Source organism: Microcoleus sp. S28C3, from assembly GCF_036700785.1.
Classification (GTDB): domain Bacteria; phylum Cyanobacteriota; class Cyanobacteriia; order Cyanobacteriales; family Microcoleaceae; genus Microcoleus; species Microcoleus asticus.
This window is the reverse complement of sequence record NZ_JAUBPO010000021.1, coordinates 1-57,671: the sequence shown is the minus strand read 5'-3', so window position 1 is coordinate 57,671 and position 57,671 is coordinate 1. Positions and strand designations below refer to the sequence as shown.

The 57,671-nt window shown below is 44.5% G+C and carries 48 protein-coding genes, 1 other RNA gene and 3 pseudogenes; 32 read left to right on the top strand and 20 right to left on the bottom strand.

The features are described from left to right. Window positions 1-99 precede the first annotated feature (99 nt). The 4 genes from QUA13_RS08950 to QUA13_RS08935 all read left to right on the top strand — a co-directional run bounded on the left by QUA13_RS08950 (window position 100) and on the right by QUA13_RS08935 (window position 4,644). The gene (locus QUA13_RS08950) at window positions 100-2,052 is read left to right on the top strand and encodes an FAD-dependent oxidoreductase (protein ID WP_333198018.1); all 1,953 of its coding nucleotides are present in this window, start codon (window positions 100-102) and stop codon (window positions 2,050-2,052) included. Between the two features lie 299 nt (window positions 2,053-2,351). Continuing rightward, entirely contained in the window at window positions 2,352-3,038 is a 687-nt protein-coding gene (locus QUA13_RS08945; protein WP_333198017.1) for a class I SAM-dependent methyltransferase, read from the top strand. Further along, window positions 3,038-4,108, top strand: coding sequence for an aromatic ring-hydroxylating dioxygenase subunit alpha (locus QUA13_RS08940; protein ID WP_333198016.1), 1,071 nt, complete (start codon window positions 3,038-3,040; stop codon window positions 4,106-4,108). Before QUA13_RS08945 ends, QUA13_RS08940 begins: the two co-directional genes overlap by 1 nt. Window positions 4,109-4,308: 200 nt before the next feature. After that, window positions 4,309-4,644, top strand: a complete 336-nt coding sequence (locus tag QUA13_RS08935) for a transcriptional regulator (protein WP_333198015.1) — start codon at window positions 4,309-4,311, stop codon at window positions 4,642-4,644. Between the two features lie 75 nt (window positions 4,645-4,719). Here the strand turns inward: QUA13_RS08935 and QUA13_RS08930 are convergent, their stop codons facing one another. Beyond that, entirely contained in the window at window positions 4,720-5,193 is a 474-nt protein-coding gene (locus QUA13_RS08930) for a hypothetical protein (protein WP_333198014.1), read from the bottom strand. Window positions 5,194-5,344: 151 nt separating this feature from the next. Between QUA13_RS08930 and QUA13_RS08925 the strand changes: the two are divergent. Beyond that, a pseudogene (locus tag QUA13_RS08925) lies at window positions 5,345-5,690 on the top strand (type II toxin-antitoxin system RelE/ParE family toxin). Next, a complete protein-coding gene (locus QUA13_RS08920; protein ID WP_333198013.1) occupies window positions 5,662-6,057 on the top strand; it encodes a transcriptional regulator in 396 nt (131 codons plus the stop codon). The pseudogene QUA13_RS08925 and the gene QUA13_RS08920 overlap by 29 nt, the downstream one beginning before the upstream one ends. A gap of 16 nt (window positions 6,058-6,073) precedes the next feature. Here the strand turns inward: QUA13_RS08920 and coaBC are convergent, their stop codons facing one another. The 6 genes from coaBC to QUA13_RS08890 form a co-directional block, all read right to left on the bottom strand. Next, window positions 6,074-7,273: a bifunctional phosphopantothenoylcysteine decarboxylase/phosphopantothenate--cysteine ligase CoaBC gene (gene coaBC / locus QUA13_RS08915; RefSeq protein ID WP_333198012.1), complete on the bottom strand. Its 1,200-nt coding sequence runs from the start codon at window positions 7,271-7,273 to the stop codon at window positions 6,074-6,076. 255 nt (window positions 7,274-7,528) lie between these two features. Then, a complete protein-coding gene (isiD, locus tag QUA13_RS08910) occupies window positions 7,529-7,741 on the bottom strand; it encodes a protein IsiD (protein ID WP_333198011.1) in 213 nt (70 codons plus the stop codon). 45 nt (window positions 7,742-7,786) lie between these two features. Continuing rightward, entirely contained in the window at window positions 7,787-8,413 is a 627-nt protein-coding gene (locus QUA13_RS08905; RefSeq protein ID WP_333198034.1) for an alpha/beta hydrolase, read from the bottom strand. Between the two features lie 315 nt (window positions 8,414-8,728). Continuing rightward, window positions 8,729-10,810 carry a CHASE domain-containing protein gene (locus QUA13_RS08900; RefSeq protein WP_333198010.1) on the bottom strand — a complete coding sequence of 694 codons (2,082 nt, stop codon included), beginning with the start codon at window positions 10,808-10,810 and terminating at the stop codon, window positions 8,729-8,731. Window positions 10,811-11,185: 375 nt separating this feature from the next. Beyond that, window positions 11,186-13,096: an ATP-binding protein gene (locus QUA13_RS08895; protein ID WP_333198009.1), complete on the bottom strand. Its 1,911-nt coding sequence runs from the start codon at window positions 13,094-13,096 to the stop codon at window positions 11,186-11,188. A gap of 51 nt (window positions 13,097-13,147) precedes the next feature. Then, window positions 13,148-13,309 carry a hypothetical protein gene (locus QUA13_RS08890; protein ID WP_333198008.1) on the bottom strand — a complete coding sequence of 54 codons (162 nt, stop codon included), beginning with the start codon at window positions 13,307-13,309 and terminating at the stop codon, window positions 13,148-13,150. Window positions 13,310-13,479: 170 nt separating this feature from the next. On the opposite strand from QUA13_RS08890, the gene QUA13_RS08885 reads away from it, so the two are divergent. Both QUA13_RS08885 and QUA13_RS08880 read left to right on the top strand, forming a co-directional pair. Then, on the top strand, window positions 13,480-13,677 hold the full coding sequence (locus QUA13_RS08885) for a hypothetical protein (protein WP_333191021.1): 198 nt from the start codon (window positions 13,480-13,482) through the stop codon (window positions 13,675-13,677). Window positions 13,678-14,036: 359 nt separating this feature from the next. Continuing rightward, window positions 14,037-14,882 carry a cyanophycinase gene (locus QUA13_RS08880; RefSeq protein ID WP_333198007.1) on the top strand — a complete coding sequence of 282 codons (846 nt, stop codon included), beginning with the start codon at window positions 14,037-14,039 and terminating at the stop codon, window positions 14,880-14,882. A 166-nt stretch (window positions 14,883-15,048) separates the two neighbouring features. On the opposite strand, the gene QUA13_RS08875 is transcribed toward QUA13_RS08880, so the two are convergent. After that, the gene (locus tag QUA13_RS08875) at window positions 15,049-15,297 is read right to left on the bottom strand and encodes a hypothetical protein (RefSeq protein WP_333198006.1); all 249 of its coding nucleotides are present in this window, start codon (window positions 15,295-15,297) and stop codon (window positions 15,049-15,051) included. Between the two features lie 680 nt (window positions 15,298-15,977). Here QUA13_RS08875 and QUA13_RS08870 point away from each other — a divergent pair. Beyond that, a pseudogene (locus tag QUA13_RS08870) lies at window positions 15,978-16,607 on the top strand (alpha-amylase family glycosyl hydrolase); the annotation flags it as partial. A gap of 202 nt (window positions 16,608-16,809) precedes the next feature. Beyond that, window positions 16,810-17,673 (top strand): alpha amylase C-terminal domain-containing protein, encoded by an 864-nt coding sequence (locus QUA13_RS08865; RefSeq protein ID WP_333198005.1) that lies wholly within the window; start codon window positions 16,810-16,812, stop codon window positions 17,671-17,673. A gap of 62 nt (window positions 17,674-17,735) precedes the next feature. Here the strand turns inward: QUA13_RS08865 and QUA13_RS08860 are convergent, their stop codons facing one another. After that, window positions 17,736-17,888, bottom strand: a complete 153-nt coding sequence (locus tag QUA13_RS08860; RefSeq protein ID WP_333198004.1) for a hypothetical protein — start codon at window positions 17,886-17,888, stop codon at window positions 17,736-17,738. A 50-nt stretch (window positions 17,889-17,938) separates the two neighbouring features. Here QUA13_RS08860 and QUA13_RS08855 point away from each other — a divergent pair, with 50 nt between their 5' ends. Together QUA13_RS08855 and QUA13_RS08850 are read left to right on the top strand one after the other, a co-directional pair. Beyond that, window positions 17,939-18,322, top strand: a complete 384-nt coding sequence (locus QUA13_RS08855) for a BON domain-containing protein (protein WP_333198003.1) — start codon at window positions 17,939-17,941, stop codon at window positions 18,320-18,322. A gap of 329 nt (window positions 18,323-18,651) precedes the next feature. Beyond that, window positions 18,652-19,080, top strand: coding sequence for a DUF2294 domain-containing protein (locus QUA13_RS08850; RefSeq protein WP_333198002.1), 429 nt, complete (start codon window positions 18,652-18,654; stop codon window positions 19,078-19,080). Here QUA13_RS08850 and QUA13_RS08845 read toward each other — a convergent pair. Further along, the gene (locus tag QUA13_RS08845) at window positions 19,049-19,507 is read right to left on the bottom strand and encodes a response regulator (RefSeq protein WP_333198001.1); all 459 of its coding nucleotides are present in this window, start codon (window positions 19,505-19,507) and stop codon (window positions 19,049-19,051) included. The genes QUA13_RS08850 and QUA13_RS08845 overlap by 32 nt on opposite strands. A gap of 662 nt (window positions 19,508-20,169) precedes the next feature. Between QUA13_RS08845 and QUA13_RS08840 the strand changes: the two genes are divergently transcribed. Continuing rightward, complete coding sequence (locus tag QUA13_RS08840) at window positions 20,170-20,973, top strand: DUF2267 domain-containing protein (protein WP_333198000.1); 804 nt, start codon at window positions 20,170-20,172, stop codon at window positions 20,971-20,973. A gap of 142 nt (window positions 20,974-21,115) precedes the next feature. Here the strand turns inward: QUA13_RS08840 and QUA13_RS08835 are convergent, their stop codons facing one another. After that, window positions 21,116-21,370 (bottom strand): hypothetical protein, encoded by a 255-nt coding sequence (locus QUA13_RS08835; RefSeq protein ID WP_333197999.1) that lies wholly within the window; start codon window positions 21,368-21,370, stop codon window positions 21,116-21,118. Window positions 21,371-21,375: 5 nt separating this feature from the next. Between QUA13_RS08835 and QUA13_RS08830 the strand changes: the two genes are divergently transcribed. After that, the gene (locus tag QUA13_RS08830) at window positions 21,376-24,024 is read left to right on the top strand and encodes an EAL domain-containing protein (RefSeq protein ID WP_333197998.1); all 2,649 of its coding nucleotides are present in this window, start codon (window positions 21,376-21,378) and stop codon (window positions 24,022-24,024) included. Window positions 24,025-24,355: 331 nt separating this feature from the next. Here QUA13_RS08830 and QUA13_RS08825 read toward each other — a convergent pair whose 3' ends face one another. Further along, the gene (locus QUA13_RS08825) at window positions 24,356-26,008 is read right to left on the bottom strand and encodes an alpha-amylase family glycosyl hydrolase (RefSeq protein ID WP_333197996.1); all 1,653 of its coding nucleotides are present in this window, start codon (window positions 26,006-26,008) and stop codon (window positions 24,356-24,358) included. Window positions 26,009-26,493: 485 nt separating this feature from the next. Then, window positions 26,494-27,213, bottom strand: a complete 720-nt coding sequence (locus QUA13_RS08820) for a response regulator (protein ID WP_172190274.1) — start codon at window positions 27,211-27,213, stop codon at window positions 26,494-26,496. Between the two features lie 398 nt (window positions 27,214-27,611). On the opposite strand from QUA13_RS08820, the gene QUA13_RS08815 reads away from it, so the two are divergent. Next, window positions 27,612-29,480 (top strand): ATP-binding protein, encoded by a 1,869-nt coding sequence (locus QUA13_RS08815; RefSeq protein ID WP_333197995.1) that lies wholly within the window; start codon window positions 27,612-27,614, stop codon window positions 29,478-29,480. Window positions 29,481-29,938: 458 nt separating this feature from the next. On the opposite strand, the gene QUA13_RS08810 is transcribed toward QUA13_RS08815, so the two are convergent. Beyond that, entirely contained in the window at window positions 29,939-30,466 is a 528-nt protein-coding gene (locus QUA13_RS08810; RefSeq protein ID WP_333197993.1) for an orange carotenoid protein N-terminal domain-containing protein, read from the bottom strand. A gap of 327 nt (window positions 30,467-30,793) precedes the next feature. On the opposite strand from QUA13_RS08810, the gene QUA13_RS08805 reads away from it, so the two are divergent. Then, window positions 30,794-31,159, top strand: coding sequence for a hypothetical protein (locus QUA13_RS08805; RefSeq protein ID WP_333197992.1), 366 nt, complete (start codon window positions 30,794-30,796; stop codon window positions 31,157-31,159). Window positions 31,160-31,391: 232 nt separating this feature from the next. Here QUA13_RS08805 and QUA13_RS08800 read toward each other — a convergent pair whose 3' ends face one another. Together QUA13_RS08800 and QUA13_RS08795 are read right to left on the bottom strand one after the other, a co-directional pair. Continuing rightward, window positions 31,392-32,621: a glycerate kinase gene (locus QUA13_RS08800; protein ID WP_333197991.1), complete on the bottom strand. Its 1,230-nt coding sequence runs from the start codon at window positions 32,619-32,621 to the stop codon at window positions 31,392-31,394. Between the two features lie 96 nt (window positions 32,622-32,717). Beyond that, window positions 32,718-33,050, bottom strand: a complete 333-nt coding sequence (locus QUA13_RS08795; RefSeq protein WP_333192867.1) for a DUF565 domain-containing protein — start codon at window positions 33,048-33,050, stop codon at window positions 32,718-32,720. 361 nt (window positions 33,051-33,411) lie between these two features. On the opposite strand from QUA13_RS08795, the gene QUA13_RS08790 reads away from it, so the two are divergent. The 13 genes and pseudogenes from QUA13_RS08790 to nuoK all read left to right on the top strand — a co-directional run bounded on the left by QUA13_RS08790 (window position 33,412) and on the right by nuoK (window position 44,263). Next, on the top strand, window positions 33,412-33,990 hold the full coding sequence (locus QUA13_RS08790) for a hypothetical protein (protein ID WP_333197990.1): 579 nt from the start codon (window positions 33,412-33,414) through the stop codon (window positions 33,988-33,990). A gap of 313 nt (window positions 33,991-34,303) precedes the next feature. Further along, window positions 34,304-36,235 (top strand): glycosyltransferase family 39 protein, encoded by a 1,932-nt coding sequence (locus tag QUA13_RS08785; RefSeq protein ID WP_333197989.1) that lies wholly within the window; start codon window positions 34,304-34,306, stop codon window positions 36,233-36,235. Window positions 36,236-36,277: 42 nt separating this feature from the next. Next, on the top strand, window positions 36,278-36,805 hold the full coding sequence (locus QUA13_RS08780; protein ID WP_333197987.1) for a GNAT family N-acetyltransferase: 528 nt from the start codon (window positions 36,278-36,280) through the stop codon (window positions 36,803-36,805). A gap of 137 nt (window positions 36,806-36,942) precedes the next feature. Then, the gene (locus QUA13_RS08775) at window positions 36,943-37,386 is read left to right on the top strand and encodes a hypothetical protein (protein ID WP_333197985.1); all 444 of its coding nucleotides are present in this window, start codon (window positions 36,943-36,945) and stop codon (window positions 37,384-37,386) included. Window positions 37,387-37,774: 388 nt separating this feature from the next. After that, the gene (locus tag QUA13_RS08770) at window positions 37,775-37,993 is read left to right on the top strand and encodes a hypothetical protein (protein ID WP_172190265.1); all 219 of its coding nucleotides are present in this window, start codon (window positions 37,775-37,777) and stop codon (window positions 37,991-37,993) included. Between the two features lie 77 nt (window positions 37,994-38,070). Next, window positions 38,071-38,259 (top strand): annotated as a pseudogene (locus tag QUA13_RS32710) (ParE family toxin-like protein); the annotation flags it as partial. 58 nt (window positions 38,260-38,317) lie between these two features. Next, window positions 38,318-38,554: a type II toxin-antitoxin system Phd/YefM family antitoxin gene (locus QUA13_RS08765; protein ID WP_333197983.1), complete on the top strand. Its 237-nt coding sequence runs from the start codon at window positions 38,318-38,320 to the stop codon at window positions 38,552-38,554. A gap of 60 nt (window positions 38,555-38,614) precedes the next feature. After that, entirely contained in the window at window positions 38,615-40,405 is a 1,791-nt protein-coding gene (locus QUA13_RS08760; RefSeq protein ID WP_333197981.1) for a serine/threonine-protein kinase, read from the top strand. A 175-nt stretch (window positions 40,406-40,580) separates the two neighbouring features. Continuing rightward, window positions 40,581-40,972: a transfer-messenger RNA gene (gene ssrA, locus QUA13_RS08755) on the top strand. 369 nt (window positions 40,973-41,341) lie between these two features. Further along, the gene (gene nuoH, locus QUA13_RS08750; protein WP_172190261.1) at window positions 41,342-42,460 is read left to right on the top strand and encodes an NADH-quinone oxidoreductase subunit NuoH; all 1,119 of its coding nucleotides are present in this window, start codon (window positions 41,342-41,344) and stop codon (window positions 42,458-42,460) included. A gap of 101 nt (window positions 42,461-42,561) precedes the next feature. Further along, window positions 42,562-43,137 carry an NAD(P)H-quinone oxidoreductase subunit I gene (gene ndhI / locus QUA13_RS08745; protein ID WP_333192843.1) on the top strand — a complete coding sequence of 192 codons (576 nt, stop codon included), beginning with the start codon at window positions 42,562-42,564 and terminating at the stop codon, window positions 43,135-43,137. A gap of 115 nt (window positions 43,138-43,252) precedes the next feature. Then, window positions 43,253-43,879: an NADH-quinone oxidoreductase subunit J gene (locus tag QUA13_RS08740; RefSeq protein WP_172190259.1), complete on the top strand. Its 627-nt coding sequence runs from the start codon at window positions 43,253-43,255 to the stop codon at window positions 43,877-43,879. Between the two features lie 78 nt (window positions 43,880-43,957). Continuing rightward, entirely contained in the window at window positions 43,958-44,263 is a 306-nt protein-coding gene (gene nuoK, locus QUA13_RS08735; RefSeq protein ID WP_216670614.1) for an NADH-quinone oxidoreductase subunit NuoK, read from the top strand. A gap of 84 nt (window positions 44,264-44,347) precedes the next feature. On the opposite strand, the gene folB is transcribed toward nuoK, so the two are convergent. Beyond that, entirely contained in the window at window positions 44,348-44,704 is a 357-nt protein-coding gene (gene folB, locus QUA13_RS08730; protein WP_172190257.1) for a dihydroneopterin aldolase, read from the bottom strand. 155 nt (window positions 44,705-44,859) lie between these two features. After that, window positions 44,860-46,224: a serine/threonine-protein kinase gene (locus QUA13_RS08725; RefSeq protein ID WP_333197979.1), complete on the bottom strand. Its 1,365-nt coding sequence runs from the start codon at window positions 46,222-46,224 to the stop codon at window positions 44,860-44,862. Window positions 46,225-47,203: 979 nt separating this feature from the next. On the opposite strand from QUA13_RS08725, the gene QUA13_RS08720 reads away from it, so the two are divergent. Beyond that, complete coding sequence (locus QUA13_RS08720) at window positions 47,204-50,098, top strand: ATP-binding protein (RefSeq protein WP_333197977.1); 2,895 nt, start codon at window positions 47,204-47,206, stop codon at window positions 50,096-50,098. Then, a complete protein-coding gene (locus QUA13_RS08715) occupies window positions 50,095-51,912 on the top strand; it encodes an EAL domain-containing protein (protein ID WP_333197976.1) in 1,818 nt (605 codons plus the stop codon). The genes QUA13_RS08720 and QUA13_RS08715 overlap by 4 nt, the downstream gene beginning before the upstream one ends. 22 nt (window positions 51,913-51,934) lie before the next feature. On the opposite strand, the gene QUA13_RS08710 is transcribed toward QUA13_RS08715, so the two are convergent. After that, on the bottom strand, window positions 51,935-55,147 hold the full coding sequence (locus QUA13_RS08710; protein WP_333197975.1) for an ATP-binding protein: 3,213 nt from the start codon (window positions 55,145-55,147) through the stop codon (window positions 51,935-51,937). A 349-nt stretch (window positions 55,148-55,496) separates the two neighbouring features. On the opposite strand from QUA13_RS08710, the gene QUA13_RS08705 reads away from it, so the two are divergent. Next, window positions 55,497-56,882 carry a response regulator gene (locus QUA13_RS08705; protein ID WP_333197973.1) on the top strand — a complete coding sequence of 462 codons (1,386 nt, stop codon included), beginning with the start codon at window positions 55,497-55,499 and terminating at the stop codon, window positions 56,880-56,882. A gap of 511 nt (window positions 56,883-57,393) precedes the next feature. Here QUA13_RS08705 and QUA13_RS08700 read toward each other — a convergent pair. Next, a complete protein-coding gene (locus tag QUA13_RS08700; protein WP_333197972.1) occupies window positions 57,394-57,567 on the bottom strand; it encodes a hypothetical protein in 174 nt (57 codons plus the stop codon). Window positions 57,568-57,671: the final 104 nt, after the last annotated feature.

Below are 57,671 nucleotides of genomic sequence, written 5' to 3'. Positions count from 1 at the left end.
GGGAATGTGTCTTAGTATTTCTTCACATATCCTGCTTTCGGTCTATGATATATGCCTTATGGCGTATTTGTGTTTAAAGCCCGTTACCGCGTACCGCTGATGAGTCAATCAACCAATTCACCGATATCCCAACCAGTTTCTCGAAGAACCGCCCTCAAATTCCTCGGAGTCGGTGCCGCAGGCGGGCTGCTGGGCTACTCTCGATTTTCCAAGCCAGAGCCCACCGTTTTTGTGCAAGATTCTATTGACTTGCCGCGAATGCTGAATCAGCGCAAAACCGTTGCAGTTGTAGGGGCAGGCTTGGCCGGGCTCGCCTGTGCTTATGAACTGTCCCAGCGGGGTTTCGCCGTAACATTGCTCGACAAATCGCCCCAACTCGGCGGTAAAATTGCTAGTTGGCCGATAGAAGTCGGGAACGAAACTTTTATGATGGAACACGGTTTCCACGGTTTTTTTCCGCAATACTACAACCTCAAAAGTGTGGTTGAAGAACTAGAAATTACCGATAACTTTGTATCTTTAGAGTCCTACGCCGTTGTGTTTCGAGACGGCAAATACAAACCCGAAGTTTTCCGTCCCAACCATTCAGCTTTTCCCTGGAATATAGTTGACTTGGGGATATCTTCTCCCAATCGGCTCAAGTGGGGAATCAATCTCACAAAACCCGCTCACTGGCAAGTATTTCGGGAAATCGGCGGTTTTCAAACTCAAAAAACTTTCGATCGCCTCGACAATATATCAGTTGCAGACTGGGTAAAAGGTGAATTTCCGCGCGGGCTTTATGACTTGTATTTTCTGCCTTTTGCTAAGTCCAGCCTCAACGCTCCCGACGAATTGAGCGCGGGAGAATTAATGCAATTCTTCCACTTTTACTTTTTCGGAAATCCAGAGGGTTTGGCATTCAACGGCACGCGGCAAGATATGGGCACGAGTTTGGTGCAGCCTATTGCCAGAGCGATTGAAAGCAAAGGTGGCAAAGTATTGACAGATGTCGCAGTCAGTGAAATTCGCTGGGAAAACGGCAAGATTGATTCTCTGAGTTACCAGTCGGGAGATGTGCAGAGTAAAATACCTTTTTGGGTGAAGCGAAACGCGCTGTTAACTGACAGAAACTCTACCGAATATTTCGGCGCTGGTGACAGCGTATTTGCCGCCGCACCGTCGGGAAAAGAGGCAATTTCTCTGAGCTGCACTCACCAAGGCTGCACAGTTCAGAAACAAAACGACGGTCAATTTCACTGTCCTTGTCACGGGGCAGTTTTTGATGCCGAAGGGCGAGTTGTGAGTGGGCCTGCTCAGCGGGATTTGCCTCGATTTAAGGTAGTCGATGAAAAAGCAGATGAGGTACAGTTGGCCGCAGCGGTTAACCAATCGCAGCCGCAGAATTTGGGAGAAACATTGAAGGCTGATTACTATGTTTTGGCGGCAGATGTTCCGGGGATGCAGCATTTGTTTAGTTTGGCCAGCGGTGAGGTGAATCCGCAGGTGCAGAAGCGGATCGAGAGCTTGAAAATAGCCGATCCGTTTGCGGTGGGCCGTTTTTGGTTCGATCGCGAATTTCCCTGGGAACACAGCAATTTCAGTTCGCTTTCCGGCTACAAACTGACTGACAGCATTACGCTTTACCACAAAATTCAGGATCAGTTTATCGAGTGGAATCAGAAAACTGGCGGTAGTGTTGTGGAACTGCACGCTTATTGTTACAAGGAGAAGGAATTTCCGAACCAGCAAGTTTTGTTGGCGACTTTTGAGCAAGAATTGTACGAAATTGTACCGGAATTAAAAGAGGCAAATATGCTGCACCGGGAATTGGTAAATCAAAAAAATTTTTCTGGATATCCGCCCGGTAGCTATGCAGAACGACCAGAAACTTGCTGCGCTGTTCCAAATCTTTTGTTTGCGGGAGATTGGGTAAAAATGCCGTTTCCTTGCGGTTTAATGGAAAGGGCAGTGAGCAGCGGTTTGTTGGCCGCTAATGCTATTTTATATCAGGAAGGTTTGCAGAGGCGATCGCTCTTGACGGTAAATCCCGAAGGCGTGTTAAAAATCTAAGGTTGGCAGGGGGGCGGGTTTTATAAATCGTCAATTATCGGCTGCTATTCTCGGTGAAACCCGCCCCCTGCCATACCATTTTAAATTTTAAATTAAAGAATTAAAGAATTGGGAATGACTTATTATATAAGGGTTTGGAGCTTTACTACAGTTGCATTCTTTTTTTAAGATGAGTTACGGTTTGTGGGTGCGGTTTCGCTGAGGAGAAAAGGCAGAGCTTGCGAACCCAAAAAATATCTCCGTTGAGCGGGGTGAATATGCGGTTAAAATATTATTGAATCAGTATAAACCAATAATAGATGCTGAAGAGTAACTGCACAATTCGCAATAAACCTGTAATGTTTGATGCTTTTGCAACAGAATACGATTTCGCCGCCACCTTGCAAAACCAGAACGATTTCTTTACTAAAAACCTATCGACCAGCAAAGGTGCAGCATTAGATATTGGATGCGGTTCGGGAATTCTTGCTTTTGAATTAGCCCAGTATTACGATCGTGTAGTCGCCGTAGATTTTTCAGCAAAAATGCTGGCGATCGCCCGTCAAAAACGCTCAGCCCCCAATATCGAATACATTCAAATGGATGCCAGTCAATTAACGTTAGAGCACAAATTTGATTTAATCGTTAGTGCCGCCACTTTTCACCACTTGCCCAACCTCCCCGCCGCCCTCTCAGTAATTAAACAATTGTTAAATAGGCACGGAAAAATCGTCTTTTTAGATAATATATCGGAAATCGAAAGACCTGCTACAATAGGCTACATAGTAGGTGCAGCGAGAGATTTTATTCCAGACTGTTCTACCTACGGATTTCGTACAGCTTCAAGATTATTAAGATTTAGACTGTCGCCAAGCTGGTTGAAACATTTAGCTAGCGACAGGTATTTGTCAGAACGGCAATTTAAAAAGATTTACGGTCGTTGCTTTCCCGGCTGTTATTTTGTAAAATTGGGTTGTTTTATGGGCGTAATCTGGGAACATTTCTAATGCAAAACAACGCGATACAATCGGTATCTGGAAGGGAACAAAAAACTCATATCCGCGAGTTGGGCATTAATCTGGATCGGTGGTATGCAATCGCCCGCAGCACCGAGGTGCAAACTCAGCCACTCGCTGCGAAAATCTGGAATCGGGCGATCGTACTTTTCCGCGACAGTGCAGGAAAAATCAACGCTTTAGAAGATAGATGTCCGCACCGACAAGTTAAACTCAGCCACGGTCAAGTTAAAGGCGATTTAATCGAATGCGCTTACCACGGATGGCGGTTAAATGCAAAGGGAGAATGCGCCGAAGTCGATTATTTAGCAGAAAATCAAAAGCTACCTAACTGCAAAATTCGCTCCTATCCAGCCAAGGAACAAAACGGTTTTATCTGGCTGTTTCCCGGCGACGAAACGCAAGCCGAAAAAATAGATTTATTGGATTTGCCCGAGTGGGAACATCTCAATTATATTGCCACAGTTTCAGTCATCGACTGTCAGGCACACTATTCATTTTTAATTGAAAATTTGATGGATATGTACCACGGACACTTGCACGATGATTGGCAAGCTTGGGCAAATCCGGTGTTAGATTCTTTAGAAGAAAACGAGCATCTAGTAACTGCTCGCTATCAGGCACAAAGTTATTACAAAATAGATAAAATTTGGTCAATTTCTCAGTTGTTTTTTAAATCTCTGCGCCGACTGCACCCGGAACCGCTGGAAGTGAGTTATGTTTACCCGCACTGGGTTTCAACTTTGGGTAGCGATTTTAAGATTTACTGCTTGGTTTGTCCTGTGAGCGAGACAGCAACTCGCGCTTATTTAATTCATTTTACCTCATTAAATGCGTTTTGGCGGCTGCACAAATTGCCGGTTTGGTTTCGCAGGTTTATTAAAGATAGTTTGTTCGGTGCGGCTCAAAAGTTATTAGATGGTTTGGTGCGGCAGGATGTGTTAATGATTGAGGAAGAACAGCAGGCTTTTTTGCAGAATTCGGAAAGAAAGAGTTACGAATTAAATAGGGCTTTGGGGAGCGTGCAAAAGTTGATGAGAAGTCAGGCGGGAAATGGGTAATTCAGTCGCAAATTGAAATCTGCACAGGCTAATATGTATATTTTCCAAAAATCATGGAAGTACAACCGAGGGAAACTCGGCTAGTCCTGAATGCAGAACTTGTATATGTAGGGTGGGCCCTCCGCACCTTACCGCTATAAGTAGCGCGTAAACCATTTTTTTGCCTTAGTTCTGTCGGGCTTATACTATAAGTGCAGAATATGAAGAACGTTATAGCGCCAACCAGTGAAAGCTGGCTGAACGCACTAATTGAATCTCTAAAAAACCCCGCAGAAGCTGCGGCTTACCTGAGTGTGGCTTTAGAAGTAGAATCACCGGATTCTCAACTGCTGCGGGCGGAAATTCAAGACGTAATTGATGCACGTTTGCTGGCGAACAATCTTTTAAAGCAAGCTAAAGTACATCACGAGAAACTCGATCAAATGGTTTCGGAAAGTGGCGCTTATGAAATTTACGCTTTAATCGCGTTATTGGATGCGTTAGGATTTAGGCTAACAGTTACTTTAAAAGAAGATGAATTAGCGATCGGGGAATGAAACCGAGCGCAATTCATCTGCGTTAATCTGCGTCCATCTGCGGTCAAAAAAATCTAAATTTTGCCAGCACAAACTTTACTTTTTAGGTCGCTGCTGCTGGTAAACGCTGATAACTTTATCGGCATAAGTAGCAGTTGCGCCACTTTTACAAGCTGCGGAGTCCCCTGTCATCCACCAGCAAGCGGCGCGGCGTACTGCGGTTAATTCATTGTTGCTGCTAGCTTTGTATTCGTCGCGCAGCAAATCGCCCACGATACAGGTAACAATTGATTTGGCTTTTGTCGCGTCGGCCTCAAATTGTTGCGGTGTTAAATCTTGTTTGGTACAGAATTTTGCCCAGCGGGAAATATTGCCCGGCAAAACTTGCCACTGACTGTACATTCCGTCATTTGCGGCTTGTGGGGGGGCGGCTTGTCGCAGCGCTTCTACGAGGGCGGAAACTTGCGCGTCGGTGACTGCTTGCGCTGTGGCTGGAAGTGCTTGCAATCCGAGGCTAATTATCAGGCTGCCGAATAGTAGATTGGTTTTTGCGATCGATTTAAAATTCATTCACAATGCCCTGTTTAATTTAAACTTTGTTTCCTCAAACAAGGTTTACTATTTTGTCGCTCGAATACCTCTGTCTTAAGTATGATTTGCTTACTTAATGGACTGTCGATCGCACTTACGATAGAAATTGTTAATCATGTACGATAAAATCATAGAAGTACAACCCAGGGAAGTTCTACGTTACGCTACAGCAGAGGGTAGAGTACCATTCGGCGAGTGGCTTGATTCGCTCCGCGATCGGAATGTTAGAGTTAGAATCAAATCTAGGCTTGACCGAAGTTGAGCAAGGTAATCTCGGAGATTTCAAGTCAGTGGGACAAGGAGTTTTTGAACTCAGAATTAATTATGGCCCGGGCTACCGCCTCTACTTTGGACAAGTCGGCTTGACAATTGTGGTAATCCTCATAGCTGGGGATAAAAGCACCCAAGGACAGAACATTCGACAAGCTATAGAATACTGGACAGATTATGAAAAACGTGAAAGCACCCACAAGTGATAGCTACCGCGAGTACCTAATTGAATCTCTCCACGAGCCGGAAGAAGCTGCTGGTTTTATCGGGGCTATCTTGGAAGAAAAAGACTCTGAACCCGCACTTTTGAGAAATGCCATCAGAAAGGTAATTGAGGCTCGAATCAGGATGAATACTCTTTCGGAGTCAGCAAAAGAACATCACGAAAAACTCGACAAGATGTTGACCGAAAGTGGAGGTTCGGAAATTTACAGTTTGGTAGCACTGCTCGAAGCATTAGGATTTAAACTAGAAATTACTGTCGCAGATACTGAATTGCCCGCTGACTCGGAATCAACGGATTTTGGGGAATCAGAATTATCGCCCGAACCAGTAGTAATTAATCCCAGTTAATGAGTAAATTGCGCCCTCACCCTTTCATCACAAAATCTAACAATCGGTGAGCCATTTCTAGCTTGCTGCAAGGTGCTATTTCTACTTGCTTGCCGGCGGCATTAATTAATATTGCTTGATTGGTATTGCTGCCGAAACCAGCACCTATTCGATCGATCGGGTTTGCCGCAATTAAATCAAGTTTCTTCGCCCGCAATTTCTCCAAAGCTGGCTTGACAATATCCCCAGTTTGTGCTGCAAACCCGATTAATTTTTGGTGCGGCTGTTTCAATTTTCCCAACTCTGCCACAATATCCGCTACCGGTGTCAAAGGCAAACAATTCGGGAGCGATCGCTTCGGCAATTTCTCACTACTGTACTCAGCCGGCTTCACATCCGCTACCGCTGCTGCCATCACCGTCAAATCCGCATCGTGAAAGCATTGCAGCATCGCCTGCCGCATTTCTTGTGCACTCGCAACTGCGATCGCCCGCACACCTGAGAGCGGCAATTCGCCAGTTATACTGTGTACCAGCGTCACTGTCGCGCCCCGGTGCTGTGCAGCTTGCGCCAAAGCTATACCCATTTTGCCGCTGGAAGGATTGCCGATAAACCGCACCGGATCGAGGTGTTCCCGCGTTCCTCCCGCACCGATCAACACCCGAAGCCCCGCTAAATCTCGATCGCCCTTCGCATACAACAGCGATTCAATATGAGGCAAAATCTCACCAGGTTCTGCCATGCGGCCGACACCCGCGCGATCGCACGCCAGCATTCCCGCCCCTGGATTCGCAGCATGATAGCGCCGATAAGTCAACACTTCCCGCCAATTCCGCTGCACCGCAGGCTGTTCCCACATATCCGTATTCATCGCCGGTGCCAGCAAAATTGGGCAAGTAGAAGCTAAGACAGTATTAGTCAGCAAATTATCAGCAAAACCCCCCGCCAACTTAGCCAAAGTATTAGCTGTCAGGGGAGCAATAACAAAAACTTCCGCCCATTCTCCCAGTTGAATGTGCAGGGGGCGGCCGTGACTTGCTTGCCAAAAATCTTTGTCCGTAAAAGCAGGATGGCGGCACAGAGTAGCAAAAGTCAAAGGCGTTACAAACTCCGCGGCCGCATCAGTAAGAATAGCTTTAACTTCAGCTCCAGCTTTCGCTAAAGTTGAAACTACTTCGCAAACTTTGTAAGCCGCAATTCCGCCGCTAACGCCGATTAAAATTCGTCTGCCTTTCATGTCATACCATTTTATATTTTAGATTTTAGATTTTAGATTTTAAATTGGGAATTACTGATGAATATCAGGGTTGAGAGCTGGCCTACATTCACATTCTTTTTTGAAACGGGTGTCATTTTTTCATAAAAAAGAATCAAGAAAGAAATTAAGATGAAAATAGACAAAAATCCATAACTCATCTGTTCAATTCACAACAAAATATGCTGCTAACTTCTTCCTCAATTCCGTCGAAAATTTTAAGCTAGATTTTTTAGGCTATGCTTCGTCGTAGGCTTCCATATCCAGAAGGTGGAGATAAGGTTCAACCATCTCCGGCCGCTGAAAGGCAAGCGATCGCAACAAATGCCAATCATTCAATCCCTCAAAAGGATCTGCATAATCGTCCACTTCCAAACGGACAGCCAATTCTGCCACGTCCTGAGAAGTAAGTACAGCAATATCGCGCGATGCTTTGGTTAAAGTTTTCATTTTTTTCCCCTGCCCGAGACTTCCGCCATACTATATCCTAAGCCTTTAATCTGATTTCGACACAGTTTCTACAACAAAACTTCGCATTACATCTATAACTTCGGGCAGAATCTCGTGTCCCATGATAAATTCTCGATACTGCACCGCAGTTCCCCAAGCAGTCAAACTGTCGCGCGATCGCACAGCAGCAGTAACGGGCACAATAGTATCTTGAGTACCGTGCACGATTAAAACAGGTGGCAAAGCACTCCCAGCAACTGGCGAAATCGACGGGTGTAAATAACCGCTCAGACAAATTAAACCGGCTACAGGCAAAGTCAATCCCACATCTAGAGTCATCGCTCCCCCTTGAGAAAAACCGCCTAAAATAGTGCGAGACAAAGGCACGCCCGTGCTGCTTTCCAAAGACAGCAAAAATTCCCTCAGCAATTGCCGGCTTTTTACCAATCCCTGAGCGTCTTTACCTTGAAGGTCATACCACGCTTTGCCGCCCATTGCCTGAGGATGGGGAAAGGGGGCGTCGGGAAACACAAACTGATAATCCGGTAAATTGAAAGCCGGTGCTAAAGAAGTCAAATCCCGAGCATTAGCACCCCATCCGTGCAAAGCGACAATCACAGCGACAGGTTTGCGATCGGTTTTTGGCGGAATGCTAATAAATTGTAAAGACATCGTAATTAGTAATTGGTAATCTGGCATTGCTACAATTATAAATTGTCGCGGTGAGTAAAACCCAAGATATTTGTTTTGGGCAAGATTTGACTCGAAATTAGCACGCAGTTGCCAATAACTCTAACTGTTAACTGTTGACTGTTAGCTGTTAACTGTAGGGTGCGCAATCCGCACCTTTCCCAAGTAGGGTGCGCACCTTTCCTAAAGAAATAAAAAAAAGAGAGAACGGCGACGCTCGTGCGTTCCCATTAGAAATGGAGATGCTAGGGGGAGCGAGGCTAGACTCAGCTATAAGCGAGAGTTCTCCCGCTAATTTCAACTAACACCTACCGCAGTTGAAACCTGAGAAACAGATTGCTGGGACTGTTGCCGCACCGGCACCTCAATCGAGAATTCAGTTCCCTCTCCCGGAGCCGATACGCACCTGAGCGAACCTTGATGTTTGTCCACTATTTGATAGCCGAGCGACAATCCCAAGCCAGTACCTTTGCCTACAGGCTTGGTAGTGAAAAACGGCTCAAACAAACGTTTTTTGACATTCTCGGTCATGCCCGTTCCATTGTCAGAGATTCGCACGCATACACAATTAGAATTTAAAAGTTCAGTGCGAATCATAATTGTAGGTAAAAATGGCGAATTTGAGAAACTTTGCCCGAGCAGATTTTTTTGATTTTGTGCGTCATATAAAACATCAATAGCATTTGTCAAAATATTCATAAATACCTGATTTAATTGTCCCGCAAAACACTCCACTAAGGGCAAATCTCCGTATTCTTTGATGACTTGAATACCCGGAAAATCAGCTTGGGGTTTCAGCCGACTCTCCAAAATCATCAAGGTGCTGTCAATGCCTTCGTGAATGTCAACAGACTTCATTTCAGATTCATCCAATCGCGAAAAATTCCGCAGAGAAAGCACGATCTGGCGGATGCGTTCAGCTCCCAAATTCATTGATTTTAGGATTTTAGGCAAGTCTTCAATAATAAACTCCAATTCGATCTCTTTTTGTTTGTCTTGCACTTCTGGCGTTGGGTTCGGATATTGCTGCTGGTATATTTCCACAAGTTCCAGCAAGTTTCGAGTATATTCGCCTGTATGGATCAGGTTCCCAGAGATGAAGTTGACAGGATTGTTAATTTCGTGGGCAACTCCAGCCACCAACTGCCCCAAGCTGGACATTTTTTCAGTTTGGATTAGTTTAAATTGAGTTTCCTGCTTTTTTAGTGCTGTTTCTAGTTCAGCGGTGCGCTCTTTTAGTTGAATTGTGCGATCGTACACTTGCTGTTCTACTTTGGCGGTACGTTCTAGAGACATCAACAGGTAAATCGTCAAGCTGCCAGCCATCAATAGCCCGATCGCACAAATAGCCAGCGAACCCTGATGCGTCTTCAGACCGTTGTACCCGTTCCCGGGCAAAACTAGCAGCATCCACTGGCGGTCTGCTACGTTCAATAAGCGAGTGCAAGCACTAGGATTTTGACAGATTTCCCCCCGAACATTAGTTAACTCTGGCTTTTCTAGTTTTGGGTTATCTATCAACTGCTTAGCTTGTGAGTCGTAGCGCACCAGAAAGCGTTCTTTCCCTGTAGCCGAGTTGTCGTATAGGTAAAAATTAATGCTGTCTAAATTTAGGGATTCTAAAGAGAAATCGACCATATGGGTGATCTGAAACAGACCCGCAATAACTCCCATGAGATTTTCGCGGTTCTTAACCGAGTTATCTAGAGAAGTTGTGCGACGGGGTACTGGCAGAAATACTTGCAATCCCGGTTGATTGTTGCTGACTAATTTAATCTGCGCGGAAGCCGCTATTTTCCCCGTATTCACCGACTTCTCTAAAGCTGCTTTGCGCTCGGGGCTGGAGGCAACATCAAAACCGATCAGTTTGTTATCTTCTTCTAGTGCTTCTCTGTAAATAATTGGAAAGTATTCCGATCGCACTTTTGCTTCGATCGGCTTTTGGTCACGAGTTCGCTCGTAAATTTGAAATGCCGGAAAACCTTCGGCTCGAATTGCGGCTTCGTAAGCTGCTTTTTGGGCAGCAGGCACGCGCACACTCCAGTTAACAGAATAGATGGCAGAATGTCGGGAAAGTGCAGGTTGAACGAATTGCTTAAAATCTTGTCTGCTAACTTCAGTAGATGCGTTGTAGAATGCTTGAAGTGAGTAAAGAACTTCTAAATTGTGATTGATGCTTTGCTGCAAAGTCACATTCAGGCGATCGGCTTGCTCATCAAATTGAACTTGCATTCGTTGGTTTTCCGAATGCCACACAAGGGCGGCGGCTGCCAATGACAAGCTCGTACCTGTCCAAAGAGTCAGCGCTGCTGGAATGTAGCGACGGTACGACTGTAAACTTTCCGCCAGCGAATTAAACCAATTGCTGCCAACATTCATATTTCCACACCTTCTGCCACCGGAGTGCAATTAGTTTAAAGAATTGTAAAATTCCTTGATAACACAAGAAACCGCCCAGAAACTACATTCTCTAAAAATTTACGATCGCAGGAATAGGGCTTATCCTGGGAAACCCAATTTCTACGAAAATATTGCTGTGGTAACCAGAAGTATGGCAAGAAACCGGGTTTCTTAGGAATAGTGCATCCACTGAGGAATTGCCACCAATTGTAACTAAGTGAAACGAAGCGAGTTCAAATCTGGGCGATCCCCAATTTCCTTCCCCGGAAGCACCCGGGAGCGAGAAAAAGCCTTTATCTGGTGGGGCGGGTACTAAAAACCCGCCCCACAAAGCCAACTTAAATGTCGAACAGGTTACAAAATAGTCCCTATTTCCTTCAAATAAACCCGTGTAAACGGTTCCCCATCTCCCAGAGTATACTGTTCGATCAACCCCTGGCGGCGAATAGAAATACTATTTTCTTCCCTCACCACAACAGTATCGTCATCAGTGCTTTCTCTGCTCAACATCATCTCAGTTTCCCCCGGATTGTCCAGCACCACCATATTGCTCCCTTGATAAAACATTCCGTCCGCTTCCAAAATATTTCCGGGATATTCAGCAATTAACAAATCGAGCTTGGGATTCCGCAGCAAACTTTGCACGTTAAGATTGTAATTCTTATGCAAAACTTTTTCAGAACGGTTGACAAAAAGTCCACCGCGACAAACAGCACCGATCGTCCAATCGGGATGCTGCAACAAAATGTGGTCGATTGTTTCTTGCAGTTCTTGCACCGAAATTTTGTTGAAAGTAATAATCGGAACTCTGGCTGATTTTCCCGAGTCAAAGAAAGTTTCGATAATATGGGAAGGCACATCAACCCCTTCGCCTACAGCCGGGTTGAGGTGCATAAAAATTCCCGGCGCGGCATTGATTTCGAGAATCCCAAAATTGCCTGTTTTCCAAGATTTGGCGAGAGTTTCTGTTACCACATCCACCCCCAAACAAGTTAACCGAAAATGTAGGGCGATATCTTGAGCCAAAACAATGTTATCCGGGTGAATAGTTTGGGTAGCGTCGATGCTGACGCCGCCTGCGGAAAGATTGGCGACTTTGCGCAGAGATACAGTGCGATCGCCCTCTAGGACACTATCCAATGACAGCCCTTGTTCTGCCAGATACATTTCCATCGATTCGTCGGACTGAATTTTGCTCAGGGCCGAAGTTGGCGTATCCAAACGTTGGGATTTGCGGTTTTCACGGCGGATCAATTCGCGAATTGTTGAGTCGCCGTCCCCTGTTACCCAAGCGGGTCGGCGTTCAGTTGCCGAAACAAATTTGCCGTCAACGCACAGCAGCCTAAAATCCGATCCTTTGATGCTATTTTCCACAATTACTCGCACCGATTCTGTTTCGGGAATTGCCTTAACAGCTCTTTTAAAAGCGGCCTGCAATTCCTCAGCATCTCGGATATCTGCTGTGACGCCAATTCCTTTATGACCGACTACTGGTTTGACAGCAACTGGGTAGCCAATGTCTTTAGCAACTGCCAGAGCTCCGCTTTCTGTGGAGACGATATCGCCTTTGGGAACAGGAAATCCTAATGTAGCGAGAAAAGCTTTACAATCGTCTTTGCGCGTGGTAAAATCGGAGTCTAAGTGGCTGTCAGAATCAAAAGTAGTTGCAGAGCCGCGCACGAGTTTTTTCCCGTACCCGTATTGCATCAATCCTTCATCCCACAAATAAAATACGGGAATGCCTTTTTGCGATGCCGCTCGCATTAACGAATAAACTGTCGGGCCTCCGTAAACAGACTGCCGGAACATATTTTGCAGCGTGTCTATTTGTGATTCCAAGGGAAAATCTTGATTTTGATTGATGGCTTCAAACCAATCCCAAACAGCGTAAACTACGGCTCTGGCGCTGCGGGCGTGAACTGCTTCTATGCTAATTCTGTTAAACTGAGAAAACGGCTTGACGTTCCAGTGTTGGAAGTGCAAACCCATGTCGAGTTTTGCAACTTCTGAAGCGGTACGGCCGAACAGTTCGGCGTGGTTTGAAAAAGTTTCCTGCTGGAGTTGCGGGTAGCGATCGCTAATAATTTCATGGTAATGTGCGATCGGCAAAGGTTCGCTCGCGCCCGTCACCGCCAAATCGAAAACTAAAGCCGCTGTTCCTAAATAAGGGTTTGGCCCCATATAATGTTTGAAGTTGAAAACATCAAAAACATCTGTTTTTCGAGCATTGACCCGCGCTGTTTCGGTGCTTTTTTCTTGCAGCATTTTCTAACCTCCTTTTCGTCAATTTTCCACATTAACTCTCTTGTCGGTGCATTAGATACTACCCGCAGGCATAGATATTGCAGTAGCAGTTGATACAAACACTCCGACCAATTCTGCCTTCAGCATCGCGGGAGTGGGGGAGAGGGGAAGTGGGGGAGTGGGGGAGATGGGGAGAGGGGAAGAGTGGGAAAATATTTCTTCTTCGTTCAACATCTAACTAAGCACTGATGACAAAGCACCTATAGCTAAGCACCTATAACTAATAACTCTACTTCCTTGCCCTCCAGAAAAAAAGCTCTAACTTTTGAGAGGTGCACTGCCCACTTATTGCCCACTTATAATTGTTTATGACTGTGAAGGAGAATTTAAGAGGCAGCAAATTTATGAAGCTCGCACAAACTGCTCTCAGGGATCAAGTTCACGAATTAGCTGAGGAAGCATTTCACCGGAAGCTAATTTCTGGCTACGGCGATGGTCAAAACAGCAACGAATATCAGATTGTCTGGAATGGCAAACCCAGACACCTACCTTTAGAACGGGCGCGTACGGTATTGAGCAATTTGATCGAGCGATCGCACTAACGCGCGATCGGACTAATTTAGGACTTACGCTCATAAACCCGGTTTCTACGAGAAATAAGAGGTTATGAGGGAAGTATCCAGTCAGAAACCGAGTTTATGACCAGCGCGCGCGTAAGTCCTGTAATTTAACTCATTTTTTGACCCCTCCTATATTTTGTTAGGTGGGGTAGGTTTTTTTTAGCAAAAACATCTTTACAGCCCGCGGCCCGAGTAAACAAACCCCAGAACCCTTGAGTTTTGTGCGTCCGGGAATCAGCAAATTCAGATAATTTTGTGTATCTATCTATACCTTTTGGCAGTTTCCAGAAGGAAAAATTTTGTGTTTTAGTGAAATTTAATAAATTAAAAGTGGAGATAATATGGCGAGCAACGAAAATCAGGGAAAGTTGCTAATTATTGGGGGCGCAGAAGACAAAGAGGGGGAGTGTAAAATTCTGCGGGAATTCTTGCGGTGCGCCGGAGGCACTAAAGCGCACATTGTGATCATGACGGCTGCAACCAGCTTGCCGGGAGAAGTAGGAGATAATTACATCCGAGTGTTTGAGCGACTCGGCGCTGAAGATGTGCGAGTTGTTGACACCCAGAGACCCGAAGATGCCGACAATCCAGATTATTTAGAAGCGATAGAACAAGCGACTGGCATATTCTTTACCGGCGGAGAGCAAGCGCGGATTATTAACTGCTTGAAAGGCACCAAACTCGACGATGCTATGCACAAACGCTACTCGGAAGGGATTATCATTGGTGGCACCAGTGCCGGCGCGGCGATGATGCCAGACATGATGATTATTGAAGGAGACTCCGAGACAAATCCCCGCGTTGAAGTGGTAGCAATGGGCCCGGGAATGGGTTTCCTCCCGGGAGTTGTCATCGACCAGCATTTCGCTCAGCGAGGTCGTCTGGGACGCTTAGTTACCGCACTCTTGCTCCAACCGGCCGTGTTGGGATTTGGTATTGACGAAAATACAGCTATTTTAGTCAGCGGTGACGAGTTGGAAGTTATTGGCGAAAGCGCTGTAACAATCATCGACGAGTCGGAAAAACTCCACGACAATATAGATGGACGGTTGAAGGATGAGGGTTTGGCGATTTGCGGCGCCAAGTTGCACATACTCCCTCACGGATACCGGTTTAACTTGAAAACTCACGAGCCGGTGTTCGATAACGTAACAACTACAGCAGATAGGGAAACGGCGATCGCCTAATTTACTTCCAACGCCGCCATAGTAAATGTCAAAATTATGTAGGGTGGGCAGTGCCACCTTACCGATTCAAGGAAATATCAGGGTTTTTAAACCCCGATACTTCGTTGAGAACTCATAAAAAGAAGAGGTAAACTCCTCTTCTTTTTTTATTGCGGTTTGTGGTTTTTTAAGCACTTTTCTGTTCGCCAAACATCGACTGCTGCCCTTCTTCAGTCGAAATTAAATTCCACCCTTGAGTTTTCAGCTTCTGAAATGTTGCCCATCCGTTAGAACCGCCCGGTTCCCGGTAGTCGGGTGCAGCGTACTGCGGAAAAGCTGTGTAAGGCCGCCACGCTTGACGGGCTTCCGTGCGCAAGTGCAATATCTTTTCTCCATTGCCTCCCAATCTGGGCAACCAGCACATTTGTTTTAGCATTTTTAACACTCCAGATTTTTACAGTAAGGGTAATTCGTCAACATCCCCAATTAAACTTTTAGAACCCTAGAGCCGCTGCTCGGAATATCTAACGGGTAACAGGGACGGATGAGATTTTCACCGATTACCAATTACTGAGGTAGCAGCAGTCGTTAAAGCTGATTTTGGTTCTGCAAAGTTTGCCAGTCAAGAACTATAAAACAAGTGTTACCAAGGCATAAGCAAAAATAATCATTGCTCTTCTCGGCTCAAACTTGAGTTAAAGTCGATCGCCCGAAAATCCAGTTGAATAAAGGATTCATTTTTCTGGTTTCTCTTGCCTGATAATTACAAGCCGATCCTCTCTCTTTCCGCCTAAAATCACATCATTCTACAGTATTAGCTCTGCCAGCTAAAAAATGTTCCTTTAGTTACAAACTTTAAACTCTTATCACGATTTATCTAGTTATCAAAAGTTAAATTACTTTTCATAAACAGCACTTCACAATTTTTTGTTACTTTAACTACATTTTTGATTGATTTAAATCGGGCCTCCGGGTTCTCAGGCGCGCACGTTACTCAACCGCTAGGGTGCGCACGAGTAAATCCTCCGGGTGCGCCTCTGGACACCTGACAACAGAAGAGTTACAGGTTTAACTCTTAAGAACGATGGCGACAGATTTGCAAAATGGTAACAATGAATACTAATCACAATTATAAGTTCTGCAAACAAGCTATTCACGGCCGCTGCAATTGAATTTAAACTCTTCGCTCCCAACAACAAAGCAGCTACACTGCTCGGCTCCTTTTGCTTATGGGAAGAAATTGCTTTAGAAAAAGATGACAGAGGTTATTTCCGCACTAAAATTCAGTTAGAAGACGGTATTTATCAATACAAATTCCGAGTTCAATCGCAAAGTCCCTGTTGTGAACCCGACGAATGGGTAGAAGTCAACGATCCCTGCGCTACTGAAATTGACCGCACTACTAATACAAGTACAATTCGCATCAAAGCAGGCGCGCGAATTATTGATACCTATGTTTGGCAGCACGACGACAAAAAACTCCCCGAAAATGAAGAATTAGTTATTTACGAACTGCACGTTGCTGATTTTTCCGGCGCAGATGGTTCCGACAGCGGCGGTAAATTCCAGCAGGCGATCGAGAAATTAGATTATCTGTGCGATTTGGGGATAAATGCGATCGAACTAATGCCAGTTAATGAATATCCGGGCGATTATAGCTGGGGCTACAAAGTCCGCGATTTCTTTGCCGTAGAGTCCTGCTACGGTGCAACCGCAGATTTGAAGCAATTGATTGACGAATGCCACGGGCGGGGCATTCGGGTGATTCTGGACGGCATTTACAACCACTGCGATGAAGAATGTCCCTTATTGCTCATCGATCGCAATTATTGGTACTACCGCGACAAACACTATCCCGAAGATCCCGCTAACTACTGGGGCCCGGAGTTTAACTACGATAACTTCGACTCAAAACTCGGCATTCGTCCCGCTTGGAAATTCATCGGCGATGTCGTTAATTTCTGGATTCAAGAATATCATATCGACGGCATTCGCCGGAGATGCAGTGCGGCAGTTGGACAATCGAGATTTCCTGCACTGGATAACTCGCGAAGCGAAAAAAACCGCCGGCGACAAGCCATTTTACAACATAGCAGAACACATTCCCGAACTTACCGAACTCGTGGCTGCGGACGGGCCGATGGACGGTTGCTGGCACGAAAGTTTTCGCATTTTTACCATAGAAAATCTCGCCGGGGATCGTTTCGATCTCGAAAAGCTCAAGCAAGCTCTGGATGCCAAACAACAAGGCTATCAAAAAACAACTAATGTTATCAATTATTTAGCCAGTCACGACCGATCCCACTTGCTGGCGGAAGCAAGCTTTCGGAATCTCGACCGAGAAGCTGCTTTTAAACGAGCTAAATTGGGAGCGGTTTTGTTAGTAACAGCAGTAGGAATACCGATGCTGTGGATGGGCGAAGAGTTTGGACAATCCACTCGGCAAACTCCCAACCAGCCGAATAAACTGCAATGGTCTTTGTTGGAAAATCAGCCAAATCATGAGTTGTTGGAATACTACAAACACGTGATTCGGCTGCGGCAAAAAATCCCGGCACTTTACACGGAAAATATTGAATTTTTCCACGAAAATGCCGCAGCCAAAGTCCTCGCTTACTGTCGCTGGAGCGATGAGGGAACGCGAGCAGTAGTTGTGGGAAATTTTTCGGATACTTATCTATCTGGTTACTGCATTCCTAACTTTCCCGCAGCAGGAACTTGGCACGAGTGGATGTACAACAAAATGGTAGAAGTTGGGGAAGAAGGGTTTAAGTTTGATTTGCCGGAATGGTCAGCGCAGGTATTTGTTTGAGCGCCGGAGAATTTATGTCTCCAGGCAGATGATCCGCGAACTTGTACAACAGTAAATTGTATTTACGACTGGCGCACCAAACTCAACAAACCGGGTTTTTCTACCGGGGCGGATGTCTGGAAGATAGTTTTTTGTAGAAAAACCAGGTTTCTGCGTCCCAGAGTGCGATCGTAATTCCTGGTATTGAGAAGAACAATTGCACCGCGACGTGCCACCTGTCAATTAACACGTCAATTAACACAAACTTTGTGGGAGGACAAACTCTATGGGTTGGCTAAAAAGATTGTTTGGTTTAGAAAAACTTGAAAATCAAGAAACTGTTGACGCTCCTGCTTACCAAGCACCTGTAGCTGAAGCTCAAGCTCAAGCTCAAGCTCAACCTGCTGCGAGCGCTCAGACAGTTCCGGCGGAACGCATGGGATTGAATGGAGAATACGATGAAAGCGGTTTAGCTAAACGGGTGGCTCAGGCTTTTGATGCAAATCCAGATGTTGCAGATATTGAGACTGTTTATGTGGCTCAACACGGCTCTACGGTGGTTCTCAAAGGTACAGTTCCCGATCAGGCAATTGTCACCAAGCTGGTAACAATTGCTAAAGGTGTCAAGGGTGCAACTGGGGTGGAAACTAATCAAGTTACTGTAGGCTAGCGCGACAGTTGTTGCTAACATTTAACAGTTAACAGTTAACAGTTACCATTTAACTGTTAACTGTTATAAGCTGTTCTGCATCTTGCGCTGTATTTTTCGGGCGGGCGAGATACCCCACAATAATTTCATCTAACTTGACTGTAAAATTTAGATGCGCCGCGCCTGGGCTTAGCAATCGTCCTGACGATGAGGACGTTTTTCATTGCTGAAACCTAAGATATTATATTACTTCTGACTTCTTCCCTCCTTTACCTCGCGTACATTGCTCGTTGCCGAACTTCCTTTTTCAATAAGTGTGTTTTTGAGCGATCTTTTTTTAATTAAAAAATATGACCGGCGAAACCTTAGAACCTACTCGCGGGAAATTAGAACGGAGTCTTTCGCAGAGGATTCAAGCTTTGTACCGTTCTCAACTCGGACAACAAACGAGTCAACCGCTATGCCATCTTTTGGATAATAAATTGATAATTATTATGGAAAATGGGGTTACTAAACCAGAAAAACTGCTGGCTGAGAACGGTCAGCAAGATTTGGCTGGGCAGGTGCGAACGCAATTAGAATCAGTCCTTGAAGGGCAACTGAAAGACTTAATCAAAGAGGTTTTGGGTGTGGCAGTAACTGATTTGCTCAGCGATGCGACCTTGGAGACCGGCCGCACCGGAACGATCGCAATTTTGGAGTCTGCACCTAAAGTTCGCGATTCTAGTTCCCAGTCTAAAACTCAACCTAAAACTCCACCATTAACGTCGGAGAGTTGATGTGCTGGTGGATAATTTTTTCTAAATCCTTGATGTTAAAAGGTTTAGAAATGTATTCAACACAGCCGGCTTGGAGAATCCGATCGCGGTCTTCTGCTTTTGCTAGTGCTGTGACAGCCACAACCGGAATATGTCTGAGCTCCGGGTTTTCTTGGAGGCGCTTTACTACTTCTATACCGTCTATATCCGGCAGGCAAATGTCGAGTACGATTAGGTCGGGAGGTCGATCGACTGCTGCTGAAAGAGCTTCGTAGCCGTCTCCGGCTGCCATGCAATCGCAGCCGAATAAATCGAGTATTTGTGTCAGCAGCTCTAAGTTGTCGTGATTGTCGTCTACAGCCAACACTAAAGGACGCTTGTCAACCGCCGATGCGTCGCTATCTAAAAATGAGGATTCCAAATTATTCTTCCAAGCAGGGTAGTTCATAAATGCCTAGCTAAAAACGACCAAAAACGACCAAAAACGAGCGAAAAACGATCGAAAAACGATCGAAAAACGATCGAAAAACGATCGAAAAACGATCGAAAAACGATCGAAAAACGATCGAAAACGATAAAAAAACTAGCGTTTTTTTTACCGGAGGCATTCCTCAAGTGGCGCTCGGGCACTTGAAACAGATTGGCTCGTATTTGTAGCTCTCGATGGCCAGTTTTCGGTCTAACCAGATTGTACAATATAGCTACAAGCTGGGGCAAAGACCGCTGCAGTCGATCGAGCCCAGAGCATCTGCTTAATTGTACCTACCCCAGCCGCAATTACCAACTTAGGCGCTATAGGTAAGTCAGCCTTGGTAACAACACGCAATAAATACGGAAAACATTACCAATAAAGCATCCTAGCTTAATAGCATTGAAGAGTGGCGGCAGCTTTTCAGGATACTCACAACATTAAACCTGGGTTCCCCTACATGGATCTACCTAGAGGAAGATTCTAGCGGACACTTAATTTTCACAACTTCCACCTGCTGAGAGATACTTATTACTCTAGTTTAGAGTTCAATATTTTTAGGTAGTAATCATCACATTTTTAGCAAGTAAAAAAATTCAGTTTTTACTTGAGCTTTACCGGATATTAACTAGGAGGTTTAAATGACAATTCCAATCAGAGAAGACCTGACTTACATTTTGCTCAAAAAGATTGGCAGCGGAAACGGCAAGGGAGAGTCGGAAATTAGGAACGCAGCCGAAGAATATGTCGGTCACGAGGTGGCGGAAGCGGAATTGCTCGGTCATTTGGACTACCTCAACCAAAGGGAATTTATCAAAGCGGAGTTTAGTGGAGAGCCTTACGGAGGAACTGAGTTATTGCCTCCTTTAGTGGCATTTCAAGAAGCTGATTTAACAGAAAAAGGCCGCAAACTGTTACAGAAAATGGAGACAAATCCTCCGAAGTCGCTCCACCAGGAAGGAGCGGCAGTTCCTATCGCTTCAAAGGATATGCCGTTTTTGGAAAAAGTGTTGGTAAAAGGTCACTTGGAGGATATTTTTGATGCCCGCGACATTACCGAAGTAGTGTACCGGGTGATGCGCGACGTGATGACAAAAGACGCCATCGAGCACGTGGAATCTGAATTGCACAAAGAAGTTTTGCCTACGGATGACAAAACCCTGCAACAAGAAATAGCAGACCTCTGGAAAGATACCAATCCGCTGGTGGGATTGCTGAGCCGGATACGTCAGCCTTTGACCGGCCCGCCTGCACCTGCGGGGATCGATGGCAATTTGTTTGCACGGAGGGTGGAACTAGAAGGCGCACTTCCTTCAGGAGTAAAACCGGAAACTGCGATCGCGGCTGTATTTTCCGCAACGAAGGATGAGCTGTCCGAGGAGCGAATTCAGGAAATAGCGGGCTTTTTGCCGGACAGAATTCGGGACATTTGGCAGTCGGCTTAACGCAATATTTCACAGTATAAATACTTACACGCCGGGTTGACGAACCAGTATTCTGCGCTTTTGAGCCAGAATGCTGTTACGTCAACCCGGTTTCTCTATATCTGTTGCCTTGTAATTCTGAAAGTATTTTGCAGTCAGGACTTCAGTCCCGATCTAACTCGATCGAGCTTTCGTCTTTACTACTTGTGCGATCGCTGAGTCTTTCTCCTCTAACTGCTCTGAGAAACGCGGTTTCTAGGCGAAATTTGTCGGGAAACCAGAAATATCCCCACAAACCAAGTTGCTGGCTCCCGGGTTGGCTAAATCGAATAGATGTCGCAAAAGTGTTGTATTCTATAATACAGGGCGAGTAAAGACTGTGGCTCGCAAAGATGCTGTCAACAGCTTTGGAGCTCAAAACAGATGCCCCGCACAAAAGTTAGACAAATGTTGCAATCGGCTTTAGAACAAGAGATTTTACTGAATCGAATTACCAATCGCATCCGCAATTCTTTAGAACTGCAAGAGATTTTGATGACAACCACCCGAGAAATCCGCAGCTTTTTAGCGAGCGATCGGGTTAAAATTTATCGCTTTGAGTCCGACGGTAGCGGTGAGGTCATTGCTGAGTCCATCAACGGCGAAAACTTGTCATCTCTGCTGGGTTTGCGCTTTCCACCAGGCGACATTCCCAATAGTGCCCGGGAAATGTTTCTCAAAGCGCGGCAGCGAGTGATTGTAGATGTGGAATTGAAGCATCAAATAATTAATCGCTTAGATTCTCTCGAAACTGGCAAAACTTTAGCAGTTGAAGATATTAGCTATCGTCCTGTAGACCCCTGTCACGCTGAATATCTGAAGGCTATGGGGGCACGTTCTTCTCTGACGGTGCCGATTTTGCATCAAAATCAGCTTTGGGGGCTGTTGGTTTCTCACCACAGCCAACCGAAACGGTTTAGCGATCGAGAATTGAAAATGGTGCAGTTGCTTGTGGATCAACTTTCAATTGCGATCGCCCAATCCTTTCTGCTCAGTCAAGCTCGACAGCAAGCGCGCGACGAAGCCGTTGTCAACCAAATTACCAGTTTGCTGCACTCTCCTCTAGAACTAACCGAAATTCGGCAAGCAGTTCTCGAACAAACTGTCAACCATTTGCATGGTTCGGGAGGGCGACTGTACATTGCAGCCGAGTTTGGCGATCGGCCGGCTTTACTTTATACCTGCGGTCAGCAGCCCCGGGACATCGACCTTGAACTCAGCCCGTTTTGGCAGCAGATTATGGGGTTGGCCAACCAAGACGATCGAGCAAAAACTCCTGATACCAGCCAATTAGGTTATTTTCAAAATATATATTCCCAGCATTACAGTTCAATTGACAAAAATATTTCTAGTTTAATCGTACCCCACTTGTACGCGATTTCCGATATTTCTAAAGAACCTCAAATCAAATCTTTATCTGCTAATTTTCTCGAAGCTTCCATTCGATCGTTTTTGGCAGTACCGCTGCAATACGGCCAACAGTGCATCGGCTGTCTCACCATTTTTCGCAGCCCTATAGAAACCGAAATTATGTGGGCGGGCCGTTGCAGTGCCGACGCCCGAACCGATCGTCCCCGACAGTCCTTTGCAGCTTGGAAAGAAATCAAAACCGGCGAAACTCAACCGTGGAGCAGCGAGGAACAGAAGCTAGCAAAAGCTTTAGGAACTCACCTGTACATGGCTGCAATGCAGAGGCGCGTCGAGGCGATGATCCGACATCAAGCTTCTCACGACTCATTAACCGGTTTACCTAATAGATTGCTGTTTAATGAAAGGCTGTCTTTAGCTTTAGCTAGCGCTCACCAAAACGCCGAAATGCTGGGGGTGATCTTTCTAGATTTGGATAGATTTAAAAATGTTAACGATACTCTCGGACACCCAGTGGGCGATTTGTTGCTGCAAAGTGTATCTCGGCGTTTGAGTAACTGTTTGCGCGCGGGAGATTCTATTGCCCGTTGGGGCGGGGATGAATTTACTGTGCTGCTGTACAATCTCAACAGCCGTGAGGAAGCAACAAAGATTTGCCAGCTAATTATCCAGAGTTTAAGCAGTCCTTTTGATTTTGAGGGTCTAGAACTTTATACTAAGGCTAGCTTGGGAATTGCTTTGGCTCCTTACGACGGAGAAGATGCAGAAACGTTGCTGAAAAATGCTGATGCTGCGATGTACAAAGCTAAACAGAAAGGTCGGAATAATTATCAGTTTTACACGCGGGCGATCGGCAGTAAAGTCTCCGAGGATCTTAACTTAGAAAATCATCTTTACAAAGCTCTGAAAAAATCCGAGTTTGTGCTGCACTATCAACCGCAAATAAACTTAAATACTCGCCAAATAGTCGGCATGGAAGCTCTGATTCGCTGGCAGCATCCCGAACGCGGTTTGATTTCTCCCGATCGATTTATTCCCTTAGCTGAGGAAACAGGATTAATCTGCCAAATTGACGAATGGGTGATGCGGACTGCTTGCTTGCAAAATCGAGCGTGGCAGTTACTGGGATTGCCACCGATGCGGATAGCTGTGAATTTATCAGGCAGGCAGTTTCTGCAAGCTAACACGGTAAAAACCATCGCTGAAATTTTATCAGAAACCAAGTTAAATCACGAGTATTTAGAAATAGAAATTACCGAAAGCGTTGCCATGACAGATGTGAATGTAACGGTGTCGGTATTGCAGCAGTTGCAGGAAATGGGAATTCAAATTTCTCTGGACGATTTTGGCACTGGTTATTCTTCGCTGTGGTCTCTGAAAAACTTTCCGCTTAATAATTTAAAAATAGACAAATCCTTCGTGGCTGATTTGGTGAACGGCAGCAGCGGTGCTACTATTGTGAAACTGGCGATCGCCTTGGGACAGGGCCTGAATTTACAGGTGATTGCTGAGGGAGTAGAAACAGCAGAACAGTTGGCTTTTTTGCAGTCGCATCAGTGCAATATGGGCCAGGGTTACTTCTTTAGCAAACCAATACCGGCGGAGGCTATAACCCAATTGTGCCGAGAAAATCAACCTGCTGGGAAAATAAGTAGTTTAAATTAACAATCAGGAAGCGGAAGGAAGAAGGAAGAAGGAAGAAGGAAGAAGGAAGAAGGAAGAAGGAAGAAGGAAGAAGGAAGAAGGAAGAAGGAAGAAGCAGTAATAGCAATGGTTTCAGCGATTAAAAATGTCCTGACCGTCTTGGCGGTTGCTATAGATAAAAAGCTGTCAAATAACCCTTATAAGTTTGTAGTGAGGACATCCGGGCTCGGAGTTTAGGCGAATTAAGAAAAAACTAAAGTCCTTACTACAAACAGTTTTTTGAAGGTTGGTAGTTAGGACTTTAGTCATCATATTTTTGAAGGGCGAATCAGTGCTTTCGAGGTCGGACAGCTTACTGCCAAACAAACACTTTTGCTTCGTATTCCGGCAAGTCGATTATAAGATTGTTATCGCCCGATTCAATATCATAATTCCCCGTCCATTCGTGCCAAGTTCCGTTTTCCGGGAAGTGGGGAACGCTGTAACCAGCTAGATAATTTTCCGACCAATTCACCACTACTACAACTCTCGAACCTTCATCGTTCCAGCGAGCGTAAGCAAAAACTTTCGAGTCGGGGTCTTCGTGGAAAAACTCGATGTTTTCTGTGTAAAGTGCTTGGTTATTTTTGCGCAGGTGAATCAAGCCTTTGTAGTATTCCCACAAACCTTTATTCATGTCATTTCCTAGCAGCGTCCAGTCAATTTTAGATTGCTCGATTGTTTTGGCTTTGTATTCGCCAAATTCTTCGCCCATCCAAATCAGCGGCACGCCAACTGCTGTCATTAACACCACCGTTCCCAACTTAGCCCGCTTGAATGCTGCTTCATCCAAAATCCCGCGATCGCCCAATTCGGCAAAAACGCGATCGTGGTCGTGATTGCTCAGATAATTCACTACATTCGTAGCACCCAAGTAACCTTGCCGCTTGCAGTCAATTACCTCTTTGAGCCGTTCTAAATCAAAATTGTCCCCGCAGAGTTGTGGAATTATGGAGTGATAGAAACTGTCGTGCCAGCAGCCGTCCATCGGCCCGTCTAGATTTGTGATGCTGGGTTCGTCGGGAATGTATTCGGCAACGGTGTAAAACGGTTTGGGGCCGGCGGCATTTTTGGCTTCTTGAACGACCCAGTGCATGAAATCGTAGTTGGCAATTTGTCGCGCTGCGTCGAAACGAATGCCGTCGAGATGATATTCTTGAATCCAGAAGCGGACTGTATCGCCAGCAAATCTGCGCGCGGGGAAAGTTCCTAAGTTTTCGTCGTAGAATTCGTAGTTAAATTCCGGGCCCCAATTGTTGTCAGGATCGCGGGGTTCGTGGTGGTACCAATAATCGTGATCGATTTGAGTGAGGGGGCTCGACGCTTCCGAGTGGTTGTAAATCCCGTCCATGATGACGCGAATGCCGCGCCCGTGACACTCGTCTATCAGGTTTTTGAGTTCTTCTGTGGTTCCGTAGCTGGACTCGGCAGCGAAGAAGTAGCGGGGGTTGTAGCCCCAACTGTAGTCGCCTGGGTATTCTTTGAGGGGCATGAGTTCGATCGCGTTGATGCCGAGTTCGACTAGGTAATCGAGTTTTTCGACGACGTGCTTGTACTTGCCGCGGGCCAGGGGATCGGCTTCACCGCCGGAAAAGTCGGCAACGTGCATTTCGTAAATCACTAATTCCCGATCGGCCGGCAGCGGTTTGTCGTCGTGTTTCCAGACGTAGGTATCGACAATGCGATCGCCGTCTTTGATCCTAACAATGCCGTTTTGAGTGGGATCGTCGATGTCAGTCGCGTAGGGATCGACCACATCTACCCACTGATCGGCTTCTAGAAACCAGCTTTTCGACTGAACGCGGAATTTGTATTGATAAACGCCATCCTCCAACTCAACTCGCGTGCGAAAATAACCTTCTTCGTCCTTTTCCATCGGGATGTCTTCCCAATTAGAAAAAGAGCCAATCAAGGTAGCTCCTTTGTTGTAAGGAGCAAATAACTTGAATTCAATTGGAGCGGCCATAATACCTCTTTCTAAAATATTTCAGTAGCAGTTGATACTTTTAATTTTGCAAATTTAAGCGAACTCTGCATCGCTCTGCGGATATAATTTCTTTAAGGCTTAACTATTCCTAAAAGTATGGTAATCTGGCCTCTGCCACTGCATTTTATGAAGTGAAATTGCGCAATATCGGCAGTGCGATCGGAATGTATCTAACTTGTTATTACTCGATAATAACTAATACTAAACTGACAATTATTTCGCATCTATCTCAAGGTATATTTACTTAATACAAATATTATTTAAAATATCTGCACTGGGATAGATGCAATTTGAAATGATAGCCTTTTTTAACAGGAAGCAATTCGCCTATCGCTATTCCGGGCGCACCTTACTTTTTCGGCAACAATTAGTCAGCCGGTGCTCCGTGCGCCTCCTACATTTTCGGCAGTAAGGTGCGCACTGCGCACCCTACTTTTAACTTGATTTTGCCTGATGATAAGGCTTCATCCAACCAAGCCAGAACGCAGGGCGAGAACGGCTGCTTGAGTGCGGTCATCAGCGCACAGCTTGTTCAGAATATTGCGGACGTGAGTCTTGACTGTACCGACAGTAATGTACAGTTTTTCGGCGATTGCAGCATTGCTGTAACCCTGCACGATCAGTTCCAAAACCTCTAATTCCCGCTCGGTTAAAGGGTAAGTCTCAATAATGTGACTGAACTCGGGTTCGGCAGCCTTAATTGTGACTCTTTTGCCCTCAGCCTTCGGTTCTTCCGGCGCTGACTCCTTAGTGCGAGCTTGTTTCAGGACGATGCGGGCGATCGCCGGATCTATCCAAGAGTTACCTTCGTGAGTTACTTTTACTACATCCAACAACTGATCGAAGCTGATATCTTTCATGCAGTAAGAGTCAGCTCCGGCGGCAAAAGCTGCCAGAACTTCTTCTTCATTGTCCTGAAAAGTCAGAATCAAAATTTTGGTATCCGGATCGGACTCGGCTACCGATTTTTTAAACTTTTGTGTCAATTCAATACCGTCAAAATCCGGCAAGCCAATGTCTACAATTGCCACGTCAGGTTTTGAAGACTGAAGCAGTTTCAATCCCTCCGTAGCGTTAGCGGCATCCCCGACAACTTCTATCGTGTCACGCTGTTGTAAAGCTGTGCGGATGCCGACTCTTGTCAGGTCGTGGTCTTCTATCAAAGCAACGCGAATTTTACTCATCTTTTTTCCAATAGTCCGCTAAACTTTAAAAATATCGTCAATTGACTCAGCCTAACTGAGCAAATTTGAGAAGGTGTCCGGATTTAGGGTTTGACAGGCCGCACATCATTTTTAAGCATACTCATCCAGCCGCCAAGAAAGCAAGTTAAGTTTCAAGTTATTTTGCGGCGATCGCCTGCACGAGTCCGATCGGGACAGGTAAGCTCTCAATGTTTTTATAGTTTAACTGAATAATGCCATTGTCCGCCCCTTGATAGAGGTAAAGATACCACTACCCAGATAGATTTAAAGTATAAAAAATTTTGATGCACTTGGGCCGTCAAAATCAATAAAGCTAGCAGCATGAGTCTTTAGCCGTTGTTAGGGCTCAAGTTCAATGCTTATTGATAAAACCTCTTATGAGTCACTCTCACGGCAATAACTTTTTTCGCTCGGAGTTTTCCGGCGCGGAAATATTACAGGAAGTATCTGATATAATCTCTCCTTTACAGCAAGTTGGCGACAGCGAAACTCAGGACGATCGCCTGTTACAGGCAATTCCTGACATTGTTTGGAAAGCAAATGCCAACGGCTGGGCGACTTATTTAGGTCAGCGCTGGGAGGAGTACACGGGGGTACCAGCAGCAGTAGCTTTGGGTTTCGGCTATTTAGCGCGCGTTCACCCTGAAGACCGCGCTCGTCTGTTGGCGCGAGCGCGCACTTCTGAGTTCCCGCCGGAAAGTTACGAAATTCTATTTCGCCTGCAAACGCGAGAGGGCACTTACCGCTGGAACCTGGCCAGAGGAGCGCCCGCTAACCCAGAAAATCAGGAATTTGTGGAGTGGGTGGGAACCTACAGAGATATGGAAGCGATCGAACAAACTCAAGCCGAGCCGCAAGCAGAACCAGAATTTTGGCGCCATCAAGCGCGCTCGGAAGCTAACTTCAGAGCAGAAAATTTGTACCAAGCCCAGACGCTAATGGACGCTAGGCAAGATTTGCGGGCGATCGAGAGATTTACAAATCTGTTGAGCCAGCGCGCGGGTAACTTGTGCCAGTTGTTGCAAGCGATCGCGGACGCGACTGTAGAGGCGATTGCCGGAGCTGAATTTTGCCTGGTTGCCCTCCCGGAGAGCGATTCCAACGGCCTGAAACTCAGGGCTGTCGGGGGCGTGGAAAACTTTGCACGTGCGGGCAAAATTCCGCACGTGCAAAACAAGCTGCTGTGGAAAGCATTTGCGACGGGAGAGTCTCTACTGTGGCGCTCGGAGTGCGACGGCTGGCTGCCGGCGGCGGCCTGTGCAGCGGCGATCGAGTCGGGGGAAACCGGGCGTTTGGGCGTGTTGGCGATCGGCAACGGGAAAGACAGCACGGCGATTGACAGGGAAACTCAGCAACTGCTGGCGGTTATGGGAAAACAAGCTGCGATGGCAATTAACAGCGCGCGGGCGATCGAAAAATTAAAAAAGCAGGAACAGCTTTTAGAGTTGCAAAACGAGCTGCTAATTCGCCAGCAGGAAGAACTGGAAAATCAGGGTCGGCTCATTCAACAGCAAAAATTGCAACTGCTAGAAGCAGCCAAGTTAAAATCGCAATTTTTGGGCACCGTGTCCCACGAATTGCTAACTCCCATGAATGGGATTATCGGCTTTTCCCAATTGCTGCTGCGCCAGCACAAACAATTGCTGACCCCCAAGCAAGCAGAGATGGTGGGGCGCATTTTAGATAATGGCCAAAACCTGCTAGTGCTGATTAAAGATATCCTCGACCTCTCCAAAATCGAGAGCGGCAGCACAGAATTAGAAACTGAAGAATTTGATTTAGGGCATTTAGTAATCGATGTCGCCCTGGAATTCGGAAATCAAGCCACCGAAAAGAATGTGGCAATGTTTGTCAGCGTGTGCTTGCAGAATCAGCTTATAGTTAATGACAAGTGGCGTCTGCGACAAGTGTTGGTCAATCTCATTTCCAACGCGGTTAAATTCACCCATCGGGGCAGTATTTGGATTGAGGCGCGGGAATTAAATGGCGATCGGCTAAGTATCACCGTTCGGGATACAGGAATCGGCATCGGTGAAACCGAACTGCCGGAAATTTTCGACAAATTCCATCAAGCCGACCAAAGCACAACCCGCCAATATCCAGGCACCGGTTTAGGACTAGCCATTAGTGCTTCTTTAGTCAAAATGATGAACGGCACAATTACGGTCGAAAGCCAACCCAAAAAAGGTTCGACATTTCGGATAGAATTTCCGCGAACTACTAACCCTAATAAACTCCAGCCATGACTGCAAACATTTTTTATACTAATTCTCAAAAATAGGGCTATATATTCTACGCGAGCCGCTGTAGGGAAACGGCAAGCCTTAAGCCGATCGCGGGGTTCTGCGACTTTTAATAATTGCTATAAGATTGATGAGTGTAGCAAGACTTTTTTAAACTGGTACTATATTTACAGCAGATTTGTGACCTCAAGAGTGATGTAATTGCTGCGAGAGATAGCCAAGCAATCGCGATCGCTGGCAATGACATACTACAGCCATGCAAATAAAAAAAGCAAGTATTAAAACCGGATTTAGTATACATACCTGCGGACATAATGAGGTTTATTTATGCCCGCTAATTATAGAAAATCTGGTTTTAATCCCTCCTTTATTCTTCAGTCTGCGGAGGACGATCGGCGAAGCTAAGTCGAGCCGCAGACTGTGTTTGACTCTATGCAGCGGTTTGAACCGCCAAGTCCGATCTAAAGACTAGAAGTTTTCCCTACTTCTGCCTGAGTATCAATTGGTTTAACATCACTGTAGCCCATCGTATTAGCTACGTCGCGCAGCACCGAAATTTGCTGTTCAAACTCAAGACCTTCAATTTGACCCAACACGCCATTGACAGCCTCAGTTGCCTCATATCCTTCGGGGATATCGACAATTTTTTCCCCCATACCAATAGCCCAAGCATACCAAACCAGCAACTGATTGTTAGCAGTTAAAGCTCCGTAAGCGTGAGAATACGGCGTGTTGTCGCGGTTGACAATACCTCTCATTATATTCAGTTGTTCGTCATGAGAAAGCTTGTAAAAATCATCGAGCAGCACGGGAGCTAATTCTGGTTCAGCGGCGGCGGGAGCGGCTGGTGTAATTGAATCTCCCATTTTTTCATAAACAAAGTAGAGAAGCGCCAGTTTTTCATCTGTACCCAACCCGTTGATTGTCTGAACGATGTTTTGAGTGTCGTTGGAAAGAGAGTGAGGATTGGTCGCGGCGGGCGAGTTCATAAATCAAATTCCTTAAAAATGCTTCCAGAATATATAAATATCAATATTTGTAAGTGCAAGTCACCATCCCCGAGAGGTAATACGATTTGAGATTTGAGATTTGAAATTTGAGATTAAACAATGTGGAATAGCTTAGTATGTATGGGTTTGGAGCTTGCCTAAAGTTACATTTCTTTCTGAAACTGATGTAATGTTGAGCCGCTATCCTATAATAAATCATCCTTAAGATACAAGCCAACGATACATCTGCGGGTAGATGAAAAAGCATTGGATTTAAGTAAAGATAGATAAAGTGAATTGTTAAATAAAACTACCAAGGAGTCGGCTATGTCTGAAATCAATACAGAACCAAATAACACTGAAAGCTTTGATGCTGCTCAGATCGCTGAAAGCGCAGAAGCTGGAGAACAAAAGTTGCCGACCGTTAATGTATCAGCAGACTACGAAGCTTCAAAAGAATTTAGCGTTAGTGAAATCGATCGCACGGGTGCCGGCGCTGAAGCTGCCGCCGCTGCAACTGCACCTAAATTTGCTGTTCCCGCTCCTAAAGAGGTCGCAAAGCCGGCTGATTCCAGCAGCAATCCCGCTGATTTTCGTTCGATGGCTCAGGAAGTTAATCCCGCAGGTGTACCGGGCGATGTTACCGACGATTTGATCGACAAAGCGATCGATCTTGGTACTCCCGGCAGTTAAGTTAGAAATTCTCCATTCTCAATGCAAAACCTCTGTATAGTAGAGTGCTTGTGGCGCGCCTTACCCCTATAATTCGCGCGTCAAACCACTTTTTTCATAAGTCTTGAATTCTCAATTGAATGCATGATAAGCTGCAATACAGTAGGGACACAACAATGTTGTGTCATTTAAGGCTGCAATAGGGTAGGGACACAACATTGTTGTGTCCTTAAAGCGTTAATTTTAAATCTCCCTAATCGCTTAAATTTAAGTCGATCGCCCGACAAATTTTGCCCACAGTGCGATCGCTCAAAACTTCAATTACTAAATCCACCCGATCGCCCTCCTCAACCATCGACTTAATAAATAACTCGGGATGCAGCGCTTTCCAGAAATATTCGACAAACCGATGAATTTCGGCTTCTGACATTCCCGACTTCCCCGCCGCCATCATTTCCTGTTCCGCCTGATTGCGCCACACTTGAGAAATGCGATAATCTTGGGGATACAAAACTATCAACCGATCTAATCGGTTCCACAGCGGCAAATAGTCGTGCAGCTTCGCATTGATATCGCGCGCAAACTGACAGTCGCCTTCTGTGGAAATCGGAAACGGTGCACCAGCCAAAAACTCGTTCAATTTGGCATCAACCACCGGATTCACGCCGACAAACCAACCTTCAAAAAGTACAATATCCGCACCGGAAATAATTTCGGGTTGACTTCTATCTCCTGCACCTCCACAGGCAGATTTGTCAAACCTGGGAATTTCTATATCTATATTTTTAATTATATCCGGTTTTAGGACATCAGATTTGGGATTATCAACTGCTGCTAATTCGGGAGTTTGAGAACGGCGCAAATTGTCTAAAACTGCGATTCCCAAGTCAATATCGTGAGTGCCGGGGGGGCCGCGCCAAATTAGACGCGGGTCTGCTTTTTGGAGTTTTTGGCGATCGGCATAAGTCTTGTAAAGATCGTCTAAAGAAAGGCTGACAGTAGAATATCCCAATTTTCCCAGAATTAGCTTCAAAACTTGACATAAAGTAGTTTTTCCCGTTCCTTGCAATCCTAAAATTCCTTGAATTAAAGGACGGTTTAAACTTTGTTTTTCAGTCGATAATTGCATTGCCAGCGGCAGCCAAAGATTCCACAAAGTTTCGAGAAAAACAGTTGATTTTAGCGACAAAGTATGCAGTTCGTCAAGAATAGAAAAGAATAAATCGGTTTTGCAGCGGACAACATCGGCTGCATTGTCGGAAGTAATGCCAAAAGCGCGCGATCGCACATCATCCGCAAGTTCCCAACTTGCCAGGATCTCGAAGTCGCGAGCAATCCTCTTCGCGGGCTTTCCTTCGGATCGCAACGCTTTCGCTAACGGGCGATCCTCTTCGTTGGCGTAGCCCCCGTAGGGGCGGGCTTCGCTAACGCCCGCTTGCCACCGGTGTAAAATGTCAACAGGGGTTACAGTCGATCGATTCATCAGCTCAAAACTCTCTCGGCGGGGGCTGGTTTTGTACAAATACTATCCGCAACTGACAAATATTTCATCCTAAACCCGCGCCGATTCAAAAAGTTTTTAAGAGCCTAGTTTGAAAGCCTCCACAAATAAATTGTAAGTCAGGCCAATTTTCAGAGCATGGAGCATCTCCACCCAAAAAGAACGGGCTACAGGCCGCGGGCCGCCGTAAACCAGCCAGTTCGCCAACTCCGTCAACAACACCAACAGCCCCGCCGCGATAATATCCCAATCAGCAGATTGTCCGGCGATCGTCGAAATAGCTGTTCCCAAAAAAGTGCCGAACAGCAGACTGATTAGCAGGAGGGAAATCCGCCGCCAAGGATTGCTCAGCCAGCCTCGAAATCGCTCGCCCAGAACATCAATCAATCTGTTAATTCGGGTATTCTGCATAAAAGTTATACAATTTGAGATTCGAGATTCGAGATTTTCGATTGGGAATGACTAATGACTATTGAGGTTTGGATCGCGGGTCTATAGTTGTATTTTGTTTTAAAACTGGTATGAAAAGTTATACCGATGAGTCAAAAAATGCCGTTCCCGACAAAATCCAAATCGTTACCGGGGTCAGTATGTCCCAATCTAAAATCTAAGATTTAACATCTAAAATGGTATTGAGCGATCGCCGAATTATAGCCGAGAACGGTCAATTACTTAAGTGTAACTGTATCTTGTTGTACAGCAGCCCCTGGTTCTACATTAAAAATAGTTATGACTAATTGGGCGTGCAGTCTATCCTTTAAGCCTAAAATTTATGAAACTTAAAATTTACCAGATCGTAATTGCAGTGTCGATCCTCCTATTTACAGGAATGTTTCTAGGACGTTTTGAAATCACGATCTCCAACGGTTCAAATCGGCCGAGCGATTTGCCCTCCCCAGCCACCGCACTCCCCCCAACACCCCCCGTTTCCCGAGTCGCGACAGCTTCGGCAGAGACCGCCAAAAAGCCCAAACCCGACTCAATACCAACCCCCCCAGAGTCAGAGGAGGAATTGCTTTCCTCAATCCCTGCAAATATTAATGCCACCGGCAGTCTGCGTGTCAGCAACCGCAGCGAACACCCAGTGCGAGTGGCCCTGCTGTCGAAAATGCAAGCCGAGAAATCCTACGGCAAACCCGCGCACTGGGATTTTGCGCCCGGGGAAGGCGGCGGCAAAGGACTGATGCTATCGCTGCCGGAGGGCAAGTTACAAATCAAACAGGGAGACATTTTGGTTGTTTTTGCTCAGGATGGTTCTCGCCGCTACTGGGGGCCTTACGTCGCCGGGGAGACAGCCTCGCCCGCTTGGAACAGCACAGCCGCAGAATGGCAATTAATTTTGCAGCCTTGAACCCTTAGCTGCAGGTGCGGAGATTTTGGTCGAGAAAGCCGGTCGATCCGGTCTTGTTGAGAATGGTGCCGCTATGGGAGGTTAAACTCACATAGCGGCATCATTATAAAGAACAGGCAAGATGCCTGTGAAGCGAAGAGTGAATTTTTTTGTGGGGTGGGCAGGAGAACCCGCCCATAAAAGCCTTGTTGAGAATGGTGCAACATCTCTGTTTAACCGGATTCGATGGAATTGGGAGTTTCAAGAATGCGAATCTTTCGGTAGACTCTCTATGCGAGTTAAAATTTAAAATCTAAAATCGCAGGAAGTTTGGGTGAAGGAAGTTATTAAAAGTTTGTCAGAGTTTAGAAATCGCCCGATCGCGCCAAAGCTGCTGTCGCTGTTGTGGCTGTGCGCGATCGCCTCGGTGGCTTTTTTGTGGAATCTCGGCAACATCGGCTTAGTTGACGAAACCGAACCGCTGTTTGCCGAAGCCGCCCGTCAAATGACGCTGACAGGGGATTGGATCACTCCTTATTTCAACGGCGAAACCAGGTTTGACAAGCCGCCGTTGATTTACTGGCTGATGGCGGTGGCTTACCGCACTCTGGGCGTTAACGAATGGGCCGTGCGTCTTCCCTCGGCTTTGTGCGCGATCGGTCTGACTTGCCTCGGATTTTATACCCTATCGAAATCGAAAGAAGAAGGAAGTTCGGCAACGGATTCTGTAACGGATGTAACGGATGTAACGGATGTCAGGAAGCAGGAAGAAGTCCGATGGAAGCCGGAAGAAGAAACAGAGAATAACAACTCAAAACTCAAAACTCGCCGTCTTCCGCTCTTTTTTTCTACTCCTTGGATTGGTGCGGCCCTAATAGCTTTAAATCCCCAAACTATTGCCTGGGGACGGACTGGCGTTTCAGATATGCTATTAGTCGGCTGTATGTGTTCAGCACTACTCGCATTTTTTCTCGGTTACACTCTTGAAGAACAGAGAGAACAAGCAGAATTTTCCACCGTTTCCGCTTCCCGATTTCCCAATAAGTGGTATCTGACTTTTTACGTACTAATTGCCTTAGCAATTCTGGCTAAGGGGCCTGTGGGAATTGTCGTTCCAGCGCTGATTGTTGGCTGCTTCGGGCTTTATTTGGGAAATTTTCGGCAACTTTGGCGCGAAATGCGTCCGGTGTCGGGAATCTTAATTATTCTGGCGATCGCCTTGCCTTGGTACATTTTGGTTATTTTAGCCAACGGTCAAACTTATATTGACAGCTTTTTTGGCTATCACAATTTCCAGCGTTTTACTGGAGTAGTTAACAAGCACTCGGCGCCTTGGTATTTTTACTTTTTTGTAGTGCTAGTTGGTTTTGCACCTTGGTCGATTTATTTGCCACTCGCGATCGCCCGCACCCGTTTTTGGCAGCGCAGTTACTGGCGCCGTCAACCGCGATCGGCTCAGTTGAGTTTATTTGCCTTATTTTGGTTCGGCTGCATCTTTGGCTTTTTTACGATCGCCGTGACCAAATTGCCCAGTTATGTATTGCCTTTAATCCCCGCCGCTGCGATTTTGGTAACGCTGCTGTGGAGCGATATTATTGCAGGCAACGAACCCAAAAACAGGCGGGCAAAGTTAGAAATAAAACCGAATTCTTTACCGCGAGGGCTGTTAGTTACATACATTTTTAATGTGATCTTTTTATTAATTGTAGCCGGAGCAACTTTCTACAGCTACAACTGGCTGGGAGACGACCCGGCTATGCCCAATTTTCCCCAAGCAATTCAGCAGTCGGGATTGCTGATTGTAGGCGGTACGATTTGGATAATTACAGCCGTGGCGATTGCATTTTTACTGTGGCAGCGGCAACAGCGCTGGATTTTGGTTGCTAACCTGATCGGGTTAGTAGCATTTATCATCTTTGGTCTTACTCCAGCCTACAAAGTTGTCGATATCAACCGCCAGTTACCTCTGAGACAGTTAGCGCAGGTTGCCGTTCAACAAAAACTGCCAGGGGAAGAGTTTATTATGGTTGGTTTCTGGAAACCAAGTCTGGTTTTTTATACCCAAGGGCCGGTGACTTACTACCGAGCTGTCACAAAGGCGATCGACTACATTAAGGAATCTAAAAACCCAACTTCTCCCTCTATATTGTTGCTGGGATATCCAGAGAAATTTGTGCAATTAGGATTGCAGCCAAATCAATATCAATTGTTGGACAGTCGGGGCGCTTACCAACTCGCCAGGGTTCCGAGAACAGCATTTCGATAGTGCCTATAGTGCGATCTCATACTTGTTAAACAAGGTAGAAAAATGATTAAAACTAACAATCTTCTACTACTTCCCGTCGAAAGGATTCACATAGAAGCTTTCTTGCGCAATAAAAGCGAGCTTGCAGCAATTTTAAATGTCGTATTGCCTAATAGCTGGCCTCATTTCCCGGAAGCATTTTCCCTCCCTGCTGACGAATCTTGCGAATCCAATCCGCCTCCAACTGACTGGGGCAACTACTTCTTTATTCATCCAAAAAATCAAGTGCTTGTCGGCAACGGAGGTTTCACAAGCTCACCTGATGAGTCGGGGACTATAGAGATAGGTTATGAAATTGCTTCCGAATATTGGAATCGCGGATTTGCAACTGAGGTGGCACAGGGAATGATCGATTATGCTTTCGCTCACGAGGAGGTTAAAGCAGTCATCGCCCACACTTTAGCTGAAAAAAATGCCTCGAATAGCGTATTGCAAAAAGTGGGAATGAAGTTCATTGCAGAGGTGGACGATCCTGAAGAAGGCAAGATATGGCGATGGCAAATAAGCAGGGATGAATATCATCCGACTTGAACTTTAACGCCGTTTGGCTGTTTAAGTCACTGGTTTTGGCGGTAATTTGAAGGTTCTCGGTTGGAGCATTAAATCTGGCAGATTGAATAAAAGCTATAATCTAGTCACTACCTAAAACCCGAAGCTCGGAGCCTACAATGGTTTCAATTCTCAACAAACCGTGTTCGTTAATCTTGGAAGGATTAGTCAAAGTAATGAGCGAAAAGCAGCAACTCAGCTTTAAGCAGGCAGTTGTGAGACAAACTATATACTACGTCTCAAAACAGTTACCACCCGAAGAGCAAGATAATGGAGAACGCTACTTCATCTCTTTAGCCAATAAATGGCTTGAGCAGCCGACACAGGAAAATGCCAAAAAGGCTTCAATGGGGGTTGCCTGCGATTATATAGATGGAGGTATGAGATATTTCGATTATCCATCATATTTCCTTACACCTGCTGAGGCAGCAGGCAGTAGTGCATATGGTGCAACACAAAGCGCATTAACAGCATCTGGAAACGATTCGCGAGCCGCCTATCAATGGCAAATTACTGCTGCTTGGGCTATTATGAATAACAAAGAACCACCGCTGCTGCAATAGAAATTATTAATAAACATTCCAACGGACTGTATTGAGTATTGATTTAATAAAAGCTAGAATTTACTCACCACCTAAAACCCGAAGCTCGTCGCCTACAATTGTTTCCATTCTGCACAAATCAGGCTGCTTCGTCCCTAAGATTTGTATTGAAAAAGTCGCGCCCTGGAAGTTGTTCAAATTTAGCGAAGCGCTCCAACACCGAAGGTCACAATTGTTAGAAAAGAAGAAGGCCGATCGACTAATAGCAGAAGAGGCAGCGGAACTCGATTGTATAGAGTATATGGATAGGCTAATTTCAAAACTATGAGCGTGTTTAAAGTACGCTCAACTTGCCTGAAACCAGCAATAATGGAGAGGATGCCATTTTAATTGTAAAAGTGTGGTAGCCATGACTGAGTTACTCGAACGTGCGATCGCCAAGTTGAAAACATTGTCTGCCAGCGAGCAAGATGCCCTCGCTTCAATGATTCTGGAAGAACTTGAAGACGATAGGCGCTGGGATCGAGCATTCTCCCGTTCCCCAGATGCTCTTGCTAAACTCGCAGCGACCGCAATGGCTGAGTATCGTGCAGGCAAAACCCAAGAACTCGATCCAGAAACATTGTGAAGTCAAGGACTACAACCGAGTTCCGTAAATTATTTGCTGATTTACCTCAATAAGTTTGAGATCAGACGTGCGCGGCGTATCGCCAGTTCAAGGAAAACCCAAGTCATCCAAGCCTGCGTTTCAAGAAGGTGCATCCAGACTTACCAATCTACTCAGCCCGAATTAGCAAAAACTATCGAGCAGTTGGTCAGTTGGATGGAGACACTGTAATCTGGTTTTGGGTTGGTTCACACGCAGACTACGATAGATTGCTGGGGCAGTTGTAGCATTGTCTACAGCCAGCCAATATCAATTAGAAAAGTGTATTTAGACAGGTGAAAAATTATGATTCCAATTAATGAAGCTCAACAGCAGTTGCAGCAGTTGATCGATTCGGTGAGTGAGTCGCATCAACCGATCGCGATCGCAGGAAAGACTAGCAATGCAGTGTCATTATCTGAATCTGACTGGGCATCTGTGCAGGAGACACTGTATCTTCTATCAGTGCCGGGAATGCGGGAATCAATTCGGGAAGGAATGGCAACGCCGATCGAGGATTGCGATCGCCATTTAGACTGGTAACTTGGCAGACCATACGTGCCATAATCAGCGATATTATCTGATACGCGATCGCCTGGACATATGGATGCGCTAATCGGCAAAACTTTACAGGGTGGAAAGTACACCCTCGAACAAGAACTGGGACGCGGCGGCTTTGGGATTACCTTCAGGGCAAATCACCGCTATTTAGGACAGCCTGTAGTCATTAAAACTCTCAACGAATCTCTGCGCCAGCAACCCAATTTTGCTGAGTTCGATCGCAAGTTTCAAGACGAAGCGAGGCGGTTGGCTTCCTGCGTTCATCCGAATATTGTCCGCGTCAGCGATTTCTTTGTCGAAGACGGGCAGCCTTACATGGTGATGGACTACATAGCCGGTCAGAATTTGGGCGATGTCGTGTTCCCAAATCGGCCGCTGCCAGAAGAACTCGCTATTCTCTACATAACTCAAATTGGCGCTGCTTTAAAAGTTGTTCATCAAAAGGGTTTGCTGCACCGAGATGTCAAGCCGCAAAACATTCTGCTGCGCCAAAACACCCAAGAAGTCGTCCTGATCGATTTTGGCATTGCCCGCGAGTTTACTGCCGGTGCAACCCAAAGTCACACTAATATGGTGTCCGACGGCTACGCACCCCCAGAACAGTATTTCGCCCAAGGAAAATATACGCCCGCAACAGATGTTTACGGTCTGGCGGCCACGCTTTACACTTTACTGACAGCACAAGTGCCGGTGGCTGCAATTTTGCGTACCAGCCAGCCGATGCCTTCACCCCGCGACTTGCAGCCTCAGCTAAGTGCGGCTGTCAGTTCTGCGGTGATGCGGGGGATGACGGTAGAAGCTCAAAATCGCCCTGCTACCGTGGATGAGTGGCTGTCGCTGCTGCACGGGCAGTCTCTTGGTACAGCGTCGCCGAGCACCGGGCCGACGGTGGCGGTGATTCCGGGACACGGGCCTCAGTCGCCTGCGGCTTCGAGAACTGCGCCTGCTGTGGTGTCTTCTGGGGAAGGCAACCGCAAGGTTTGGTGGATTTTGGGGTTGGTGGCGATCGCACTTATTGTTGCAGGTTTTATCGGTTTTGCTAGGGTTTTCCTCAACCGGCCGTCTTCAGAACCCGCACCCGTGGCCCAAGACGATCGCACTTCGACCCCCGCAGATCCAGACGCGCGCTCAAACCCCACACCAATTCCCGCGCCGACACCAACGCCAGCCCCGACTCCCAGAGAAACTCCGCCGCCCGCTGCTGAAACTCCAGCGCCCGCTGCTGAAACTCCAGCGCCTGCTGCTGAAACTCCAGCGCCCGCTGCTGAAACTCCAGCGCCAACTCCAGCGCCCGCGCCAACTCCAGCGCCAACTCCCGAGGCTGCCGAACCCACACCAACAGAAAAACTTGTTGACAAAGAGTTGCCGCCAGATAGATCATCGCCCGCACCCAGCCCCGAACAACCGGGAACGAATTATCAGAAGACTCCCACAATCCCTGGGTTTGCCGTTGGTACGCCGGAAAGTCAGATTTTATCCCAATTGGGAGAACCGACTGACTCTCAAGCCCGGGGCTATTGGCCGAATACTCGCACCGCACTTTACGAAGTGCTGCCGAACCGGATTACTCTCGGCTACATTTACGATCGCGATTCGGGCCAGCTTGTGCAAACAGAGGGTTCTTTTGCCCCGTCGGTGGACGATTTGGTAGTGCGAACCGCGTTAAACGGCATGGTGGGCGGCGCCAACCGGGAGATTTGGCAGGGCTTGCGCGACGTGCAGCAGCGCCGGAGTAATCGGTTTACGTTTAGGAAGGGTTCCCTCGAAGGGACGATCGAACGCAATGAGCGCGATCGGATTTACATCGGCGTCTGGGACGACAATTTGCATTAATTAGCAATTACGCACGGGTGGTCAGAAACCGGGTTTTTGCTCCAAGACTTCGTTAAAGCAGACAAAAACCGCAAAAAACCCGGTTTCTTTAATCCCCAATCGAAAATCCAAAATCTAAAATCTAAAATCTAGTTGACGCAACACGAAATATTGTCTATGATTAAAGAACACACGAGGGGCTGTAATGGTTTCGACAGGGTGGTGAAAGCTGCTCCGTGATGCAGGTCGAGAGTGAGTCTCCTCTCGCAAATATCGGCTCAAACAAAAAAGTAAATGCGAACAACATCGTTCCTTTCGCTCGCAAAGCCGTCGCTGTAGCCTAAAAAACTTCTTGAGCACGGTTTAGAGTGTATGCCACCTAACTCCGTTAACGGTAGCATAACAACCCCCAACGGATGCCCTAGCTAAACGTTTCTAGTCGGCTAGCTAGGAAAGCAATCACTAGAAAATCCCCCCATTTGGGATAAAGATGGTTCCCGCCCTGAGGATTAGAAGGGATAAACCTGTGAACGATCGGAAGGTAAATACCCGCTTTGGACGGCAGTTCGATTCTGCCCAGTTCCATACAAGAAGTGACGTAAAATCAATGGTTTAAGCCATTTGAAAGTTACTTTAAAGCATTAAAAGGGCAGAGAGTTAACTCTCTGCCCTTTTGTTTGGCGTTCCATGTTCATTAAATCTAAAATCTAAAATCTAAAATCTAAAATCTACTGAGCTTGTTGCCAGACTGAACATACATAAAATGCAAACCCATTAGCTAACCTGGGCTCAGACATAAAAATAATTTCACCCTGCCTGTGCGTTCTTAGAGCCAGTCGGGCGATATACTATTAGGCGGTAAAGCATTAAAAATCTTTACAAAGACCCCGATTTCTAAGCCTACTCCTACGAAGGACGGGTGAAAAATTATATGCTGAGCGCTCAAAAGCTGGAAACATGAACCCAGGAATTGACTTACAAGGAAGTTTTGTAGATGCCCTGATCAATTTGGGCTTACCGGCGGACATCGCCCATCTGCTTTGGCTACCGCTGCCAATGGTGCTGATGATTGTCGGTGCTGTATTCGGGGTACTGACTAGCGTCTGGCTGGAACGGAAAATTTCTGCGGCGGCTCAACAGCGGATCGGCCCGGAATTTATCGGCCCTCTGGGAGTCCTAGCACCCGTTGCTGACGGGCTGAAGTTGGTGTTCAAAGAAGACATTGTACCGGCCAAAGCTGACGCGCTGCTGTTTACGCTAGGGCCGGTAATTGTGGTGATTCCAGTTTTTCTGTCCTACTTAATCGTGCCCTTCGGAGAGCATATGCTGATCGCCGATATGGGGACAGCAATATTTCTGTGGATTGCTCTTTCTAGCATTCAGCCGATCGGCTTGCTGATGTCCGGCTATGCTTCTAACAACAAATACGCCCTCCTCGGCGGACTCAGAGCAGCAGCTCAATCCCTCAGCTACGAAATTCCCCTAGCTTTGGCAGTATTGGCAGTTGTGATGATGTCCAACAGCCTCAGTACGATCGACATCGTACACCAGCAAGCCGGCTACGGGATTGTCGGCTGGAATATCTGGCGGCAACCCGCAGGTTTCCTGATTTTCTGGATAGCAGCACTAGCAGAATGCGAACGGTTGCCCTTTGACCTCCCGGAAGCAGAAGAAGAATTGGTAGCAGGATATCAGACTGAGTACACGGGCATGAAATTTGCTTTGTACTACATCGCTTCCTACGTTAACCTCGTCCTTTCTTGCCTGCTAGTAGCCGTTCTGTACCTTGGGGGCTGGGAGTGCCCGATTCCCGTCGGAGTCATCACTAATGCCTTGGGATTGAGCGAGACGACTCCTTGGTTGCAGGTAATTACTGGCACGCTGGGCATTACGATGACCATGCTGAAAGCCTACTTTTTCCTGTTTCTGGCAGTTCTGCTCCGCTGGACTCTACCGCGAGTTCGGATCGACCAATTGCTAGATTTGGGATGGAAGTTTTTGCTGCCGGTTGCTTTAGTTAATTTGCTATTGACCGCAGCTTTGAAGCTTGCCTTTCCCTTTGCTTTTGGCGGTTAATTCATAATAGGTAAATGGCAACAGGGAAAAAAATAGCTGTTAACCAATTACCTATTATAAATTAGCAATTACCAAAAGCTCAAGTACAGAGAGAGAACACCATGCTAAAATTCCTCAATCAAGTAGGCGAATACGCCAAAGAAACTTTTCAAGCTGCTAAGTATATCGGTCAAGGGCTATCTGTAACTTTTGACCACATGAGACGCCGACCGATTACGGTTCAGTATCCTTACGAAAAATTAATTCCTTCCGAACGTTTTCGGGGCAGAATTCACTTTGAATTTGACAAGTGCATCTCGTGCGAAGTCTGCGTTCGGGTGTGTCCGATCAATTTGCCTGTGGTGGATTGGGAATTTAACAAAGAAACTAAGAAGAAACAACTCAAGCACTACAGTATCGATTTCGGAGTGTGTATCTTCTGTGGCAACTGCGTAGAATATTGTCCGACTAATTGTTTGTCGATGACAGAAGAGTACGAGTTAGCCACTTACGAACGTCATGAATTGAATTTTGACAACGTGGCCCTCGGACGTTTGCCCTACAAGGTTACAGATGACCCGATGGTGACACCGCTGCGGGAATTCGCTTATTTGCCGAAAGGTGCGATCGACCCTCATGGAGTTTCCAGCAGCGATCGGCGCGCAGGTCTCCCTCCAGAGGAAATTAGCGAAAAATAGCTAATTAGTCATTAGTCAGCAGTCATCATTCATCAGTGAAATAACGATTATGAATGACTGCTAACTAATCAGTAAAAACGAACAATAGAAAACTAATGATTGAGGATTAAAAATTGTGAATCTAGCCGAAGGGGTTCAAATTGTTTCGTTTGGCATACTGTCCGTAATGATGATTGCAGGAGCATTAGGAGTAGTGCTGTTCTCCAACATCGTTTACTCAGCTTTTTTGCTGTGTGGCGTATTTACCAGCATTGCGGGCTTGTACCTGTTGCTGAATGCCGACTTTGTAGCAGCAGCGCAGGTATTGATTTATGTTGGCGCTGTTAACGTCTTGATTTTGTTTGCGATTATGTTGGTGAACAAGCGCGAAGATTTCCGCACAATTCCCAACGCTTGGGTGCGTCAAGTAGCAACAGCAGTAGTTTGCGTAGGCTTGTTTGCGCTTTTGGGTACGATGGTGGTGTCTACTCCTTGGGCTATTGTCGCCACGACAGGAGCACCGGCCGAAAGTTCGGTCGTGACTATCGCCAAACATTTCTTCACCGACTTTTTGCTGCCTTTCGAGTTAGCATCAGTGTTTTTGTTAATGGCAATGGTAGGAGCAATTGTGCTAGCACGCCGCGATTTCTTGCCAGATGAATTGTCGTCGAACAAGCTATCTGAAACACCCGCTTTTAGTTTGCAAGAAAGACCTCGCGAATTAGTTTCTGCCGGAGATGTTTCTTCGCCAGAATCTAAGTAACATTAGGGTGCGCGCTGCGCACCTATCTGTCTGTTTGGTAGTAATGTTGATTGAGAGAAAATCGCAAAATTTATGCAACTGCAACTCCAGTATTTTCTGTTATTAGCCGCCGCACTTTTCTGCATTGGTGTTTATGGTTTGATTACGAGCCGAAATGCAGTACGTGTGTTGATGTCGATCGAGTTGATGCTGAATGCTGTCAATCTCAATTTGATGGGTTTCTCCAATTATCTTGACCCCGTACAGATTAAAGGTCAAGTATTTACGGTGTTTGTAGTTACTGTAGCCGCTGCTGAGGCTGCCGTAGGTTTGGCAATTGTTTTGACGATTTATCGCAACCGCAATACCGTAGACATGGAAGAATTTAATTTGCTGAAGTGGTAATTAGTAAATAGCGATCGGTCATCAGTCATCAGTCATTAGTGACAAACTAATGCAGATTAAAGACTGATGACTAAGAACTAAGGACTAATGACTTCTAGTAATTTCTAGAGTAATTCTGCCACCGAAATCAGGGATGGGGGCAGCAGGTTTCGAGAGTTGTAGTTTAACTTTCTCAACTAACGGTAGTTGTAAAAGCGCTTGAGCAATAGTATCTGCTAGGCGTTCTATTAATAAAAACTTCGAGTCTTTGACTAGCTTTTGAATCAGAGTAATTGCGCTGCGGTAATCAAGAGTATGTTGAATATCATCACTTTTTCCAGCTTGCGATAAATCGAGCCAGAGAGTAACATCCACTTCAAACCACTGCCCCAAAACTTGCTCTTCCGGCAGATAGCCCGTATATCCGTAGCAGCGAATTCCTGTAAGTTGAATAGAATCCATTTTGTAATAAACTAAAAGTGCGTTGCCTATACCAATTTGTATTAAACCAGATAAAGTTATCTTTCTCTTCCCTCTCTTTCTTTGCCCTCTTTTCCTCTTCCCTCTAGGCCAAGAGCGCCCTCTGCGTTTAAATCACTCTTATTCTATCTTAAATTTCACAACTGTTCTCCTTGCTCCAACTTGTCGAGTAAATCCTCAGCAACTTCATACCATTTCCGCCTAATTTCTGCATCTTCTGGCTTTTCTGTCAAGCTGCGCCCTTGTAATTCAGGATATTTATTGTAATATAATTCATCAACTTTTTGATAGAAAATATCTCGATCGATGTTGAGATTTTTGCGTCGCTTGCCAATTTCTTCTTGCCTAGCTATTTCTGCATTTAATGATGTATCGGGAAGTTGCGGCAGTTCGGGAAACTTCGGCAACTCAGGCAACTTTGGCAGGGTAAAACCAGATTTTACTACACTAAAAGCTAACATTCCCGGCAACAAAACCACGCTTAAACTCGCGACTGCTTTCCAAGGAATTAATTTAAAAATGTGGTTATTTTTAACAACTTGAGGGTTTTGGTTAACAGGAGTATGATTGTTTGTAGCAGTTTGAGTGGTGTTTTTGAAAGGGCGACCGACAAAGTTCATTGTCGCTATTTGGGAAATTATACTGCTAATTTGAGATAGTTTTGGATCTTTGAGTGCTTCGCGGACTGCTTTTGCAGATTGGTAGCGATCGCCCGGTTGTTCTGCTAGCATCTTATCCAACACCGTGGCTAAATTTGGGCTGACACTGACGTGCGATCGCCAATCCCAAGTTTTATTATTGATATCGTACAATTTTTGAGGCTTTTTGCCAGTTAGCAAGACTAAAGCCGTGACGGCTAAAGCGTACAAATCGCTAGCTGCAGAAACTTTACCCAGCCGCATTTGTTCGGCCGGCGAATAACCCTGTTTGCCGATCGCCGTATCCGATTGTCCGTTCAACTGAAGTACGGCATTGGCTGCGATTTGCTTGACGGAACCGAAATCAATTAAAAATGGTAGTTGGTCAGCATCATGCTGAATAATATTATCCGGGGAAATATCGCGGTGAATTAAATTTTTTGAGTGGATGTATTCTAAAACTGGTAAAAGCTGAAATAGCAGTTGAGTAACTTCAGCTTCGGTAAAATTTTTACCTTGCTGCTGGCGCGATATCAATATTTCTTCGTAGGTTTGACCCTTGATATAATCTTGCACTAAAAATAAAGATGGATTTCCGCCCAAATCCGTTCGCAGCAGTTCTCGAAACCTGGGAATTTGCGGGTGTTGGAGGTTGTAAAGCATACTCGATTCGCGATCGAACAATTCGGCCGCTTTCGGGCTGTGAACCACCGGAGAAAACTCTTTGAGTACGCAATGTTCGTTGTAGCGGTTGATGTCTTCGGCGAGATAAGTACGCCCGAAGCCGCCCCGGCCTAATTCGCGGAGGATGCGGTAGCGTTTTTCGAGAGTGGAACCTGGGGCGAGGAGGGAGGAGTTAGACATAAACCGCGGCAAAGTGTTCGAGTTGGGGAGTCGCCGAGCACAGTATAGCTTATTGTAGCTAAGTTTGTTTGAATGGGAGAGAAGGAAGGACGATCGCCCCAGCAATATCAATCCTCTACTCAATAGCTTTAGCGATCGTTTGATGATGTACACTTTCCCTCATCATTATCAAAAAAACGACTAAACTAAGCGCTATTTCTGGACTAGCTTTTAACTAAAATTGCTTCTCATTTTGATGCTCTCGTCAAATCGAGGTGAAGTCAACTGGCTGTGCATATTCTGCACAATTGTTTCCCAGTAGGTGATTCAGCTTTTGGGGAGATGTCTGATGTTTCTGCTCCCAATGACAACTTGAGTAATTTTACTGAATTCTGCCTGCTGTGGAAATAGCGATCGCCTCTCGGGGCAGTTATACAAAATATAAATGTCGGTCAATGCGTAAGTCCTAGAAGTAAGATACTGGGGAGCGGTCTTTTCTGAAAGTTAGAAACAATTCTATACATAAATTTGTAAAAAAATGTATTATATGGTTTTAAAGAATAGAATATTTACCAAAGGAAGGACTCTTCCGTAGAGAAGAGGATAGAATAGTTATAAAACTAGAGTATTGTGTAGGAATTTTAATTAATGTAATGTAATAAAAATGACATGGATTAGCATCTTCATTCAACTATAATACATATTGTTGGGTCAAAGACAGCGTAATATTGATATTAACCAAGTACCTGGACAAATTATAAAAAAGCCTCAGCCAGTTAGTGGATGACTCCAACTCCCAAAGTTCCGTTAGGTCTGCTCTTGGTTCCACCTTTTATCCTAAATATTTTTGTGGTGTAGGAATAACGGGGTATGTCTCTCTACAGAATGGACAAATAGCTACGCAATAAATTGTCAAACTCCGCCATGAGGCTAGAACACAGATTAACAATTATCCTCATAGCCATTTAAAAATCAATCATTATCCATTACTTATTAGATTATGAAAAAAAACCTAAACCAGCGCCTCACAGAACCCATAAATTTAATGGCGTTGTTGTTGATTTTTATATTTCCTTTTGCTCTGGTAGTTTATCAATTAATTGCTGAAATTGATATTAAAATTGAATTCGCTCAAGAAGAAAAAGTCGGCTTGGCTTATAACTATCCGTTGAAAAATTTGCTTGTCGCTGTTATTGAACACCGCACGCAAGTTAATCAATATTTAAATGGGGACAAGTCTTTAGCCCCTGCGATCGCCACGGCAACAGAAAAGATCGAGACGGCAATCCAAAACCTCAATGCCGTGGAAAAACAGCTATCGCCCCAATTTAAAACTAGCCCGCAATGGCTAGCGCTCAAAACTTCCATTAATGGCAACTGGCAGCAATTAAAAAAGCAAAAATTAAACTTATCTCCTACCCAAAGCTGGCAAGCACATACAACTGTTGTTAACGATATCCTCGATTTAATTGCACACATCGGAGATGTTTCTAATCTCATTCTCGACCCATGTTTAGACAGTTATTATTTAATGGATACCGTTGTCACGCAGCTACCATTAACGATAGAGAATACGGCTCAAGCTAAAGATATCGGTGCAAAGATAGCCACTCAACAAGCTAAACAAAAAATTGCAGACAGCGATCGAGCCAAACTTTTGATTATTCGGAGTTTAATTGCACCGCCTATCCAAGCAGTGCAAAGAGGCTTGCAAATTTCTGCTAATGCTAATCCGCAAATTCAGCGGCAGCTATCCACGAGCGTACGCGAAAATTTCAAGGATATCAAAAGATTTATTGACTTACTCGACAAAGATATCATTAATGCCAATACCATCAACTTACAGCCATTCGTATATACAGCTACAGCCACAACTGCCCTAGAGTCCCAATTAAAACTTTACAATACAGCTTTTCCACTTTTAGATCGTTTATTGGAACAGCGACTGAATCAGTTAGTTGGTAGAAAATATCAAATTATCGGGTTTGCACTGCTAGTATTAGCGGTAGTGACTTACATTTTTATGGCTTTTCTCAGCAACCGCAAAAAGCGCCTGCAATTTGAAAAAGAATTACAAGCTGCTGAAGCCAAATATCGCAGCATTTTTAACAATTCAATTAACGGAATTTTCCAAATTACGCCAGCCGGCGAATATCTTAGCGCTAATCCAGCCTTAGCTGAAATTTATGGTTACAATTCTCCTGGCGAATTAATTGGCAAATTAACCAATCTTAACCCACAACTTTATATAGATCCCAACCGCCGAGAAGAATTCGTAAAAAATATAGGCGATCGCGGCAGTGTTGCCGATTTTGAATCTCAAGTTTATCGCCGCGACGGTAGTATTATTTGGATTTCAGAAAATGCTCGCGCTATGTGTGATGAAAATGGCAATATTCTCTACTACGAAGGTACAGTAGAAGACATTACCGAATACAAACGTGCCGAACAAGAAATTTATGCCGCTAAAGAAGCCGCAGAAAATGCCAACCGCGCCAAAAGCGAGTTTCTGGCTAACATGAGTCACGAACTGCGAACCCCACTCAACGGGATCTTAGGCTATGCCCAAATCCTCAAGCGTTCTGTAAAACTAGGAGAACACGAACAAAATAGCATTGAAATTATCTACCAGTGCGGTTCTCACCTGCTAACTTTGATTAACGATATTCTCGATTTGTCTAAAATAGAAGCTCAGAAAATGGAACTCTACCCTACAGAATTTCATTTTCCCGCTTTTCTACAGGCCGTTGCCGAAATTTGTCGCATTCGCGCCGAACAAAAAAGTCTCAAATTTAGCTACCAACCCGATCCCGATTTACCCATTGCCATTCACGCCGACGAAAAACGCTTGCGACAAGCATTAATTAACCTTATTGGTAACGCCATCAAATTTACCAAAATAGGAAACATAAGTTTTAGTGTGAGTTTAATTGAAAAAAATATTAATTTTTCCCATCAAACTTGCTGTAAAATTCGCTTCAGTGTCAAAGATACAGGAGTAGGAATTAAACCAGAAGAAATTGCCAAAATATTTTTACCTTTTGAACAAGTTGGATCTAGAAAAAATCAAGCAGAAGGAACGGGATTAGGACTGGCAATCACTCAAAAAATTATTCAATTAATGGGTAGTACCATTCAAGTCACCAGTCAATTACAAATGGGCAGTATTTTTGGGTTTGATTTAGAGCTATTAGAAGCCACAGAATGGGTTAATACAAGTTCTCAAACTGACAAAGGTAAAATTATTGGATTTAAAGGAAATTCCCAAAAACTTCTTGTGATTGACGATCGTTGGGAAAATCGATCGGTCATTGTTAATTTACTGAGTCCTCTAGGATTTGAAGTAATAGAAGCGACTAACGGTAAACAAGGATTGAACATAGCAACTCATGCTAAACCAGATTTAGTGATTACAGATTTAGTTATGCCAGAAATGGATGGATTTCAATTGATGGAATACTGGAAAACAAGCTTAGAATTAAAAGATATTAAAATAATTGTTTCTTCGGCAAGTGTTTTTGAAACAGACCAAAATCAAAGCTTACAAGCTGGAGCAGTTGATTTTTTAGCCAAACCAGTTCAAGCTGAAGAACTTTTAGAAAAGTTAGAACTTCATTTACAAATAGAGTGGATTTATGAAGCTGCATCATTGATGCCTTCAGGAAGGAAACCTAATTACGATAAAATTGTTCCTCCTCCTCCAGAAGCATTAGATAAACTGTTTAATTTGGCTTTGCGAGGTAATTTGAAAGAGATTATAAAACAGACAAAAACTCTTGAAGAAACCGATCCAAAATATATGTCATTTGCGTCAAAATTGCGGCAGTTAGCTAAAGAGTTTCAAGAGAAAAAAATCTTGGAAATGCTCACTCAATACAAGGAAATAAATTTATGATCAATTTAAATTCTTACTCAAATACAATTTTGGTAGTGGATGATGTCCCTGCTAATTTAGGAATTTTAGCAGATTTCCTCAGTGAAGCTAGTTTTGAGGTTTTGGTAGCTCAAGATGGAGAAAGTGCTATCCAAAAAATAAATTATGTGATTCCAGACCTAATTTTATTAGATATAATGATGCCCGGAATAGACGGATTTGAAACTTATAAACGCTTGAAAGCAAACCCCTTATGGAGTCAAATTCCTGTAATTTTTATTACGGCTCTTTCTGAAACAGATAATGTTGTCAAAGGTTTATCTTTAGGAGCTGTAGATTATATTATTAAACCTTTTCAAAAAGAAGAGGTTTTAGCGAGAATTAAAACTCATTTAGATCTGCGACATTTAACTACAACTATTGAAGCTAAGAATCAGCATTTATTGCAAGAAATTGCGGAACATGCTAAGGCTCGTGCAGACTTAAAACAGCTAAATCAAGAATTAGAAATCCGAGTCAAAGAACGAACAGCAGAACTTTCTCAAACGCTGCAAGACTTGTACAGAAGTCAAGCTCAATTAGAGCATAATGCCTTTTCTGACTCCTTAACAGGTTTGCCAAATCGAGACTGGTTGATTAAGCGATTGCAGGAGCTAATTGAAGCAAATTCAAGTTATTCTGTTTTGTTTATTGACTTAGATCGCTTTAAAATTATTAATGATAGCCTGGGACATTTAGCAGGAGATGACCTACTAAAGTGTGTAGCAAATCGGATGCAAGGATGTTTAAAATCTTCCCAAACTGCAACGCGCATGGGTGGGGATGAATTTGTGATTTTAGTAGAAATAGAAACAGGGATTACAGTTGCTCAAGAACTATTAGAACAGTTCAAGTTACCCTTTAAGTTTAATGACTACGAAGCGATTGTAGAAGCGAGTATTGGTATAACTTCTAGTGCAATGAATTATCAACAACCGATGGAGATCCTTAGAGATGTGGATATTGCGATGTATCGAGCCAAAAAGCAGGGAAGTGGTAACTATCAGGTTTTCGATCCGCAGATGCAAGCAGATGCGATCGCACGCCTCGAACTGGAGCAAGACTTGCGAAAAGCGATCTCTCAACAAGAATTTTGCTTGTACTATCAACCTATTGTTTCCCTCATTACTGGAGAAATTAAAGGTTTTGAAGCTTTAATCCGCTGGAATCATCCCAAAGGCATGATTTCACCCGATCAATTTATCCCTGTTGCTGAAGAAACAGGATTAATTAATCCTTTAGGTTGGTGGATTTTACGGGAAGCTTGCAGCCAGTTAAGACGTTGGCAAGAGGAATTGCCTGACCTGCCTTTGAAAATGAACGTTAACTTTTCTCCCATTCAATTCCAGCAAGTTAATTTATTTGAACAAATTGCAGAAATATTACAACAAACTGGTATAAATAAAAACACTTTAAATATAGAAATTACTGAAAGTTGTCTATTAAAAACAACAAATTTAAACTTTGAATTTTTAAAAGCTATGGGTGTTGGTATATGTATCGATGATTTTTGTACGGGCTACTCTTCATTAAGTTTACTCAAAGAGCTGCCAATTGATACTTTAAAAATAGATCGTTCTTTTTTGCAAAACCTGGCTCGAAATCCCAACGATACAAGTTTAATTCAAACAATTATATTATTAGGTAAAAATTTAAATATGGAAATTGTTGCTGAAGGATTGGAAACTCAAGAACAAATAGAAATTATTCGAGAACTAGGATGTATTTTCGGACAAGGTTACTTTTTTTCTCGCCCCTTAGATAGTCATAACGCCACGCGATTTATAGGCTTATAATTGAAATAATATCGCGTTATTTTCAATCATCAATTTTATTTTTGTTATCGGCTTTGTAATCGTTGATAAATAACCGTAATTGTTTTTCCTGAAAGCTTGCAGCCAATTCACCTACCCGTTCGGCAAAGGGAATATATTTTGCATCCAATTTTTTTAACTGTTCAACTTGTTTAGTCACTGCTTTTAAATTACCTCTCATAACCAAATCGTATAAAATGACCAGTTCTTCATCTGGGGGAGGTACTAACGAAGAAGCTGAATCTAATTGTACGGATTGATTGACATTTTGATTGAGGTGAGGTAATTCTTGATATACCCAAGATATCCCTAAATGCTTTTGTAGCAATGCAAATAACTCAGCCGCCTGTAGGGGTTTGGGTAAAAAAGCATTTGCGCCCATATCTAAACTCTTATGCTGGTCAGCTTCAAACACGCTAGCTGAAGAAACGATAATCACTAAATCTTGAAATTTAGGTTGAGATCGGAGACGGCTTACTAACTCGAAACCATCCATTTCTGGCATGACTAAATCAGTAATAATGGCATTGAATTGGCTACGATTGACTTGTTTTAAAGCTTCTTTGGCATTAGCAGCTTCTAGCACTTCAAAGCCAAGTGGTGCTAACAAATTAACCAGCACCAAGCGATTTTCCCACTTATCGTCAACTGCGAGAATTTTCAATTTAGTTCCCTGATAGCCAGCGATCGCATCTTGTAGCTGAATTGCCGATTCCCATTTACTAGCAGAAGGTAAATCTAAATCAAACCAAAATTGGCTGCCAGCATTTAACTGACTGTTAACTCGAATACTGCCACCCATCAGTTCAATAATTTTTAAGCTAATTGCCAATCCCAAACCTGTCCCTTCTGACATCTTATTGGTATTACCTGCCTGTTCAAAAGGTTTAAAAATTTTCTGCATTTGCTGTTCGCCGATCCCAACTCCAGTATCTTCAATTTGAAAGCGGATAGTGTTGATGGCGTTTAATTCCTTTGGGTTAGGTTCTAAGGCTACTGATTTTATGAGTTGAACTTTGAAAGTAACGCCCCCTCGATCGGTAAATTTTACAGCATTACCTAATAGATTAATTAAAATCTGCCTTAAGCGTTTTTCATCCCCTTGCAGGTTGGTGGGTAAGGAAGAGTCAAATTGACAAATAAAACTGATGGCTTTTTGTTCCGATCTGAGGCGAAAGATTTGGCTGACATCTTCTAAAAATGCCCAAAAATCAAATTGCGTCGGGTAAAGTTCTATTCTCCTAGCTTCGATTTTAGAAAAGTCGAGGATGTCGTTAATTAAAGTGAGCAAATGAGAGCCACACTGATGAATAATTTTCAGACCGCTCAGATCTTGAGAGTCTAAATTTTTTGAACGCATGAGGATTTGAGCGTAGCCCAATATACCGTTGAGGGGCGTGCGAAGTTCGTGGCTCATGTTTGCCAAAAATTCGCTTTTGGCTTTGTTCGCAGCGTCGGCAGCTTCCTTGGCTATTTGCAATTCTATTTCCGTTTGTTTGCGATCGGTAAGATCGGTGTGAGAGCCGACTAAACGTAGGGGTTGGCCTTCCGCATCTCGCTCGACAACCCGACCTCGCGATAGTATCCACCTGTAGCTACCGTTTTTGTGCCGCATCTGAAATTCCCAACTATAAGGTTCGTTAGTTCCACTTTTTAAATAGTCTTCTAAAGAGTTTAATATCGGCTGTAAATTATCGGGGTGAACCAGTGCTTCCCAAGAGCTAAATAGGTTAATAATTTCGTTGTCTTCATAGCCTAACATGGCTTTCCATTGGGGTGAAAAATAGATGGTGTTTGTTTGGATTCGCCAGTCCCAGATGCCTTCATTAACGCTTTCTAGAGTTAATTGATACCTTTCTTCGCTTTGCCGGAGTGTCTCTTGTATCTGTTGGCGATCGCCCATTTCTTGCTCTAATGTTTGAGTTCTTTCTGCGACTTTTTGTTCTAAGGAGTGCGAATAATCTTCTAATTGTGCGTAGGACTGCTTGAGTTGCTGGCTCATTAAATTGAAAGAAGTCGCTAAAGCGCTGATTTCTTTAACGGAGGAAGCCGTTACTTTTTGCTCGAAGTCGCCACCAGCGATCGCGCTTGTGGCTTTACCCAAACGCCGAATCGGTCGGGCTATCCATTCAGAAGTCACAATTCCCAAAACAGTTGCCAAAAATAGTGCTAAAAGACATAATAAAATCGTCGTATGTCTACTCGTGTTAATTTGTTCCATAAAATCATTTTCTGGAACCGCAATTACAATTAACCAATCAATACCTTTACCATCTTGAAAAGGAACAACTTGTACGAATTGTTTTTGTCCGTTCACTAAAAACTCTAACTGCTGAGAAGCTTTAATTTCCTTGAGATTGTTAAATCGCTCTGTTAAATATTTTGCACTAGCTTTGGTTAAAATATCTTTGCTGTCAGTGGCTGGAAATCTTTGCCTATTTCGGTATGGTTTTTCTGATGTAGAAGTTGCCACTAGCATTCCGCTTCGATCGATAATAAAAGTTTGTCCTGTTTTTCCAACTTTTAGAGTTTGCAAAAAATCCCCAATTAGGGATAAACGTAGAGTAGTTAACAAGACACCAGTAGCTTTTCCATTTTTATCAAAAACTGGTTGCCCTGCTGTCATTATAGGGGTGATAATAATTTCACCAAAATGTATTTTAGTCCAGGTAGGTTTGCCAGCTTCCATGCTTTCTTTGTAAGCTGTAATTCTTCGGGGATCGAAATTTTTAACCACTTTGATTAATTTTATTCTTTCTCCTTGACTACCAGCCAAATACATGAATACTTGGTTCAGCTTGGTTGGACTTGTTGCTTGAATGACTCGCTTTCTTTCATCGTTACTAATAATAGATACACCTTTGCCTTTTTCATTGATAATTGTCAGACCATCTACGCTATTAAAGCGATTTTTTTGTTGCCAAAAATGACGCTCCCATACTGCCAGGTTGTCTAGGCTAAATTGACCCATACTAATAGCATCTGCATTAATTTGATTAACTAAATGGGGAACCGCTAGATAGGTATGCAAATTCTGCTCAATTCTCGTGGCAATTTCACGGCGCAACTGTGCCGCTACATCATTCACAGCTTTCTGTCCATTTTGTAACGAAAAATATCCGGTTAACCCTACGGCTGTAAAGATTTGTAAAACAAAAGGAACAATTAAGACACGGCGTAGCGGCATTTTGCGGAATTTAGAAACATTTGTATACATAACTTTCTAATAATAATGTATTTGTCTATACTATAGAGCCAGAGAATCTTCACCAGACGTAGGACTCTTCTGTAGAGAAAGGGATAGGAAAGCCATAAGACTAGAGTGCGTTACAAAAACTTTAGGTGAAAATAAAAAAGATTACATTGCTTAGCATCCTCGTTGAACTATAATATGATGATACACCAATGGGACAAGGTTAATTTTTTCCAGACCCCTAGATAGTCAGAACGTCACGCAGCTTATAATTGAAAAATCCTGCTGCAGATTGGCTCTGCAAACTGGCAGATTAGATAGTCAGGACGCTACGCGGCTTATAATTAAAAACCAAGGAGAAGGCTAAAGCTTTATGAATAATTTATCTTTCTCAAAAAACACCCTCTTAATTGTAGATGATAATCCTACAAACTTAGGTGTTATCTTTAACGTTTTAGATGAGGCAGGACTAGAAGTTTTAGTAGCTCAAGATGGAGAAAGTGCGCTGCAAAAAATAGAATATGTCACCCCCGATTTAATTTTATTAGATATAATGATGCCGGGAATTGACGGATTTGAAACGTGTTCTCGACTGAAAAGTAACCCGTCAACTTCAGGAATCCCGATCATTTTTATGACGGCTCTTGGCAACACCGATCAAAAAGTCAAAGGTTTGAGCCTTGGGGCTGTAGATTATATCACTAAACCCTTTCAAAAAGAAGAAGTATTAGCTAGAATTCAAGTTCATTTAGAGTTGCGAAACTTGACCAAAGATCTGGCAAGCAAAAATCAATTGCTCCAAGAAAAAATTGAAGAAAAAACGACTTTAGAAAAAACTTTACAACAATTGAATCAAGAATTAGAAAAACGAGTTGAAGACCGAACCTCTGAACTCAAACAAGCTCTACAGACCCTACAACAAGCTCAACTCCAATTAATCCAAAGCGAAAAAATGTCTACCCTCGGTCAATTAGTGGCTGGAGTGGCTCATGAAATTAATAATCCAGTAGGCTTTATCAAGGGAAACCTGACTCATGCTGAAACTTATATTCAAGATTTATTAGAAATTGTTCATCTTTATCAGCAACAGTTTCCCTCTCCAGGTGCAGCGATCGCAACTCGTGCCGAAGAAGTGGATTTAGAGTATCTAATACAAGACTTACCCGAGCTTATTTCATCCATGAAAGTGGGCGTAGAACGGATTCGTCAAATTAGTGTATCTTTAAGGACTTTTTCCCGCGCTGATAGTACATCAAAAGTAGAAGCTAACCTCCATGAAGGGATTGACAGTGCATTACTAATTCTCCAACATCGATTAAAAGCAAATGATAAACGTCCGAAAATAGAAGTAGTTAAAGAATATGGGAATTTATCTTTAGTACCGTGCTATCCCGGACAGCTAAATCAGGTATTTATTAACATTATTGCGAATGCAATTGATGCCTTAGAAGATTCTCTTCTGAAGCAAAACTTGGAAGAAATTAAAGTAAATCCAAGACAAATTATGATTCACACTGAAGTTGACCGCCACCGAAATGTCGCCATTATTCACATTAAAGATAACGGTTTGGGAATGCCGGAAGAGGTATGCACTAAAATATTTGATTATCTATTTACAACCAAGCCAGCAGAAAAAGGTACGGGACTGGGTTTATCGATTAGCCATCAGATTGTTGTAGAAAAACATGATGGTCAACTGAGTTGCTTTTCAGAACAGGGTGTTGGGACAGAGTTCATTATTGAAATTCCTTTAGCCTAAAGGGAGAGCGTAGGAATTAACAAATTTATGGGAGACTAAACCGACGTAGCAGGAAACGTCTCTATTCGGTCAATGAGACCCTTCATTTAGACGCGCTATATAGCGACGGTTCAATGCAGGATTTATCAACGCCCTTGGAGAAATTATGATTTTCATCCTCGCAGTTCCCCCAGCCAATCAATAAAAATTAAGAGAAGCCGCTAGGACTTACGCATTGACAAAATGTTTATATTTTGTATAATTGCCCCGAGAGGCGATCGCTATTTCCAGAGCTGACAGAATTTAGTAAAAATTACTCATGTTGTCATTGGGAGCAGAAACATTAGACATCTCCCCAAAAGCTGAATCACCTACTGGGACACAATTGTGCAGAATATGCACAGCCAGTTGATTTCACCTCGATTTGACGACAGCATCAGGATGAGAAGCAACTCTACTTCTCAGGGTAAGCTCATCTAATTTGGTATAAATTGTACTTGACAAAAAGGGCAAGATATAAAAGAGCATCCTGTCAATAGCGGTTCTTTGAACCCATTTGAGAGCTTTTGACGATCGACAGACAACGGGCGATCGACAGATAACGGACGATCGACAGACAACGGGCGATCGACAGATAACGGACGATCGACAGATAACGGACGATCGACAGATAACGGACGATCGACAGATAACGGGCGATCGACACGCAGCCTCAAAGATGTCAAATGGGTTCTATAGAACCCATTTGAGATCTTTTTGCCAATCGGGTAGGATAGCTAAAAGTGGTGGATTAAAAGCAGAGGGGGGAGT

Excerpts from the sequence above, each read along its gene's own strand:
- QUA13_RS08950 (WP_333198018.1), top strand. The coding sequence starts at position 100 with ATGAGTCAATCAACCAATTCACCGATATCCCAACCAGTTTCTCGAAGA.
- QUA13_RS08945 (WP_333198017.1), top strand. The coding sequence starts at position 2,352 with ATGCTGAAGAGTAACTGCACAATTCGCAATAAACCTGTAATGTTTGAT.
- QUA13_RS08940 (WP_333198016.1), top strand. The coding sequence starts at position 3,038 with ATGCAAAACAACGCGATACAATCGGTATCTGGAAGGGAACAAAAAACT.
- QUA13_RS08935 (WP_333198015.1), top strand. The coding sequence starts at position 4,309 with ATGAAGAACGTTATAGCGCCAACCAGTGAAAGCTGGCTGAACGCACTA.
- QUA13_RS08930 (WP_333198014.1), bottom strand. The coding sequence starts at position 5,193 with ATGAATTTTAAATCGATCGCAAAAACCAATCTACTATTCGGCAGCCTG.
- QUA13_RS08920 (WP_333198013.1), top strand. The coding sequence starts at position 5,662 with ATGAAAAACGTGAAAGCACCCACAAGTGATAGCTACCGCGAGTACCTA.
- coaBC (WP_333198012.1), bottom strand. The coding sequence starts at position 7,273 with ATGAAAGGCAGACGAATTTTAATCGGCGTTAGCGGCGGAATTGCGGCT.
- isiD (WP_333198011.1), bottom strand. The coding sequence starts at position 7,741 with ATGAAAACTTTAACCAAAGCATCGCGCGATATTGCTGTACTTACTTCT.
- QUA13_RS08905 (WP_333198034.1), bottom strand. The coding sequence starts at position 8,413 with ATGTCTTTACAATTTATTAGCATTCCGCCAAAAACCGATCGCAAACCT.
- QUA13_RS08900 (WP_333198010.1), bottom strand. The coding sequence starts at position 10,810 with ATGAATGTTGGCAGCAATTGGTTTAATTCGCTGGCGGAAAGTTTACAG.
- QUA13_RS08895 (WP_333198009.1), bottom strand. The coding sequence starts at position 13,096 with ATGCTGCAAGAAAAAAGCACCGAAACAGCGCGGGTCAATGCTCGAAAA.
- QUA13_RS08890 (WP_333198008.1), bottom strand. The coding sequence starts at position 13,309 with ATGTTGAACGAAGAAGAAATATTTTCCCACTCTTCCCCTCTCCCCATC.
- QUA13_RS08885 (WP_333191021.1), top strand. The coding sequence starts at position 13,480 with ATGAAGCTCGCACAAACTGCTCTCAGGGATCAAGTTCACGAATTAGCT.
- QUA13_RS08880 (WP_333198007.1), top strand. The coding sequence starts at position 14,037 with ATGGCGAGCAACGAAAATCAGGGAAAGTTGCTAATTATTGGGGGCGCA.
- QUA13_RS08875 (WP_333198006.1), bottom strand. The coding sequence starts at position 15,297 with ATGCTAAAACAAATGTGCTGGTTGCCCAGATTGGGAGGCAATGGAGAA.
- QUA13_RS08865 (WP_333198005.1), top strand. The coding sequence starts at position 16,810 with ATGTCGTTAATTTCTGGATTCAAGAATATCATATCGACGGCATTCGCC.
- QUA13_RS08855 (WP_333198003.1), top strand. The coding sequence starts at position 17,939 with ATGGGTTGGCTAAAAAGATTGTTTGGTTTAGAAAAACTTGAAAATCAA.
- QUA13_RS08850 (WP_333198002.1), top strand. The coding sequence starts at position 18,652 with ATGACCGGCGAAACCTTAGAACCTACTCGCGGGAAATTAGAACGGAGT.
- QUA13_RS08845 (WP_333198001.1), bottom strand. The coding sequence starts at position 19,507 with ATGAACTACCCTGCTTGGAAGAATAATTTGGAATCCTCATTTTTAGAT.
- QUA13_RS08840 (WP_333198000.1), top strand. The coding sequence starts at position 20,170 with ATGACAATTCCAATCAGAGAAGACCTGACTTACATTTTGCTCAAAAAG.
- QUA13_RS08830 (WP_333197998.1), top strand. The coding sequence starts at position 21,376 with ATGCCCCGCACAAAAGTTAGACAAATGTTGCAATCGGCTTTAGAACAA.
- QUA13_RS08825 (WP_333197996.1), bottom strand. The coding sequence starts at position 26,008 with ATGGCCGCTCCAATTGAATTCAAGTTATTTGCTCCTTACAACAAAGGA.
- QUA13_RS08820 (WP_172190274.1), bottom strand. The coding sequence starts at position 27,213 with ATGAGTAAAATTCGCGTTGCTTTGATAGAAGACCACGACCTGACAAGA.
- QUA13_RS08815 (WP_333197995.1), top strand. The coding sequence starts at position 27,612 with ATGAGTCACTCTCACGGCAATAACTTTTTTCGCTCGGAGTTTTCCGGC.
- QUA13_RS08810 (WP_333197993.1), bottom strand. The coding sequence starts at position 30,466 with ATGAACTCGCCCGCCGCGACCAATCCTCACTCTCTTTCCAACGACACT.
- QUA13_RS08805 (WP_333197992.1), top strand. The coding sequence starts at position 30,794 with ATGTCTGAAATCAATACAGAACCAAATAACACTGAAAGCTTTGATGCT.
- QUA13_RS08800 (WP_333197991.1), bottom strand. The coding sequence starts at position 32,621 with ATGAATCGATCGACTGTAACCCCTGTTGACATTTTACACCGGTGGCAA.
- QUA13_RS08795 (WP_333192867.1), bottom strand. The coding sequence starts at position 33,050 with ATGCAGAATACCCGAATTAACAGATTGATTGATGTTCTGGGCGAGCGA.
- QUA13_RS08790 (WP_333197990.1), top strand. The coding sequence starts at position 33,412 with ATGAAACTTAAAATTTACCAGATCGTAATTGCAGTGTCGATCCTCCTA.
- QUA13_RS08780 (WP_333197987.1), top strand. The coding sequence starts at position 36,278 with ATGATTAAAACTAACAATCTTCTACTACTTCCCGTCGAAAGGATTCAC.
- QUA13_RS08775 (WP_333197985.1), top strand. The coding sequence starts at position 36,943 with ATGGTTTCAATTCTCAACAAACCGTGTTCGTTAATCTTGGAAGGATTA.
- QUA13_RS08770 (WP_172190265.1), top strand. The coding sequence starts at position 37,775 with ATGACTGAGTTACTCGAACGTGCGATCGCCAAGTTGAAAACATTGTCT.
- QUA13_RS08765 (WP_333197983.1), top strand. The coding sequence starts at position 38,318 with ATGATTCCAATTAATGAAGCTCAACAGCAGTTGCAGCAGTTGATCGAT.
- QUA13_RS08760 (WP_333197981.1), top strand. The coding sequence starts at position 38,615 with ATGGATGCGCTAATCGGCAAAACTTTACAGGGTGGAAAGTACACCCTC.
- nuoH (WP_172190261.1), top strand. The coding sequence starts at position 41,342 with ATGAACCCAGGAATTGACTTACAAGGAAGTTTTGTAGATGCCCTGATC.
- ndhI (WP_333192843.1), top strand. The coding sequence starts at position 42,562 with ATGCTAAAATTCCTCAATCAAGTAGGCGAATACGCCAAAGAAACTTTT.
- folB (WP_172190257.1), bottom strand. The coding sequence starts at position 44,704 with ATGGATTCTATTCAACTTACAGGAATTCGCTGCTACGGATATACGGGC.
- QUA13_RS08725 (WP_333197979.1), bottom strand. The coding sequence starts at position 46,224 with ATGTCTAACTCCTCCCTCCTCGCCCCAGGTTCCACTCTCGAAAAACGC.
- QUA13_RS08720 (WP_333197977.1), top strand. The coding sequence starts at position 47,204 with ATGAAAAAAAACCTAAACCAGCGCCTCACAGAACCCATAAATTTAATG.
- QUA13_RS08715 (WP_333197976.1), top strand. The coding sequence starts at position 50,095 with ATGATCAATTTAAATTCTTACTCAAATACAATTTTGGTAGTGGATGAT.
- QUA13_RS08710 (WP_333197975.1), bottom strand. The coding sequence starts at position 55,147 with ATGTATACAAATGTTTCTAAATTCCGCAAAATGCCGCTACGCCGTGTC.
- QUA13_RS08705 (WP_333197973.1), top strand. The coding sequence starts at position 55,497 with ATGAATAATTTATCTTTCTCAAAAAACACCCTCTTAATTGTAGATGAT.